This is a genomic window from candidate division KSB1 bacterium (assembly GCA_034506255.1).
Classification (GTDB): Bacteria; Zhuqueibacterota; Zhuqueibacteria; order Zhuqueibacterales; family Zhuqueibacteraceae; genus Coneutiohabitans; species Coneutiohabitans thermophilus.
Genome location: JAPDPX010000008.1, coordinates 288,358 through 346,028, shown reverse-complemented (window position 1 = coordinate 346,028; position 57,671 = coordinate 288,358). Strand labels below are relative to the sequence as shown.

Genomic DNA, 57,671 nt, shown 5'->3' with positions numbered 1-57,671 from the left:
GGCCGGTGCGCCAGGTCGCCGATGTCGGCTTCTTCCTGCGCCCGGGCCAGTATACCATCGCGATCAAAGACAGTCTGGGTCGCATCATGCATCAACGCGCAAACATCAAAGTGCTGGAGGGCGACGTCAAACCATTGGAATTCAACCGGCAGAACTAAGGACACCTCGTTGCGCGTTCACACTTGCGATGACCAATTTACCCCCACAGGCCAGTCGTCTCATTGCCATTCTGCAAACACTCGCCGAGGCCTACTACAGCCGGGGCCAGTACGCCGAGGCCATCGAGAAACTCGAACAATTGCGGCAGGCTGGCGCCGAGTCGCCGGAGATTTTCCACAAACTCGCCCTTGCCCATCTCGCACGCCGCGATTATTCGCCGGCGGCCAAGGCCGCCTATGCGCGTGCTTTCGAGCTGTTTCCGCACGAGGAGGGGCTGTGCCTGAAACTCTGCCAGTTGCTGCTGGCGCAGCATGTGCGCGACGAATTCTCCTTTCGGGTCTATCAACGCGCGCTGGCGTTTCAACCGCCCTTCGAAAAGGAAATCTATCAGGCCTTCTTTGTTTATTTCCACAGCCAAAATCAACTGCCGCATGCTTATGAAGCGCTCAAACAAGTGGTGCAATTGGAGCGCGGCCGGGAGGCGGACAACTTGTCGCGGCTGCAGCAGCTCGCCTGGCAACTCGGCCGCGAAAGCGAAGCCGAGAGCCTGCTGGAGCGTCTCGCCGCTGTCAGCCCGCACCGCGAGCTGATTCACCGCCTGCTCGGTGTAATCACGGCTATGCGCATCCACCGCGAGCCGGAGGGCGTCGCCTATCCACCCGCGGCAGCGCAGATCATCAATCGTGCGCTGGCGGCGCATGGCAGGCTGAACAGTATCAGCCTGGTACGGGAGTTTTGCCGGTTGCAGCATGCTTTGCGTCTGATCGAATCGCGCTTGCTCGACCAACAATCGGCCACACCGCTGCCGGCGTCACCGCCGCTCATCGAGCCTGCCAATGCCAGCGAGGCCGGCGTGCCGCTCACCGCCGCCGGTTTGGCGGGTGAACTGTTTTCGCGGCTGGCTTCGGATTTGGGAATGGATGCCTCCCGCCTGCAGCTCCCCGGCGCCACGCTGCGCGTGCTGGTGCTTCAGATCGACAATCTGGAAAAAATTGCACAACAAACCAGTCCGCAACTGGCGGAGAACCTCGCCGGTCGCTTCTTGAATTTCTCCGCCAAGTTTCTCGGCAAGGCGGTGGCGGCCGTCTGTTTCACGCTCAGCGATGGTCTGATTGCCGTGGCTGGCGAATCCTTGCCCCTGGCGCAAGCCGGCGTCGCCCTGCTGCACAAAATCGAAAACTACAACTTTTCCGTCCCGGAAGTCAGCCGGCTGGCCGTTTCGATGGTGGTGCATGCCGTGCCCCCGGAAGCCGCCTCGGCGGCGCAGGCACTCGCGGCGCTGCATCTCGCGCTCAATCTGCTGGTGGCGCGGTCGACCGCAGCCGGCCAGACCCAGCCGGCCGGCAGCAGTCGCCTGCTGCTCGAACGCGGCTTTTATGAGCGGGAATTGAACCCGGACGCAGTGGCGGCGCGCCCGGGCGGCACTTATGTCTCCGAGTTGCCGGGATTCCGGGTCGAGGCCTATGAAGCAGTCTGGTATAACCCCCTGGATTATGTCGATGAGAAACGCAGCCATCCCCTGGGAAAATTTCTGGTGCTGGAGCGGCTGCGCCACAACGGATTCGCCGGCACCTACCGCGGCCGCGACCGGCAACTGGAGCGGCGCGTCATCCTCAAGGCGCTCAGCCCGCAGCGCAGTCTGCAGCTTTCAAAAGATCGCAGCCTGCGCGAAGAAATGATCAAGACGCTGCAGCGCCTCGGCCGCCTCGAGCAACCCGGGCTGGCGCTGCTCTACGATCTCGGCTTTCAGGATGGCCTGTTTTACTATGTGCGGGAATATCTCGAAGGCTCATCCCTCGCGCAAAGCCTGGCCAACAAAGGCCGCTTCTCGCCCTTTGAGACCTCGGCCATTGGCATCAAGATTTGCCGGGTGTTGCTGCAAACGCACCGGCAGAACATTGTGCACGGCAATCTCAAACCCTCCAACATTTGGCTGATGGCCAACGGCGAGCTCAAGATCACCGACTTCTTCGTGCCGGAGTTCGTTGAAACACCCGCGCCGGGGAAACGGTTGTCCGGCACAAGCTGGCGCTATCGTGCACCAGAATGGCTGCTGCACGGCACGCTGGCGCCCGCCGGTGATATCTATGCGATCGGGATGATCTTGTATGAATTGGTGACGGGTGAGCCGCCCTTTGCCAAGCAGGAGGAGCTGGCCAGCCCGGCCGATATTCACCAGCTTCCGCCCCCCTCGCTCGCCGCATTGCAAGCGGAAATTCCGGGGATTCTCGTCAGCATCATCGAGCGCGCCGGTGACCGCTCCCTGCTGCGCCGCTTCAAAAGCCTGGAAGAGCTGGAGGCCGCGTTGCAGGTTGCGCTGGAGCAATCGCTGCAGCGGGAGCAACCTGCTGCGCCCGCCACTTCCTCCCACTCGCTGTTTTCCTTCCGCCGCATGCTGAAATCGCGCAATGAATGATGGCCGTCGGTCGCGCCGGCACCGTTGCCCGCCTCAGTGCACCGAAACGTTTTGCGGCGGCAGCGGGGCCTTGTCATCGGGCGGCAGTCCGGCAATCCAGCCGGCCTGCTCGCGCAGATCGATGAGATAAACATCCTGCGGTGCGCCGAGCTGGCGCCAATTGCTGCTGAAGAGAATGAATTTGCCGCTGCGGGAAATCACGGCGTTGGGTTGATCCCAATAGTTGTTGTAGGAGTAGTTGCCCGCCGAGAAGCGCTGGCTGCGATGATGTGCGATGCGGCGGACCTGGCGCGAGCCGTCCAGCTTCACCGCAAAGATTTCGTCATCAAAAGGATGGACTTTTTCATCCGCGAGGTGCTCGGGCACACTGTAGGTGCTGATGATCGCCCAGCCGGGCACGTCATAGTTGCGGCAGGAGACCAGGCGGCTCAGGCCCCAGGCACAGCCCAGCAGATCGGTTTTTTCGCCATTATCCAGGCGGTATTTTTCGAGATGGCGCAGGCGGTCGGGATAAGTGGCTTCGGCATTGTCGGTGACAAAGACTTCCCGGCCGGCTTCATCATAACCCAGGTCGGCGTGATCGCTGTAGGGATAATAAGCAAAGGGCATGAGTTCGAGGGTGGGGGCGCGATAGACATCCAGGCCCTGCCATTGCCCGTCGCCGTGCGGGGCACCCACCAGGACGACAAGATACTTGCCCGAGGGCGAAGCACTCACCCAATCCACCGCGTGACCGGTGGCGGCAATGGTCGCGCCCACGCGCTGGCGGGTGACGAGATCGAAAAGAAAAAATTCCTGCAAGCCCGTGGCCCACGGCCAGTTCCTGCCGGCGATTCCCCAGTAGCGGCCGTCGCGGCTGAAATTGCCTTCATCGAAAGTGGTGATGAACTGATATTCGGGAAAGGTGTGCACCACGCTGGTTTGTCGGGTGGCGAAATTGTGCACCATGATCCTGCTGGCATCAAACCAGTAGAGTAGATCGGGGTCGGTGGGATGCCAGCGCGGCTGCGGATCGGTTTGGGTGTTCTTCACCGGTGCACGCTGCAGATAGGTGCCGTCAATCGCATACAGATGCCATTCCCCACCGCGGCGATAAACCAGGATGCGGGATTCATCCGCATTGAAGGGATCGAGTTTGGGATAATAGCAAATGAAGCCGTCGCTGCCCTGCGCCGCCGCATCCGTCAGCCGCATGATGGTGGTGCCAAACACGGGATCTTGAAAACGCACCCCGCGTGCCGGCTTGGCCAGCGCCGGCTCCGGCAGGGGATCATGCGAAGTAATCATACCGCCGGCCCGGGCGAGCCCGCCTTGGCCATGAACATGCCCCGAGATAACCAGCAAAAAACTTCCCAGCCACACAACCATTTCCGGTTTGCAAACAAGCTTCACAACAACACTCCTCGTCGTTGCGGTGATTTGCTGCGCCCATGATGCTGCTTTGACAAGCCCCAATCGCGTGCGGCCCGGCACTCGTCCAAAAGACTGCCACCTTGTGATGCAAGGCGGACCCGCGGCATCGTTGTGACTGCTGCAGGGCGCGCCGCCGGTGCACATTATTCATTTCCCGCAGTCCAGGCAAACAAATTTTGCTTAACAACCAGCCGCCTGCCGGCGCAAGTCACCGGTTGGAAAAATTACGAGAGGATAATGATTCAGGCATGCTCTTCGCCAATTCCTCCCCCGCGCTGGTACTTTCCAAATGAATTGTGCCGCCTGTCGGCACAGCCGCACAACGGGGAAATGGCGGCGACACCAGCCTCTTACCTGAGAACCGATCAACTCATGCACAGACAGAATGCAGCGGGATTTTTGGTGGCCCTGATGGCGGGCACAGGCGCGGTGCTGCGCTTGATCAATCTTGGGCATCTCAACTTTTGGGGAGACGAGTCCATCACCGCCCTGGCAGTACAGGGCATCCTGGAATACGGTTATCCGCGTTTTCCCTCGGGTATGATTTACTTTCGCGGGCTGCCCACGCTGTATTTGTGCGCCCTGTCTTCGCTGATTTGGGGAATGAATGAGTGGGCCCTGCGCCTGCCCAGCGTCCTGTTCAGCAGCGGCACGATCGTGCTCGTTTACCTGCTGGGCAGGCGCCTGTTCTCCACCCAAGCCGGATTGCTCGCCGCCTTTCTGCTGACTTTTTCCTATTGGGATTTCGAATTCGCGCGGCATGCCCGGATGTATGCGGGCTTTACCTTCATGTTTCTGCTCACCCTCTATGCCATGTACCGCGGCGCGGTGCAGGGTGAAACCTTCTGGTATCGCGTCAGTCTGGTGTGCGCCGGCCTGACGATCTTCTTTCACGAGTTGGGCCTCACCCTGGCGTTGCTGTATTTCGCCCTGGGCATCCGTGCCGGAGGGCCGCTGCGCACGCGCCTGCGCCTGTTTGGCGCGGCTCTGGCGTTGCTGATATTGGCGGGTTTGCATTTTGTCGTGGTGCAATACGGCTTTGACATTCCCGGCGCGCGGCACGGTGAGCGCGACACGCCCGCTTCCACCAACCTGCTCAGCACTTTTTGGAGCAAGTTCTATGGGCTGTTGCCCGCCCGGGTCTTCCTGGACTTGTGGCCGATAGCGTTGCTGCTGATCTTGCTGGTCATTTGGGCAAAAATGCGGCGCATCGACACAACGATGCTTTTGTCCAGGGGTTGGTTCCTGCCGGTGGCAGTGTTTTTTGCCGCCTGCGGCCGGCACTTGACACTGGCACTTCTGCTGATTGTCGTTTATTTGTTTTTCAACGGCAAGGGCTGGCACGGTTTGCGGGAGCCGGGCGTCAAGCTGGCACTCGCCCTAACTGCCGTGATGTTCATTTTCTGGCTGGCGCACGGCTGGCGCACGGGTTTGGCTGCTGAGGCCGGAGTCACGACTCTGGAACGGCTGCGTGCCCTGCTCAAGATGCAGCTTGGACTGCCCAAGCTTTATTTTCTCGGTTTTTTGTCCACCTTCCCGAAGATGTCCCTGTTGGTGCTGGCCGGGCTGATCTGGTTGTTTCATGCCGGTCGCGCGCTGACCGGCACAACGGCCGCGCATTTCATCTCTCTGGCTTTCGTTTTGCCGATGCTGGCCACGGGGTATATCAAGACCCATTGGGTGGAATATCGTCTGAATTTCCATCTCAATCCGCTGTTCGTGTTGCTTCATGCTTACGTTTTGGGGAGCGTGTTCGCATTTGTCCGCGCAAATGGGTTAATGACCCGGCGCTGGCAGCGTGCGTTAACCGGTCTCCTGGCGGCAGTAGCATTTCTTGGGCTCAGTGAGCAATTGTATCCCGCGCGGCTGGTCAATCTGCTGGCCCGCACTTATGGCAGTCCGGTTGACCGCCGCTCCGCACCCGGCTCGCATTTTCGCATCATGCCGGATCACGTGCACCCCGGCGAATTTGTCCGGCGCCACCAACAGCAGGGAGATGTCATCATCGCGATGGATTGGCTGGCGCAAAGCTACTACGCCGGTCATATTGATTTCTGGCTGCGCTCCGACGCCTTCGTGCCGCAAACGTATCGCCAGGGCGGGAATTATTTCGATATCTATACCGGGACCCAGGTGATTTCAAATCTCACCGACCTGAAAACCGTAATCGCACAGCACGCCGGGCGGCGCATTTGGGTCATCACGGCCTCGCCCTACACTGAAGCCGAACTGCACATCTCCGTCGAAATCATGGACTTTCTGCGCCACCATGCGCCGCACGTGGTGTTTCAGGGCCAGGACGGCAAGTCGCTGGTCTATCTGTTTGAGACGGCTTCCTGCAGCCACGTCCACGCGCAGAAAGAGTTTACAACAAACTCCAGCGGGCTGCCCTGCCTCAGTCCGCAACAACCGTGGACTGCAGGTAAGCAATAGACAGGCAAATGAGGGGCTTAGGGCAGGCCCTCATCAATAGGGCGAGACTGACTCCTCGCTGCAATTGGCGCCGTGTGAAGGTGGTGAAAAACAAACGACCGTTGGCAGATTACTTGTATGAAAATTCAGGACCATGCGGCACACTCCTGGCCGAAAAAGTGGGGCTATCAAATGGAAGTTGCTTGCGCGTCTCTTGCAACGACAAACACACGTATCTGACCCACCGCCTTCACTTGCCTCGCTCCGCGACAAGGGCAACGAGGTTGTCGATGCCTTTATGCTGCATACCCTGCATCCCTCGCTGAACCAGTTCTACAACCGCATAGCACGCCGCCCGGACAGTCATCTGCCACTGCTGCTGAGCGGGGAGGCGGGCACCGGCAAGGAGGTGCTGGCACGCGTCATTCACAGCGCCGGAAATTTTCGGCATACGCCGTTCACGGTGATCCCCTGTCCGCTTATGACAGAGGAAAAATTGGAGATGGCCCTCTGCACCGCTGCCACTCCGCTGGCGCGCGGGTCGGCGGACAATGACACCACCGAGGTCGCGGTGACGCTCTTTCTCAAACATGTCGAGGCCAGCTCACCCGCACTGCAAAAGCGGCTGCTCCGACTGCTGCAGGAAAAGAGCGTGACGCACCCGCTGACGCATCAGACCAAACACCTGGTGCTGCGTGTGTTCGCTTCTTCGCGCAAAATTCTGGAACAGGAGGTGGCCGCCGGTCACTTTCGCCAGGATCTGTTTTACCGGCTCACCATCACCGCATATGTGTTGCCGCCCTTGCGTGAGCGCAAGGAAGACCTTCTGCATTTCGTGCAACATTTTGCGGCGTGCTACGCCGCGCACTGCCAGGAACCGGTCGCCACTTTCAGTGCACCAGCGCTGGCGGCGCTGCAGGAGTATGACTGGCCCGGGAATATCCGGGAATGCCGGCGGGTGGTCTGGCAATCGCTGCAGCAGAACACCTCCAGGGCCAGGGTGATTGATCGAATCAGATGGGTGACGGAGGAGAATGCTGTGAACACCCCACAGGCAGCCGGGGAGTCGGGGGCCGACAATGACCGCGACTTCGCGGACGACAACCTCTCGCCGCCGGGGGTTCCGGCCGCCCGCCCGGCGGGCCGCATTCAGGCGCATCACGCGCAATTCCGCTAAATCTCCGCTTGCGGGCGCTGCGTTTTCCGGCGGCGCTCCTGGCAGCTTCTCCACGCAAGGAGGCAGACAGAATGGATTTCGACAGACTCCAACTGCAGGAGCACTGGCACATCATCTTCAAGCACCGCAAAACCGTGCTGCTGGCCGTGGCGGCGCTGGTGCTTCCGCTGCTGGTTTTGCTGCTGTTCAGCAAACCGCAGTATCATGCGTCCATTGCGCTGTCGGTCACGGATGATGCCGTCACCAGCCTGCTCAGCTCGGATATCGATGTCAGCCCCGACCTGACCGTCGGGAACTACATGGATATTCTCACCAGCCAGAGCTTCGCCGCGCGCGTCATCCGTGCCGTGGCGCAAAACATGCCACAGTCCTCCTGGGCGGTGAAGATCCGAAATGCCCGCGGCGATTCCAGCGCGGTTGCCCAAGCGCAACGCGACGCGATGATCTATCTGCTGGAGCACATGCAGACCGATCATCGCGGTGGCAACGTCATCCGCGTCACCGTCGCCTCCGGCGATCCCGAAGAGGCCTATCAACTGGTGAAGACCATCGGGGAGGAGTTCCGCCGGCAGCATCTCGAAACGATTCAGCAGCGCATCGACGCGCTGCATGACTTCTACGGCGACCGCCTGCGCCAGACCTACCAGCGCGTGGTGGAGGCGGAGGAGCGGCTGGCCGAGTTTCAACGCGCCCGCGGCATCGCCACCCGAACGCGCGAGGCGGACCGCATCAGCGAGCGCATCGAGGGTTTCGAGAATCAGATCGTCGATCTCATCAGCCAGCGCGAATTGCTTGCCGAACGGCGGCGCACCCTCGAGCAACAAATCGCCCAGCTCCGGGAAAAAGCGCCGGCGCTGGCCACCATGGAATCGCAGATTCCCCGCATCGAGGAGCTGAAACGCCGGCTGGTGAACCTGCAAAGCCAGATGCTGGCGCTCACGGCACTCTACACCGACAGGCATCCCAAGGTGCAAAGCCTGAAACGGGACATCGACGCGACCCTGCAGGAGCTGCGCAGCTTTGCCGGCACCCCCTCGCCGGATTCCATCAAACCGAGCGATCCCGCCATCATCTGGCATGATCTCTACGTCGAAAACCTGCTGGCAGAGGTGGAATACAACAACGTGGTCAGCAAAATCGCGACCCTGCAAAAGCTGGCGAACGAGTATCGCAACCGCATTTTCGAGCAGCCGCCGGAGGAACAGCAGGAATTGCTGAAGCTGCAGCGCGAGGTGACCGTGGCGCAGGACGCGCATCAGGCCATGCTGCGCACCAACGAGAAAATCCAAAGCCTGGAGGCGGAGAAGGTACTCAATGTCAGCATCATTGAGCCGGCGCAACGGCCGCTGAGGCCGGTGCCGCGGCGGCGGCCCTTCAAGATGATCATGGGTACGATCATCAGCGTGATTTTGGGCGTGGGGCTGGCTTATCTGCGCGAAGCCATCGACCGCTCGGTGAAGAGGGCGGAGGAGGTCGAAAAGAAGCTGGGGGTGCCGGTGCTGGGCCACATCGTGGACGCCAGCCCCTCGCGCCGCCACAGCGCCAATCTCGCCGACAAGCTGGTGCTGCTGGAAGAGCCGGGGTCGGATCTGGCGGAAAATTTCCGCGCGCTGCGCGTCAACACCGATCTGGCGCTGGCCGAGGGCCGGGGCTGCCAGATCGTGATGGTGACCAGCCCGGGCGTGGGCGAGGGGAAATCCACCATTGCCGTCAACCTGGCCGCGAGCTACACCCTCTTCGGCAAACGCACCCTGCTGCTCGATGCCGACCTGTATCATCCCACCATGCACCTGCGCCTGGGTGTGCCGCACGATGCCGGTTTGTCCAACTGGCTGGCGGGTGAAATCCGGCTGGAGAGCATGCGCAACAGCCTGACGCTGAACGGTGCGGCACTCGACTTCATCACCACCGGCACGCGGCCGGTCACTTTTCAGAAGCTGTCGATCAGTTCCAAAATGCAGGACCTGTTCGCCTCGCTGCGCGAGCAATACGAAGTCATCATCATCGATGCACCGCCGCTGCTGCCCATTTCCGACCCGCTGTTGCTCGTCGCCGAGGTCGATTTGATTCTGCTCGCGCTGGAAGTCGGACGCACGCCGATGGCGGCGGCGCAGCAGGCGGTGACCCTGCTGCGCCGGGCGAAAGTACGTGCGCTCGGCGCTGTGCTCAACCGTCTGCGCCTGGAGGAACAGTACGGCCCGGATCGCTATCTCCCCTCTTATCTGATGGGCCGCCAGACCCTGCTGCCGGAACGGACGAAAACGAGCGCGGCATGAGTACATTGTTGCGACAGGAATATCTCAGCCGGTCCTATCCACTCATGGTGGTGCTCGTTTCCGTGCTGATGGCGCTCACGGTGGCACAGTTTTCCGCGGGCATTGCCGCCGGTCTGGTGCTGGGCAGCATTCTCGCCGTGCTGGGCCTGGTGCATTACGAGGTGCTGGTTCACGGCCTGATTGTGCTCCTGCCGCTGCAATCCTCCCTGCCCTACAGCTACCAGGCCTTGCAGACATTCAATCTCTTCAATGCCCTGGCCGCGGCGATGTTCGGCACCTGGTTCGTCAATGCCATGCTGCAACGCCGGCGCCTGTTGCACGGCAGTGTCATGAATTTGGCGCTGCTGCTGTTCTGCCTGCTCTGTCTGGCGGCGCTGTTGCAGACGGCCAGCGTGGCCGGCAGCGCTTACATGACGGAACAGCTCAACCCGCTCAAGCGCTGGCTCAGCCCCATGCTGCTGTTCTTTCCGATCGCCAATGCCGGTTTTAGCCGCCCGGCCATCAAGCGGCTGGTGACGTCGGTGGTGCTGATGACCATGGTGGTCACCCTGTGGACACTCAAAGATCTGGTGACTCTGGGGTGGGGGAATATTTCCGAGGAAAACCGCATTGGCGGGCCCTTCGGTTTCGGCGGCGAAAATGATCTGGCCGCCTTCTTTGTTTACTACCCGGTGCTGGTGCTCACTCTGGGCTTGCACCAAAGGCAGCCGGAACGCCGCCTCTTCCTGCTCGGCCTGTTTGGCCTGGCAATGATCTGCCTGCTGCTGCTGCTCTCGCGCGGCGCGTATCTCGGCATGCTGGTGGTGCTGGCGTTCGTGGCGTTGGTGCGCTACCGCTGGATGATTCCACCGCTGGTGCTGGCCGTGGCGTTTTATCAATTTTGGGCACCGGGAGCGGTGCAGGAACGCATGGAAAGCACACGCCTGCAAACCGCCAACGAGTCCGTGGGCGGCCGCGTGCCGGCGCCCTACGAGTCGGAACGCCACCTCGAGACCAGCTCGGCCTTGCGCTGGCGCATCTGGCGCGGTGCGGTGCGCATCATCGAGAGCCATCCGGTCACCGGCATCGGCTACAACACCTTCAGCATGGCCATCCCCGCCTATGCCAATATCGAGCGCAACATGGATGCCCACAACATGTTCCTGCGCGTGGGCGCGGAGATGGGTGTATTCGGCCTGCTCGGTTTTCTGCTGCTTCTGTTCGTGCCGTTCGCGACGATGCTGCGCGTCTATCGCACCACCGCCGACCGCTTTCTGCGTGGCTGGATGCTGGGCGGGATGGCAAGCATACCGGGCATCATGGTGGTCAACTTCTTCGGCTCCCGCTTTGTGCGGGAGGAGTTGGTGGGGTTGCATTGGGTGCTGGTGGCGCTCACCTATGCGTATGTCTATCTGCGCCGGCGCCGGCTGGCGCAGCGCGCCGCAGCCCATGCGCCCGTTTTCATGCCGGTGACCGTTGCGGTCCGCGGCGGCCATGCCCCGGCTTCATGACGGCCTGCCCGCAGACAATGGTCCCGCCGGTTGCAATTGTTTATTTGACCGACAAGCTCACGCACGGCGGCACGCCGCTGCAAATCATCGAGCTTGTCCTGCATCTCGACCGCCGGCAATTCCAGCCGCATGTCATTGCCCTCTCGCAGGCCGACCCAGAGTTGCGGGAACGCCTGCAGCACGCCGGCATTGCTGTGTGTGTCATCGGGCAGGCCAATTGGGTGCAGCCGCGCGCGTTGCCTGCCGCCCACAGGTTGTATCGCAGCCTGCGCCGGCTTCGTCCGCGCATTGTGCACGCCTTTCTGGCAACCAGCAACGTGCTGGGCGGGTTGTTGGGCAAACTCGCCGGTGTGCCGGTGCTCATCACCAGCCATCGCGACCTGGGCGGCTTTGACGGCGTGCACATCACACGGTTGAACGATTGGGTCGACCGCCATCTCGCCACCGCGGTCACCGCCAATTCGCTCGCGGTGCGTGCCGCCGTGGCGCAGCGTTCCGGCAGGCAGCCGGAAACCATTACCCTGCTTTACAACGGCATTGATGTCGCCCGCATCGCCGGCGCCGCGGACCGCACGGCCAAGCGCCGCGAGTTGGACCTGCCGCCGCAGGCGCTGGTCATTGGCGTGGTTGCCAACCTGCGGCCGGCCAAGGGCCATCGTTATTTGTTGCAGGCTTTTGCCCGGATCGCCGATCGTTTCCCCGAGGCCCTGCTGCTGTTGTGCGGCCAGGAGGCACAAAACGGCCAATTGCAGGAACTGCAAAACCTGGCGGTGGCCTGCGGCATCGGCGGCCGCGTGCGTTTTCTGGGAGCGCGCCGTGACATCGACGCGGTGCTGCACACGCTGGATATTTTGGTTTCGCCTTCGCTTTCCGAAGGCTTTTCAAATGCGATTTTGGAAGCGATGGCCGCGGGGTTGCCGGTCATCGCCACGCGCGTGGGGGGGAGCCCGGAACAGGTGGTGGACGGGGTCACCGGCCTGCTGGTGGCACCGGCTCAAGTCACGGAATTGCAACAAGCCTTGCTCACCCTGTTGGCTTCCCCGGCGCTGCGCGCCCAAATGGGCAAAGCCGCACGCGCCCGCGTGTGTGAATGCTTCAGTGTCGCAGTCATGGCGGCCAACCATGCCCGGCTTTACCATGATCTGTTGCGTGAGAAGTCTTGATTCGACTGCATGACTCATTCACTGGGACGATTTTTACGACACTCCTCCCACTACTCCATCGGTGAGATTCTCATTCTGCTGTCGACGCTGGTGTCGTTTCCGATCACCACCCGCATCTTTGCCGTGCATGAATACGGCCTGATGAATCTCATCTCGAATGCCCTGCTCGTGCTGGTGGCGTGCGCCAAATGCGGCTTGCAAAACAGTGTCGTGCGCTATTACAACGAATATGCCGAACAGCAGCAGCCGCACAGTGTGCGCACCTTCATCGCCTCGCTGCTGCTCGGCGGACTGGCGGTGGCCGCCGCCTTCACCGTGCTGTGGGTGGTGGCGGCCACGGGCTTTTCGGAGTTTTGGTTCGGTGAAAGTGTGCTGCCCAGTCTGCTGCTGCTGAGCAGCGCTTTGATCTTCCTGCGCGCCGGCGAAAGCCTGTTGCTCGCTTTTTTACGCGCCGAGCAGCAAACCCTGCTCTTCAACGGCTATCGCGTGCTCGCCAAATATGCCACGCTGGCCGCGATTTTGACCACGCTCTTTTTCATTGCCCGCACGCTCAACGGGTTCTACGGCGCGCAGGTGTTCGCCATGAGTCTGGCCTTTCTGACCCTGCTGGCGTTGCGCCTGCGCCGGACTCCGCTGCACTGGCGGGACTTTGCCATGGTGGTGTTCTGGCAGGCGCTGGCTTATGGTTTCCCGCTGATCGGCTTCGAGTTCTTTTCAATGCTGCTGGCCTACAGCGACCGCTATCTGATTCACTTTTTCCTCGACGCCACTGCGGTGGGCCTGTACAGCGCCTCCTACAATCTGGCCGATTATCTCAAAGACATTGTGGTGCTGCCCTTTGCCAGCGCCATCATGCCGGTGTACATGCAAACCTGGGCCAAAAAAGGCAAGGAAGAGACCCGCAAGTTTCTGCAGAGCGCGTTGCGCACTTATGCGCTTTTCGCCGCGCCACTGATTTTCGGCTGCGCCGCAGTCGGCAACAACTTCATCCGCGTGGTGGCCTCGGAAAAATTCGTCGCCGGCAGTGCCATCATTCCGTGGACCATCGTCGGCCTGATGATCAACGGCGCCCTGCCGATTCTCGCCGCCAGCCACTACATCCAGAAGAAAACCCGGCGGCTGGTCGGCATCCTCACCGGCGCGATGCTGGTGAACCTGCTCGGCAACTGGCTGTTGATCCCGCGGCTGGGAATTTTGGGCGCGGCCATCGCCAAACTGGCGAGCTATCTGTTCATGGCGGTCGTGGTGACCTTCTACACCAAGCGCTTCCTCGGGCTGCAGCTTCCCTGGATGGCGATGAGCAAGTATCTGGCCGCGGGCGCGCTCATGTATCTCGCGGTGGTCCGTGTGCATGTCGCAACCCCGCTGATCGATCTCCTGGCGGAAACCGCAGTGGGTATCGTCGTCTATTTCGCCCTGGTGGCGGTCATCGATGCCACCTTTCGCCAAAACCTCAAGACTTACCTGCGCCGCCGTCTCGCACTCCTGCGGCGCGGCTGAGCCAGCGTAGCCGGTGACAACCATGACCAGCATCAACAAGCAACGCGTTGCCTTTTTGCTCTCCCAGTTTCCCTGTTTCGACGAGACCTTCATTCTGCGCGAGATGGCGGCATTGGCGGCTGCCGGCTTGCGGTTCGACATTTATTCGATCAAGAAATCACGCCAGCGCCTGCGGCATCCGCAAGCGGAAGCGCTGCTGCCCCATCTGATTCACCGGCCCTTCCTGCTTTCCCGGGAGGTGTGGCTGGCGCAGCTTTACTTCATTGCACGCCATCCGGCGCGCTACCTGCGCACGTTGTGGCGGCTGGTTTGGGAGAGCCGGCGCCGTCCCAAAACCTTGCTCAAAAACCTGCTGCTCTTCCCCCAGGCGGTGTGCTATGCCCGCCTGGCGCAGCACCGTGGCGTTACCCTGGTGCACGGCTTTTGGGCGACGTTTCCGGCGACCGCAGCCTGGATCATTCACCGCCTGACCGGACTGCGCTACAGCTTTTCCGCGCATGCCCATGACATCTACGAGGACGACACCATGCTGGTCAACAAGCTGCGCGCCAGCGAGTTCGTTCTGACCTGCACCGCTTACAACCAGGTGCATCTCACCCAGCTCGTGCCGGAAAAGGGCGGCGACATCAAGCTCATCTATCACGGCCACGATCTTGCCGCCTTCCACGAGGATGCGCAAAACAAAGAGGGGCCGGCGGCGTTTCTGCGCATTCTTTCCATCGGCACCCTCTATCACACCAAAGGCTTCGACACGCTCATTGAAGCCTGTGCCGTGTTGAAAGGTGCGGGAGTGCCTCTGCAGTGCCGCATCGTGGGGGAAGGCCCGGAGAAGGCGCGGCTGCAATCCCTGATTCGCCGCCACCGGCTGGAGCAGCAAGTCACGCTGTCCGGTTATCTTTCCCAGGAAGCCTTGCGGCCGCTGCGGCGCTGGGCGGATGTATTCATCCTGCTGCCGCGGCCTTATCTGCACTGGGGCATTCCCAATGTGTACATCGAAGCGCTCGCCAGCGGTGTGGCCGTGATCGCCACCCCCTTGAATGCCATCGGCGAACTGATCGAGCCGGGCCGCACCGGGTTGATTGTTGCCGCCGATGATCCGGAGGCCGCCGCCGCTGCGCTCACCCGCCTCTTTCGTGATGTCGAACTGCGCCGCTCCCTGGCAGCCGCCGGCCGGCAGCGCGTGCAGCAACTTTTCGACGAGCGCATCAGCACGCCGCGGGTGGTCGAGTTGTTCATGGAAAGATTGCAGGACGAGGGCAAACAGCAGACGCCCCGGTTCAGGGAGGCCCTGCCGGTTCTTTAGGGGCTGTCTGGAAAATTCTCCACGGCCGGGCCGTGCGGAAACTTTCAGGAATTGTTGGAGCGGCGAGACGATCGCTTTCAGGCACACACCGCACCTGCCCTGGTTGCAATCGGCCACATTCATGACACGTGCAAAAGCAAAAAGACCGCCCTCCTCCCCGCTCTGCGTCCTGCACCTCATCGAAGACCTGGATCAGGGCGGGGCCGAGCGCGTGCTGGTCAATCTCGTTTCCGGTTTGAATCCCCGGCGCTTTACGCCGCTGGTTTGCTGCCTGCGGCACAAGGGCGTGCTCGCTGCAGAGCTGGAGGCACGCCGCATTCCGGTGATCGCCTTGCAGAAAAAAGCCGGGATTGACCCGGGACTGCTCGGGCGCCTGCAGCAGCTCCTGCGCAGCCATCGTGTCACCGTGCTGCATGCGCACGTTTTTACCGCCAATTTCTGGGGTCGCCTCGCGGCTCTGCTCGCCGGTGTGCCGGTGCGCATCTCACACGAGCATTCGACCTTTACCGTGGACGACCGTCTGCGCCGCGGCATTGAGCGCGTGCTGGCGCCGCACACCAGCCGCATCGTTGCGGTTTCCGAGCAATTGCGCCGCCGCCTGCTCGCGGAATGCTGCCTGCCCGCGGAGAAGGTCGTCACCATTCACAACGGTCTGCGGCTGCCACTCGTCACCAACCGGCAACGCCAGAACGAGTTGGTGGCTGAGTTTGGCCTCGAGCGTTTCTCGCCACTGCTGGGTGCGGTCGGCCGGCTGGAAGTGCGCAAGAACTTTCCGCTGTTGTTGCAGGCGATGACCCGCGTGCGGCAGGAATTTCCACGGGCCGGTTTGTTGCTGGTGGGCGCGGGGCCGGAGGCGGAACCGTTGCAGCAGCAGGCCGCGCGCCTGGGGCTGCGCGAACATGTCATCTTTGCCGGGCAGCGCCGGCAGGCCCATGAGCTGTTGCCGTTGCTGACGGTATTCTGCCTGCCCTCGCAAACGGAGGGCATCTCCATGGCGCTTTTGGAGGCGATGGCTGCCGGCGTGCCGGTGGTGGCCACGGCTGTTGGCGGCAACCCGGAAATCATTCCGCAGCCGCGCTATGGTTTGTTGGTGCCGGCGGGCGACCACCAGGCGCTCGCAACCGCGCTGCTGGAAACTTTGCGTGATCGCAGCACGGCGCGCGCCCGGGCGCAAGCCGCACAGAAATTCGTGCAGCAACATTTCACCGAAACGGCGATGATTCGCAAGGTGGAGGAACTTTATCTGCAGGCGCTGGCACGCCGGTGACAGGATGAAAGAAGGCGGAAATGTCCCCGGTTGACAGGATTGCCGGCCGCCATCGCCGCATCGCCCAGCCAGATGATTGCGACCCCGCCTCCCGCCGGGACGTCAGCAACTCCTGACCGGCAGACCGGTGTTGAGCCCAACAGACAGATTAAGTTATTGTTTAGCCGTCCGTATGCTGCATGGTTTTGATGTATCATAACATATCGACAGGCCGGCAACACGTGGCCTTTCGCGAGTGGCAGCCGGCCTATGATGTTGCCGCCGAGGAGTTCCAGGTTCATCTTGACCTCCTGGCGCAGTGGCAACAACCGGTGCATCTCACCTTCGATGACGGCTACCGCAGCCTGCTGGCCTGGGCGGAACAGCTCGGGCAACTGCAACTGGCCGCCACCTGCTTTGTGGTGACCGCCGCCATTGGACAATCGGGGATGTTGCAAGCGGCTGAGATTCGCGCCCTGGCGCAGGCGGGGATTGCCATCGGCAGTCATTCCCATTCGCATCGGTTTTTGCAGGGTCTGACCCGTGAAGAGCTGTACGCCGAGATCGTATTGCCCAAAAAAATTTTGGAAGATATGCTCGGCCGGGAGGTGACGCGCATGTCGCTGCCAGGCGGCCGCTATGATCGCGCCACGCTGCGCTATGCCTGCGCCAACGGCTATCGCGAGATCTTCACCTCCATACCGGGCCGGCCGGCGCGACCGAGCACCGGGCCGGCGCTGCTGCCGCGCTGGGTCATCACCGGCACCACCTCCCGGCGGGAATTCGAACGGATCGTGCACGGCGATCCCTGGCATGTGTTCAAAATGCGCAGCCGCTACTTCGCGGGCAGATTCGGCAAGCGCTTCCTGGGCAATCACACTTATCACCGCCTGTGGAGCAAGCTGCACCACCTGAAAACCTCATCCCGTGCGGAAAGGGACCAATCATGAAACGACACCTCCCGCTTCCTGTTCTGCTGCTCACCGCGGCCATCGGCGCTTTCGCCCAGAGTGCCATCCCGCAGGCGCAGATGGCCGAACCGTTGAACAAAGCGGCCTATCGCGTGGGTCCGGGCGATGTGCTGCAAATCAGCGCCGGGCCCGCGGCCTTGCGTCAGGAGAGCTTCGCACGCACCGAGCCGGTGGGCCCGGACGGCCGCATCTCCTTCGACCTCATCGGCAGCGTGTTCGTCGAAAACAAAACTGCCGATGAAATCGACGCCGAACTGACCCGGCGGTTGAGCGAATTCATCATCGATGTCGAAGTCACCGTGGTGATCACCTCCTATCAGGCGCGACGGGTGTTCGTGCTCGGCGAGGTCAACCAGCCGGGACAATATCTGCTGAGCAAGAACATGTCGCTTCTGGACGCCCTGACGCTCGCCGGCAGCCCCACCATCCGTGCGAGTCGCGGCAAAATCAAACTCATTCGCGGCAATTCCACCGCCGCCAAGCCCAACATCATCCGGGTGGATTTGAACAAAATCACCAGGAAGGGGGAAGTGGAGCGGGATCTGGCGCTGGCGGACGGGGACATTATCGTGGTGCCGCCCGACAATCTCTCGAAGTTTGGTTACTTTTTGGACAAGGTCCTGCGGCCGCTGCAACCGTTGTTTTACATCGGCGTGATTACCGGCTTACTCAATTCCATTTTCTAGCGCCCCGGCGCTGCGGCTGCCAGACGGACGGTGGCCGGGATATGAGCATGCTTTGGCAAACATATTCTGGTACCGTCTATGGCTCTGTTCTGGCAAGCCGTGGTCTGGCTGTGCATTGGCATGCTGGCCTACACCTACCTGGGCTACCCCCTGTTGATGTATCTGCTGGCAAAGCTGCGGCGGCGGTTTGCGCCGGGCAACACACTGCCAGCCACGAATCATCGCGACTGGCCGTTCGTCAATTTTCTGATCCCGGCGTACAACGAGCAGAACATCATCCGGGAAAAGGTGGAAAACACCCTCCATCTCGACTATCCCAGGGACCGTCTGCGCATCACCGTGGTGTCGGACGGCTCGACCGATCAAACCAATGCCATGCTCGCCAGCTACGGCGAAAACGAGATCCACTTCATTGCCCTGCCCAGGCGCCAGGGCAAAACCAAGGTATTGAATCAAATCATTCCCACCTTGCCCGGCGAAATCATCGTGCTCTCCGATGCTTCCGGGCTGCTGCAGCCGGACGCCCTGAAAAAACTCGTGCGCCACTTCAGCGATCCCCGGGTGGGTTGTGTCTCGGGGGTGTACATGTTCGAGACCGACGACAACTCGCTGCGCAGCATGACCGAGCGGCTCTACTGGAAGTATGAGACCTTTCTCAAAACGTACGAGAGCCGGGTGCATTCCGTGATCGGCGCCCACGGTGCGCTTTACGCCTTTCGCCGCACGCTCTTCGTCCCGCTGGATCAAAAGGCCATCAATGACGATTTCATCGTGCCGATGCAGATCATCCGCCAGGGCTATCGTGTTCACTACGAACCCGAGGCGGTGGTGAGCGAGCGCGAATCCACCAGCCTCCCCGGTGAATTTCAGCGCCGCATCCGCATCAACGTCGGCAACTTTCAAATGATCTACGTGCTGCGCAGCCTGCTCAATCCGCGACGTGGCCTGGTGGCCTTGCAGTTCATCTCGCACAAAGTGTTGCGCACGATCAGTCCGGCTTTCATCCTGCTGCTGCCGCCTGCCTGCCTGCTGGCCGAGGCCCCGCTTTACCGCCTGATGCTCGGGCTGCAGGCGGCTTTCTATTTGATCGGGGTGCTCGGCTATGTGCAGGAGTTTTTCGGCCTGCGCATCAGCTATCTTTACATGCCGTTTTATTTCCTGATGGGCAACGTTGCCGCCGTCTTCGGTTTTGTGCGTTTTATCTTGCGGAAACAGTCGATCCTGTGGCGGCGCGTGTGATCCTGCGTTGCTTCGCCGGCCGCTGCAGTCACAGCTTGCAGCGGGCGATGCTGACCGGCGTTGCCTTCAAAATTAAGTGATCCTGCCACCAGCGCGTACCATCGCGCGACTGCTCCCGCAATCGTCCGGCGGTTGCAGCAGCCTGCGAGTTTCTGCGACACCCGCACTCACAGCAACCCCCAGTGCAACCGGGAGGGCTGCATTTTCGGACCGACTCGATTGGATGCCGGGCGGTGGTGTTTTCAAACGGACGCGAATTACCAGGTTGTAATGCGGTGCCCAAACGAGGTATTGTCTGCCATGCGCCCGCCCGCTGGCGGGCCCTGCCACCTCCCGCCAAAGTATCTGATTTGATTCCGCTTCCCGTTTCTTCCCGGGGGCCCGCTTGTGTTCGACTCGCACGTTCCGGTGCGGGCATCGTTTTTGCCAACGAGGGGCTAACCGCCGCCTTCTACCGGTTTGAAAAGCAAGCTTTAACATTTCACGGTTGACATCACGGAAAGAAGTTCGGCTGTGCCTTGCGATCATCACTTTTTTCAGAGGCTGATGCCAGTGCTGGCGTCGGTGCTGCTGGCAGGGGCGCCCGCCTGCAAGAGCGACGCCGCCGATGAAAAGCACCGGCAGTCCTCGCTGCAGCGGCCCACGCTGACGCATTACACGCCACCCCCCAACAGCCCGTTGGGCCGCAGGGTGCATCCGCGGCTTTACCTCACCGCCGAAGATCTGCCCAGGTTGCGGCAGCGTTTGCAGACGGTGCATCGCCACAGCTTCCAGACTTTTGTGCAGGTGATGGATGCCAACTTCAACGCGCCGCTGGAGAAAAAAGAGGGCGGCGGCCTGTTCATTGACATCAAGAACTATGCGTTTCTCTATTTGATCGATCCCGGCCAGTTGCCGGGCTTCACCTTCGGCCACACGCGGGAGCAGTATGGCCGCAAGGCAATCGCGCTGGCCATGCTCGCCAAGGCAAGTCGGCGCGGTGACAAGCATGTCTCCTCGATTCTGCAAAGCCCGGAGGGCGGCTACCACAATCTCGCCCTGGCGGTGGCTTATGACTGGACTTTTCCGCTGCTCACCGCGGAGGAGAAGCGCAGCCTGGCGGAGGGTTTGATCCAGCTCTATGAAATGCGCGACAAGGATGCCGACCCGGGCGCGTATCAAAAGCTGTCGAATCAGGTGACGGGCTACATTCATCACGGCAGCGCTGGCGCGCTGGCGTTGTGGGGCGACGATCTCGGCCCGGACTACAACGCCAAAGTCGAGGAGATGCTGCAGTATTTCAACGCCGTGTTTCTCGAACGCACGCTGATGACCGGCGACAAAATCTTTCAAGGGCCGGGCTGGAGTGAGGGCGCGAGCTATTATCTCATGGGCCTGACCAACATCAGCTTTCTCGCCGGCGCCGCCTCCAGCGCGCTCGGACAGAACCTGTTTTTCACCACCGAGTTTTTGCGCTCCAACGTGCTCTACATCTTTTACAACATCCTGCCGCTCAAGCTGCAGGGCCACTACTACCTCTCGCGCCACGACACCAACAGCCTGCAGAAGGCGGATGATTTCGGCGGTTTGGCCGCGATTTCCGCGGGCGCGCTTGCCGAGGCGGATCCCCGCATGGCCGGCCTGGCCAAATGGCTGATCACGGAATCGGGCTTGATCGGCACGGGCGAAGAGGGCACACGGCGCGGCGGCTTCGGCGACCCGCGCTTTCACTACCTCTTCTTCCGCTTCATCTGGGACAGTGAAAGCGTGACCCCGCTGCCGCCGCAGGCCATCAATCTGCCGCTCACCTGCAAGCTCGGCCTGGGCCAGGTGGTGATGAAATCCTCATTTGATCCGGAGCAGTCCACCCACATCATTTTTTGGGCGCCGCAATACTGGTATGCGCCGCATGCCCATCTCGATTTGTCGAGCTTCACCATCTACAAGTACGGCAGCCTCGCGCTCGATTCCGGCAATGGCAAAAACTACAAGGATATGCCGCGCGGCAAGAGTTTCCGCCAGCCGCTCTTTCACAACATTCTCGGGCTGTATCATCCCGAGGAAAAAAGCGACACCGGTTTCAACTTCATGAACTTCGGCTTTCGTGAAGACCGCACGGCCGACGACTGGCGCGACCCCTCCTTCCAGCCCGGGGGCAACAGCGTGGTGGGAAAAATCGTCGCACTGGAAAGCAGCGGCGACTTCGATTTCATCGACTATGACTATTCGCCTGCCTACACCAACGCCAAACGCAGCAAGACGGCATTCGCCAACCGCCGCTTCGTCTATCTGCGCGGACCGGAAAACCACGAGTTCGTGATCGTGCACGATCTGGTGCAATCCGGACTGGAGAAGCGCTTCCTGCTGCACACCGCCTTCGAGCCGGCGATCGCTGGCGACGAAATCACGGTGACCAACACCTACGACGTGGCACACGGCAAAATGCTGGTGAAAGCGCTGCTGCCGGCGCGCAAGGAAATCCTGAAAATCGGCGGCCCCGGCAACTGGTTCGTCGATGCGGACTGGCGGCCGCTGGAATCGCGCGGGCCTTATCTCGATTGGGGGGCATACTGGGCGGGCAGTTATCGCTTTGAAATCCGTTCTGCGGAGAATGAATTCCTGACCGTGATGCAACTCGGTGATGCCCGCACGCTGCACGCAATGGCGCCGGTGGAAAACATAGAATCGGCCACCTGCTCCGGCGTGCTGGTGGAGGGCCGGCGGCTGGTGATCTTCAACAAGCGTCCCGGCCTGCAGAGCAGCGCGACTTTTGAAGTCAATGCCGCGCAGCCGTTGGCACTGATTGTCACCGGCGTCACGGCCGACACCCTGCTCAAGATCAAAAAGAACGGGGTGGTTTATCTCAATGTCAAATCCAGTGCAGCCGGGGTGTTGCAATTCAAGGACAATCCCGGCGGCGCAGCAACATATGAGGTGACGCAGTAGCTCCGCTCCCTCATAATACTCATACTCTTGCTCATACTCTCTCTCACTCACTCCCGCTCTTCCACCTGCTTTTCGGGAGGCTCTGGGGTGATTGTCAGGTGCGCTTGCCCACTCATCAGGATGAAAATGTCGCGCAGCACCTCCTGTCTGCCGACAGGCGGGAGGCCCGCGTTCCGGCGTTTTCCTGGTACCAGCAAGCGAACGTTTCCCCGGTGGTACGGCCGGGCAAAAATTTCGTGCGTCATTCACTTTACTCAGGACTGGAGTAAACCATGCTGAACATCGGAGGCCGTTACTTTTACGGGCCTTATTCTTTCGACGAGTGGGTGCCGCCTGCGGAGGGCGGCATTTATGCCATTCTCACCGGCACCGGCTTGATGATCGACAGTGAGGAGTTGTTGTATGTGGGCCTCTCCCGCAACTTTGCCGACGGCCGGATTGGACGCTATCACTATGCCTATCGTTCCTGGATCGCACATTCCGAGCCGAAAGGCAATCTCCACATCGCCATCCATCCCATGCCCTACGCCAGCGAGCTGCAACTTGCGCTGGAAGAGGAAAAGCTGGTGAAGCTGTTGAATCCCTTGTGCAACCAACTGCATTCACCGGTGATCCGGAAGCTCTTCCGTTGAGCGGCCGGCGCGGCCGACGAGTGGTGAGTTCATCGCACAGAGACGGGTTCGATTCATGTGAGTCATGCGAGGACAAGACATGTTCAGGAAGAACAAAAAGTTTTTCCACCGGCGGGCACAGGCGGGGGTCTTGCTGGCCGGCCTGCTGGCGCTGCTGGTGCCCAATAGTTTGTGGCCGGCCACGCGCATCGTGAAACCGGGCGAGAGCATCACTGCCAAACTGGCGGGCATGCAGCCCGGTGACACCCTGTTGGTGCGGGGCGGCATTTACAACGAAGCCATTTCGCTGCCGGTGAGCGGCACCGCCGGCCGGCGCATCGTGTTGCGCGGCTATCCCGGCGAAAAGCCGGTGATTGCCGCCACCGGCACGATGCTGAACGCCGGCAAGTCCCACTGGTTGATCAGTGATTTGGTGTTCGATCATCAGGGCGATGCTTCCGATGCCATCAAGATCAGCGGCAGTTTTCTGACGCTGCGCAACTGCGAGCTGCGCAACGGCAAGCGCGACGGCATCGAGGGTGCCGCGGGCAGCAGCGAGGTGACGATTGAAAATTGCGTGATTCGTGATTTCGTCTGGCAGGCGGGCAGCGATGCCCACGGCATCGTGCTCAATCCCGGCGCCCGGCGCTGGCGCATTCTCAACAACACCATCTTCAACTGCGGCGGCGACGGCATTCAACTCTATGCCGACGACAAGACCGAGATCGCCAACTACGCCACGGACATCACCATTTCCGGCAACATCTTCTACACCACGCTCGGCAGCAACAGTGAAAACGCGCTCGATTTCAAGGGGGTGGACGGCTGCGTGGTGGAGGGCAACGAGATGTACGGCTTCGAGAACAAGGCGTGGGTGACGCAGAAGGGTTGCCGCAACATCACCGGCAGGAACAATTTCATCCACGACAGCCAGCGCGGCATTGAATTCCGCGGTGAGGGCGGCAAATCGCAGGCGAACATCCGACTGCTGCGCAACGTGCTCTACAACATCCGGCAATACTATGCCATCAAGTTCGATGATGTCGCCAATGTCGAGATTCTGCACAATACGCTTGCCAACATCTCTGCCAGCTCGTTTCGCATCGAGGGCAAAGGTGTGAGCAACGCGGTGGTGCGCAACAATCTCATTCACCAAAGCGGTGCGGTTGCAGTCGCCGGGCCGTTTGCCGGCCAGGTGGATCACAACGGCTGGTTCAATGCCGCGGCCAAAGACTGGCAGGGCAGCGGCGACGTCACCGGCAGCGATCCGCTCTTCAAAAATGCGGCACAGGGCAACTTCGAGCTGCAAACCACAAGCCCCGCGCGCGATGCCGGAATTGATGTCGGGTTGCCCTACGTCGGAGCCAACCCGGATTTGGGTGCATTCGAGCTGGGGGCCACCACACCGGTGGTGTTGCTGGCCTTCTCGGTGGCGCCGGCCGCGGCCGGCGCCCGCCTGCACTGGCGCACCTCGGCGGAGCACAATCTGCTCGGTTTCGAGGTGGAGCGCCGAACCGGCGACGGTAGTTTCAGCAAGCTGGCGTTCATTGCCGCGGCGCCTGAGGGCGCAACCAGCGGTGAGTATGAATATCTGGATACCACCGCCGGCAGCGGAGAATACACCTATCGTCTCGTGCAAATCGACCGGGATGGCCAGGCGCGTCACTCTGCCGAAGTGATGATCGCCCTGGGCCCGCCGGCGGGCTTTGCCCTGCATCAAAATTTTCCCAATCCCTTTTCCGCGGCCGGGGGTGCGGGCGGCAATCAGACCGGCACCCGCATCGCCTTCGATTTGCGGGAAGCCGCGGAAGTCAATATCGTCATCTTCAATCTGCTCGGCCAGAAAGTAAAAACGCTTACCGACACCCTCACGCCCGCCGGCCGCCATGTCCTCATGTGGGACGGCCGTGGCAGTAGCGGTGAAGCGCTGGCTGCCGGCACCTATCTCTGCCGCATGCGCGTCAGCCAGCGCGGGGTTGTAACCTGGACGGACGTTCGGCGCATGACCCTGGTGCAATGAAGCTCGCTTTGCCGGCGATGAGATAAACGGCAGTCTCAAACTGTCCACGCCACAACCAGCTCCGCGATCCCACTATGCCAAAACTGTTTCTTGCAGCCCTGCTGTCAGCCAGCGCCGTGAGCGTCACACTCCATCGTGAAATGGACCGCCCGCCGGATGGCAACGGTGTGCTGGATTCCGTGGCACTCTGGGTGGCGCCCAATCCCGCGGAAACCATGCTGTTCACGACCGACAAAACCGAGAACACCGTCCTGCTGCACAATCCCCTCACTGGAAAATTTCTGGGACGCCTGGGCAGCAGTGGCACCGCCGCCGGCCAACTGCGCTACCCCAACGGCATTGCCGTCGGCTACAACCTCCGTCTCAACAACACCCCCACCGATGTGTTGTTTGTGGTCGAGCGCGACAACCATCGCGTCTCGCTGTTTTCCCTGCCCGCGAAAAAATTCCTGGGCCACTTTGGCGCCACAGAGCTGAAAGAGCCCTACGGCATCGCGCTGTATTGGCGGGGCAGCCAGTTGCAGGCCTGGATCACCGAAACCGGGACCTCGCCGGATCGCGTTTATGTTTACAACCTCTCCGCCAACGGAGAAAGTCTCACCGCTCAGCTCGACTTCTTTTTCAATGCCGCCGGCGTTTTGGAATCCATCCTGATCGACCCGGTGCACCGGCGCGTCCTGCTCTGCGATGAAAGCGAAGCCAGCGATGTGATGGTTTATGACCTGAAGGGCAACTTGCAGCAGCGCTTCGGCAAAGGCCTGTTCGTCATGGATCCGGAGGGTATGGTGCTGTATGATCTGGGCGGCGGCAATGGCTACCTCATCATTGCCGACCAAAACGCCAGCCCCACGGAGTTTGAAGTGTTTGACCGCCGCACCCTGGCCCCGCTGGGCAACTTTACCGGCGAGACCACGGGGACGGACGGCACGACTTTGACCCAGGCCGCCCTGCCCGATCTGCCCAACGGTTCCTTTTACGCGGTGCACTCCGACAAGGCGGTGCACGTTTATGACTGGGGCAATATCGCCGCAGCCATGCAACTCGCCACACGGGTGGCCTCTCCGCGCACTGCGGTGGCAGAGCGCAATGTTGCGCTCCCGCTGCGGTCGAAAATTTTGGTGAATTATCCCAACCCCTTCAATCCCGCCACCACGCTGCTTTATCACGTCGAGACTTTGGCGCCGGTGCGGCTCGCGGTTTATGATGCCCAGGGCCGGGAAGTTGCCTCCCTGGTTGAGGCCACACAAGTGCCGGGCGAGTATCGCGTCACCTGGAACGGCCGCGATGCCAGAGGCCGGCCGGTGGCCTCGGGCGCCTATTTCGCGCGCCTGACCGTGGGCAACGTTGTGCAGCAGCAGGCCATGCTGCTGCAAAAATGAAAACATGAAGTCGGGCTTGCAATTCCGGCCGGGATTGCTATCTTCTGATGCTTTTTTCACAATCCGAAGTCGGTACTGTCAACGGAATGGCAAGCCCCTTTCACATGACGCTTTCACGCCTGCTGCTGGCCTTGTGCCTCAGCGCCGCCCCGCACATCGTCCTGCCGCAAGCCGCCATCCAACTCTATTGGACGCCCAACCAGGAAAGTGACCTGTGCTGCTATATCGTCTGCCGCGACACCATTCCCGGCACGGTGCATCCCTTCGCCTGGGTTGCCAAGTCGGATTCCAGCTATGAGGATCTCGAGGTGACGGCGGGAAAGGTCTACTTTTACCGCCTGATCGCGGTGGATGATCGCGGCCATCACAGCGCGCCTTCAGCGGAGGTCAAGGCAGTTGCCGGCACACGTGCGCTGCGCAGCCTGGAGCTGGCGGCGGGTTATCCCAACCCTTTTCGCTTTTCGACCGCCATCGTTTTCTTTCTGCCGCAACCGGCGCGGGTCGAGCTCGCCATCTTCAATCTGCTCGGCCAGCGCGTTCGCACCCTGTTCGAGGGCGACAACGCCCGGGGCAGGCATCGTGTGTATTGGAATGGCAGAGATGAGGCCGGCAACCTGGTGGCGCGCGGGGTTTATTACTATCGCCTGCAGGCGGGAAATATCAGCAAGGCAGGGAAAATTTTGTTTTGGCGCTGAGGCCGACCGCCGTGGGGAGCAGACCCGATTCCCCCGGGCGGCCGGCCGGCAGACTGGAACTCAAATACTCAAGCCGCGCATCAAATCGACTGTGCCGCGCAAGGTGGCGGGGTCGATCCGCACATTGAGGCACGCCGCCACGCCCGCCGAAAATGCCCGCTGCAACGCCGGCACGACCTCTTCCGGCTTTTCCACCCATTCCCCATAACCACCCAGAGCCTCCACCACTTTTTCATAATGCGTCTCTGCCAGGTCGGTGGCGACCGAGGCCTGTTCGCCCAGCAAAGCCACCTGCGGATTGCGAATCTGGCCCCAGCCCGCATCATTGCCGATGACCGAGACAATCGGCAGCTTGTGCCGAATGGCGGTGTCGAATTCCATGCCGTTGAGGCCGAAGCTGCCGTCGCCGTGCAGGATCAGAACTTTGTGATCGGGCTTGGCCAGCTTGGCGGCCAGCGCAAACGCGGGCCCGACACCCAGGCAGCCGAACGGCCCGGGGTCCATCCAATTTCCCGGTTTCAGCACCGGCACGACGCGCGAGGCACAGGCCACAAAATCGCCGCCATCACCCACCACAATGGTGTTTTCATCCACGACCTTCATCACTTCGGCAAGCAGACGATAGTGGTTCATCGGCAGCTTGTCGCTTTGCATCATTTTCTCCAGGCCGGCTTGTTCGCTTTGCTCGACCTGGCGCAAATGGTCGAACCACTCCTGCCGCAGCGCCACCGGATGAATGGTCTCGGTCAACTGCTGCAGCACGAGATGCAAGTTGCCGGTCAGGCCGAGGTCATGCGGCCGGTTTTGGCCGAAATGCGCATCGGTTTTGTCGATCAAAATGACTTTGGCTTTGGCATTGAACCTGCCATAGCCCAGGCGGAAATCGAGCGGTGTGCCGATCACAACGATGACGTCCGCTTTTTGAAAGGCGGCTTTGCGGGCGTGTTGAAAGAACAACGGGTGCGACGGCGCCAGGCAGCCGCGCGCCAGGCCATTGAGAAAAACAGGGGCATTGAGTTTGGCGGCGAAACGTTCGAGGCTCTCGTGCGCCTCATCCCACCACACATTGCTGCCACCCAGGATCACCGGCGCATGCGCGGCATTGAGCAAACTGGCGGCGATCATGACGCCGTCGCTGGAAGCGGCAGCCGGTTCGGCGGTGAACAGCGGATAGGATCGCTGCAGGTCTTCCGGTTTGACCGGTGCCAGCAAAACATCCACCGGCAATTCGAGATAAACCGGGCCGGGCAAGCCGGCGAACGCCTGGCGCACCGCCGCCGCCACGTATTCACCCACGCGCTCGGGATCGGTGACGCGGCGGGCCCATTTGGTGATGGGCTTGAACAGCTCGAGCTGGTTCATCTCCTGCAGAGCGCCGCGATCGGACTCTTTCACCGGCGCCGCGCCCGCCAGGATCAACACCGGGCTGTTGGCGAAGAAGGCATTGGCGACGCCCGTGACGGCATCGGTGGCGCCCGGCCCTGCGGTGACCACCGCCACCCCCAGGGTGCGCGTCTGCCGCGCCCAGCCATCCGCGGCATGCGCTGCCGCCTGCTCGTGGCGCGTGTCGATCACGCGCATCCCCAGCCTGGCCGCCGCGAGATAAATGGGGGCGATGTGACCGCCACACAGGGTGAAAAGATTTTTCACACCAGCCTGCTGTAAAACGCGGGCAACCAGAACGCCCGCATTGAGAGGTGACATGAGAGGCTCCGGAATGAGAGTTTTTCACAGCCCTGCCGCACGGGAGGGAGGCCGCCGCGGTTCGTCCAGTTTCCGCATCCGCCCACGCGCGCAGCGGCGGGACTGCCAAAGTGCTCCGCTGCGCTGAGCACGGTTCCACAATCTTTGCGCCAAGGGAAGCTAGATGGCTTTGTCCTGCGGCAAATGCGCCGCTGCCGGCCACCCGGGCACGCCCCATTCCTTTTCGCTGGTCGCGTATGTTTCCTCGTCCAACAGCGACGGCGATCGGAACGCTGGCGACAACTAATCAATTTTTCCCAAAGAAGCAAGGCGGGAAATGGCGGCGGGCGCGGGACGGAAAAAACAAAACGCGGCGACAGGGGAAATTCCACCGCCACGGCGTTGGGGGAGCGGCGGGTGGTTACAGCTTGTACTTGTGAATCTTGTAGCGCATCGTGCGCAGGCTGATGCCCAGGCGCTTGGCCGCTTCGGATTTGTTGCCCCCCGCGCGACGGATGGCATCCTCCAGCACCAGTTTTTCCGCAGCCTCCATCTTCTCGCGGTAGGTTTGCCCGCTGGCGATGAAGGAATTGGCGCCGGCATAGGGCCGGGCACGCATGCTGACGGTGAAAGGCAGATGCTCCGGCAGAATGGTGTCGCCCTCGCCCAGCACAATGCTGTTCTCAATGGCATTCTCCAGCTCGCGCACGTTGCCGGGCCAGTGATAGTTCAGACACATCTGCAACGCCTCCTCCGACATGCCGGTGACCGACTTGTGATTGGCGGCGCTGTACTGCTTGATGAAATGGTCGATCAAAAGCGGCACGTCTTCCAGGCGTTCGCGCAGCGGCGGCAGGAAGATCGGGATGACATTCAGGCGGTAATACAAATCTTCGCGGAACTGGCTGTTCAGGATCGCCTGTTCGAGATCGCGGTTGGTGGCGGTGATGACGCGCACATCGACGCGAATCGATTCGGTGCTGCCCAGGCGGCTGATCTCTTTTTCCTGCAGCAGGCGCAGCAGCTTGGTCTGCACACTGGCGGAGATGTCGCCGATTTCATCGAGAAAAATGGTACCGCCATGCGCCAGCTCCACGCGGCCAAGTTTGCGCGCCGTGGCGCCGGTGAACGCGCCTTTTTCATAGCCGAAGAGCTCGCTCTCCAGCAGGGTTTCCGGGAAGGCGCTGCAACTGATCTCCACCAGCGGCCCGGCCGCGCGCGGGCTGTTGTAGTGAATCGCGCGCGCCACCAGTTCCTTGCCCGTGCCGCTCTCCCCGCGAATCAACACGGTGGCCTGGCTGCGGGCGACTTTGGCGATGGTGCGAAAAACCTGCTGCATCGCCGGGCTTTTGCCGATGATGCCCTCGTAGCGGTACTGCTGCTGCAGACGGTCGCGCAGCTCCTCGTTTTCCCGGCGCAGGCGCTGCTCCTCCTCGGCTTTTTTGATGATGACGAACAGCTCGTCGAGATTGAGCGGCTTGGTCAAATATTCGTACACGCCCCGCTTCATCGCCTCCACCGCGTCCTTCACCGAACTGAACGCCGTCATCACGATGGTCTTCATCTCGGGATGCAATGCCCGGCTGTTCTCGAACAATTGCATGCCGTCGATTTCCGCCATTTTCAGATCGGTCAGCAAAATGTCGAACTTCTCCCGCTCCAGGCAGCGCATGGCCTTGCGCCCGCTTTCCACGCCGGTGACCTCGTGACCCTCCTGCGTGAGAATTTGCACCAAACCCGAGAGCGTGTTGCGATCGTCTTCCGCGATGAGAATCCGCGCCATGATTCAACCCGATCTGCTTTGCTGCTAGGAAGTCGCCGTCTGAAATCACGAACTTTTGAGAAAATGCTTCTGCAAGGGTTTGTCCGTTGCAGGAGATTCCCCGGGGCACAACACCCCGCGTTTCGCAAAACCCCGGCTCAACCGGGATTGCAATCTTTTCGGGCGGAATTCATTTGATTGTAGGCGTGCTGCATCGTCGCCAGTCCGGCACCCCAGTCGAACCGCCAGCCGGCCTCGGCCAGCGCCATTTCCAGGGCAGCCATCAGGCCGATCTGGTCGAGGTGATCATAATCGCCCATGTGGGAGACGCGAAAGATTTTGCCCTTCAGCTGGCCCTGGCCACCAGCCACCGTCACGCCATAGCCCTCGCGCAACCGGCTCACCAGCGTCTTGCCCTCCACACCGGCGGGGACCGTCACCGCCGTCAAGGCATTCGACGGAACTGTGGGGAAGAGGGCGAGCCCCAAGGCCTGCACCCCGGCACGGAAAGCCGTGGCCAGGCGCGCATAGTGCTTCCAATAAAACTCCAGAGAATTGGTCTGAATGCGGCGCAACGACTCGGCCAGGCTGACGATCGCCGTGATGGCGGGCGTCCAGGAAGTGCCCTGCTCCTGCGCGGCCTGGCGTGCCGTGGTGAAATCGAAATAAAAGCGCGGCAGCGTGCTGCGGCTGTGCTTTTGCCAGGCCCGCTCGCTGAGCGCGACAAAAGCCAGGCCGGGCGGTGCCATCGCGCCTTTTTGCGAGCCGGAAACGCAGGCGTCAATCTGCCATTCATCAAAGTAAAACGGCAGCACGCCCACCGCGGTGACGCCATCGACAATGATCAGGGCGCCGGAGTGCCGGCGCACGATTGCCGCCACGCGCTGGACGTCGGTCAAGCTGCCGGTGGAGGTCTCGCTGTGTGTGCAAAAAACGCCGCACAAGTGCGGTGTCGTCTTGACGAGATTTTCAAGGGCGGTGTAATCCACCGGCTGCCCCCACGGCACTTCCATCACCATGACCTGCAAGCCAAAGGCGCGACCCAGCTCCGCCCAGCGCTCGCCAAATTTGCCCCCCGCCAGCACCAGCACCGTTTCCCCCGCGCTGAACAGGTTGCTCACACAGGCCTCCATGCCGCCGGTGCCGGAGGCGGTCAGCAAAAGCACCTGCTGTTTGGTTTGAAAGAAATATTGCAAGCCCGCCTGGACTTCTTGAAAGAGTTTTTTGAACTCCGGGCCGCGATGGTAGGGAAACCGGGCGGCGGCAGCCAGGCGGACGGCCTCGGGAATTTCCGTCGGGCCGGGGGTGAAAAGTCGGGAGCGCATGGGCGAATTCAAGGGCTAGCAGTTGATGAGTCGTTTGTGGTTCCGCTGTTGGGTCGGTCAGAAGCGGGGGCTGTGCGATACCCTTACCCCGGCGTCCTGCCGGGTAATGTCTGCGCGAGGGCCTGCCACAATTCCTTGCGGCCGAAATGCGTCACTGCGGAATAGAGCAGCACTTGTTGCACCGCCATGGGCGCGAGGGCGGCTGCCAGCTCCCGCTGCTGCACGGTGCGCTGGTTATTCGAAAGTTTGTCGGCTTTGGTCGCCGCGACAATCACCGGCACCTGCAGTGCCGCCAGCCATTGCAGCAACTCCTGGTCGCTGGCGAGCGCGCCATGCCGGCAGTCCAGGAGAGCAACGGCGGCGCACAGCGTGCGCGTCTGCTTGAAATAGCCCTCGATCAAGCGGCGCCAGCTCTCGCGCTCGGCGTGCGAGACTTTGGCGTAGCCATAGCCGGGCAGATCGACGAAATAAAATGGCTTTGCTTTGGTTCCCGCGGGCAGGAGACGATAGAAATTGAGCTGGCGCGTTTTGCCGGGCGTGCTGCTGGTGTGCGCGAGATTCCGGCGGCCCACGAGTGAGTTGATCAGGCTCGATTTTCCCACGTTGGAACGGCCGCAGAAGGCGATCTGGGGCAAATCATCTCGGGGAAATTGCGCCGGCTGAGCAGCGCTGATGACGAACTCCGCGGCAGCGATTTTCATGGCAACCGTTTGCGCCACAGGGAAACCGGCCTGCCGCCGGCAAACCTTCTGCCCACGCAGCCTGGCGCCGGCGACTCCGGGCCAGGGTGAGCCCGGCAGCAGGCGATGCCAACCATGCCGGGTTGCGGGATTTCAATGGATCACGACGGCCGGCGCAGGCACGGCTTTACGGCGCTTCCTGACTCTGGCAGAGGCCCGGCCGGCCTCTTTGGCGCCGGCAGGAGTGCCCGGCTCTTTTTCACACAAGACGATCTTGAGCACCTCCGCCACGTGCTTGACGGTGGTGACTGTGATGCCCTTGCGCAGCGGCGCGGGCAGCTCTTTCAAATCCTTGGCATTTTCCTGCGGGATGATGACACGCTTGATGCCGAGCCGCTGGGCGGCGAGCATCTTCTCATTCAATCCCCCAATCCCCAGCACGCCACCCCGCAAAGTGATCTCGCCGGTGAGTGCGATGTCCCGGCGCACCGGCCGGCCGGTGAGCGCCGAAACCAGCGCCGCCACCAGCGTAATCCCGGCCGACGGCCCGTCTTTGGGAATCGAGCCTTCGGGAATATGAATGTGAATATCGAATTCCTTCCAAAAATCGCCCGCGATGTCGAGCTGGGCGGCGTTGGTGCGGATGAAGGACAGCGCGGCGCGCGCGCTTTCCTTCATGATGTCGCCGAGCTTGCCGGTCAACACCAAATTGCCCTTGCCGGGCATCAGGCTCACTTCGATATCGAGCACGTCGCCGCCGTAGCGCGTCCACGCCAGGCCGGTGGCGGTGCCGATGGCGCGCGGCTCGGTGAGCGGGCGCTGCGGATATTTGGGCACCCCGAGATCCGCTTCGAGGTTGCGCGGCGTGATTTCGCGGCGTGTGGTCTCGCCTGTGGTGGTGAGGGCGTAGGCGGTCTTGCGGCAAATCGAAGCCAGCTCGCGCTCGAGGTTGCGCACACCGGCCTCGCGGGTGTATTCGCGGATGATCTTGAGAATGGCGGTATCGGAAAAGCGGAGCTGTTCGGCCGTCAGACCGTGTTCGCGCAGCAGCCGGGGCAGCAGAAACCCCTTCGCAATTTCCAGCTTGTCATGCTCGAGATAGCCCGGCAGGTCGATCAATTCCATGCGGTCAAGCAGCGGTTCGGGAATCTGACTGCGCACGTTGGCGGTGGTGATGAACAGCACCTGGCTGAGATCGTAGTCGACTTCGAGATAATGATCGTTGAACGTCCGGTTCTGCTCGGGATCGAGCACTTCCAGCAGTGCGGCGGCGGGATCGCCGTGAAAGTCGGAACTCATCTTGTCGATCTCATCGAGCAGGAAAACCGGGTTGACCGCTTTGGCGCGCTTCATGCTTTGAATGATGCGGCCCGGCATCGAGCCGATGTAGGTGCGGCGATGGCCACGGATTTCGGCCTCATCGCGCACGCCGCCGAGCGAGACGCGCACGAAGTTCCGCCCCATGGCGCGGGCGATGGATTTGGCCAGGGAAGTCTTGCCCACCCCCGGCGGCCCGACCAGGCAGAGAATCGGGCCTTTCATCTGGTGCACCAGCTTCAACACGGCGAGATGTTCGAGAATCCGCTTCTTGGGAAGCTCCAGCCCGTGATGGTCTTCATCGAGAATCTTGCGGGCCTGCGGAATGTCAAGGCGGTCTTCGGTGCGCGTGTTCCACGGCAGCGCCACCAGCCAGTCGATGTAGTTGCGGATGACGGTGGCTTCGGGCGAGAGCGGGGCGGTATGGCGCAAACGTTCAAGCTCTTCCCCGGCCTTTTCCTCCGCTTCGCTGGGCATGCCGCATTTCTTCACCTTCTCGCGCAGCGCGGCGATGTCATTGTCGCTCTCGACCTCCTCACCCAGCTCCTCCTGTATGGCGCGCATCTGCTCCTGCAGCCAGTAGTTGCGCTGGCTGCGCTGCATGCGGCCGCGCACCTTGTCTTCCAGATCGCGTTCGGCCGTGAGAATTTCCTTTTCATGTTCGAGCAGCTCCGCAAGTTGCAGCAGCGCATCATAGGCGGTGGGCATTTCCAGGATCTGCTGCTTGACACGGGATTCCCGCTGCAGGTGGGCGGCGACAAAATCGGCGAGATGCTGGGCGCCGTCGATGTCTTCCAGGCCCAGCAACACTTCCTCGGGAAGCGCACGGTGCAGATGAACGTAATCACGAAACAGATTGCTGACGCGGCGCATGGCGGCGCGCAACGCGACGCTGTCCTCCCCGGCATCTTCCAGCGGCTCGACGCGGGCTTCGAGATGATCCTCCGTTTGCAGAAAGCGGGTGATGCGCGCCTTGGTCAGCCCCTCGACCAGGACTTTCACCAGGCCGTTGGGCAGCCGCAGCAACTGCAGGATGCGTCCCACCACGCCGGTGCGGTACAAGTCCTCCTTGCCGGGCTCTTCCAGCGTCATGTCCTTTTGCGCCGTCACCAGCAGCAGCTTGTGCAACAGCATGGCCTCCTGCACGGCACGCAGCGAGGACTCGCGGCCGATCAGCAGGGGAAACAGCATGTGCGGAAAAAAGACGACTTCCTTCAGCGGCAGAACAGGCAGGCGATGAAAAGCTTCCACCGGGATACTATCACGCGGATCTTTTGGCATGGGCAATTGGGATTCCCCCGTTTGGGGGCGCGTCACGCGCTCTTTTTCATCTTCTCATAAGTGTAAAGCGGAGGCTTGCCCTCAACAATACACTCCCTGGTAATCGTGCAGGTTTTCACTTCCGGCATGCTGGGGATTTTGTACATCACCTCCAGCATGATTTCTTCCATGACGGACCGCAGGCCGCGCGCACCGGTGCCGCGTTTGATCGCCCGCTGCACGATGGCGCGCAAGGCCTCGTCCTCGAAATTGAGTTCCACCCCGTCCATGTGCAGCAGACGGCGGTATTGCTTGGTGAGCGCGTTCCTGGGCCTGACCAGAATCTCCATCAATGCGGCTTCATTGAGCTCGCTGAGTGCGGCGATCACCGGCAGCCGGCCGATCAACTCGGGAATCAGGCCGAACTTCAGCAAATCCTCCGGCTCGACTTTCATAAACAGCTCGCCGATGGATTTTTCCGACTGGCTTTTGGGATCGGAGCCGAAGCCGATCTCCTTTTTGCCGATGCGGCGCGCGATGATTTTGTCGAGATTCTCGAACGCCCCGCCGCAAATGAAAAGGATGTTGCGGGTGTTGATGTTGATGAGATTTTGTTCGGGATGCTTGCGCCCGCCCTTGGGTGGCACCGCCGCCACGGTGCCCTCCAGCAGCTTCAGCAGCGCCTGCTGCACCCCCTCGCCCGACACGTCACGGGTGATGCTCGGGTTGCCGTCTTTGCGCGAGATTTTGTCGATTTCGTCGATGTAGACGATGCCTTTTTCGGCGCGCTCGAGATCGTAATCGGCGGCCTGCAGCAGCCGCACCAGAATGTTCTCCACATCCTCGCCGACGTAACCGGCTTCGGTGAGGGTGGTGGCATCCGCGATGGTGAAGGGCACCTGCAGGAAGCGCGCGAGCGTCTGTGCCAGCAGGGTCTTGCCGGTGCCGGTCGGCCCGACCAGCAGAATATTGCTCTTTTCCAGCTCCACGTCCTCCAGGTTGGCCGGGGTTTCGATGCGCTTGTAGTGGTTGTAAACCGCCACCGCCAGCGACATCTTGGCGCGATCCTGTCCGATCACGTAATCATCCAGCTCGCGCTTGATCTCCTCGGGCGTGGGAATGCGGCCGTAGAACGGCACGGCACGGCGCTGCATGTCATCGCGGATGATCTCACTGGCGTTGCGCACGCATTCGTTGCAGATGTACACGTCGGGGCCGGTGACGATGCAATCCACCTGATTCGAATTTTTGCCGCAAAAGGAGCAAATGAACAGCCGGTCGCGTTTGCCAAAGTCCGCCATGGTTGCCTACTTTCTCTTGCTGATGCCCTTGCGGGTCATGATCTCATCGATGATGCCATATTGTGCGGCCTCCTCGGCAGACATGAAGAAATCACGGTCGGAATCTTTCTCGATGCGGGTGAGCTCCTGGCCGGTGTGCTCGGCGAGAATTTTGTTGATGCGCTCCCGCGTCTTGAGGATTTCGGTGGCCTGAATGGCAATATCCGCCGCCTGGCCCTGGAAGCCGCCCCAGGGCTGGTGAATCATGATGCGGGCATGCGGCAGGGCGAAGCGTTTGCCCTTGGTGCCGGCCGCCAGCAGCACGGCACCCATGCTGGCCGCCATTCCCATGCAGATGGTGTTGACCGCCGGTTTGATGTATTGCATGGTGTCGTAAATCGCCAGCCCGGCGGACACACTGCCGCCCGGGCTGTTGATGTAAATGAAAATATCCTTCTCCGGATCCTCGGCCTCCAAAAAGAGCAATTGCGCGATCGTCAGACTCGCGATGGTATCATCGATGGCGGTGCCGAGAAAAACGATGCGCTCCTTCAGCAAACGGGAGAAAATATCATAAGCGCGTTCGCCACGCCCCGTTTGTTCGACCACCATTGGAACCAGACCCATAACTCCGTCCTTTCGTCGAATGATCTCTCGGGTTAAGCGGTAATGATCCTGGACTTGTTGCGATCTTTGTAGGGCACGCGCCGTTGCTCTATCTTCATCCTGCCCGCCAGGAAGGTGAGCACTTTGTAATTTTCGAGTTGGTCGCGCAAATCCTCGCGCTGCTTCTCATCATTGAGCGTTTTGTTGATCAGGCGCTGCGGGTCTTCATTGCGTGCCGCGGCCACGGCGGCGAGGTGTGCGCGCATGTCGTCTTCGGTGACGAGCAGATGCTCGATCTCCGCCACTTGCTCGCGCAGATAGCGCCATTTGAGATAACGCGTCGTGCGCTTGTGCGCCTCCTCCCGCAAATCCTCCTCCCGGAGGCCTTGCACGTTCTTGAGGGTCTCCTGGAGACTTTCGAAATAGGCATTGGTATAGGCAGCCAGCATGCCTTCCGGCAATTCCAACGGGTTGTGCTTGAGCATCTCTTCGATGAGCGCGTCGTGCAATTCCTCCCGGCTGCGCCGCTCCGCCTGGGCGCGCAGGTCCTCCGCGATGGCCTGCCGCAAATCGGCGAGCGTCTCATAATTGCCCACCGTGCGCGCCAGCTCATCATCCAGCTCCGGCAGTTTCACTTCCGCCACTTCCCTGACGGTGACCTGGTAGTACTTTTCCTGCGGCGTGCCGTCGGCACCCGTCACCGTGGTCCGCACCAGGCGCGTTTCCTCCGGCTTGACGCCGATCAATTGCGGCGTGAAATCGTCCTCGTCCTCACCGGGCGCGGCGATGCGCAGGCGCTGGTCCTTGTAATGCCGCCCGATCAACGGCACGCCACCGACGTCGGTTACCTGAATGTCGGCCGTCACCAAATGGCCGGGCTGGGCCCCGCTCTCCACGCTTTCCAGCCAACTGTGCTGCTCCCGCAGCCGGGCGAGCACCTCCTCCACATCCTCATCCGTGACTTCGTAAATCACCTGATCGAGCCGGAAGCCACTGTATGTCTTCAACTCGGCCACCGGTTCCACTTCAACGGTGGCGCGCAGCTTCAAACCGCTGTTCTCATCATATTTCACCTCGTCGAGCTGCGCCGGCCCGACGGTGCGCAAGTGATGTTGCGTGCGCACATCGGCGAGCAAATGCGGCACCAGCTCTTCTATGGTTTTGCGCTTGGCTTCATCACGAAACAACTTTTCGACGAGAGGCATCGGCACTTTGCCGGGGCGAAAACCGTCGAGCCGGACCTGTTTTTGAAAGGCACGCAGCGTTTTTTCAACATGCGGTTTGAATTCGGTGGAGGTGAGACTGATTTCCAGATGGCGCTTCCACTTGTCGCCGTTTGAGATTTGAACATCCAAGGCCGGCTCCTCACATCACTGTGGCTATAGTTAAAAATGCCCCGCGATCACCTTGATCGTGGGGTCTGCAAGTGCCAGAGAAGGGACTCGAACCCATACGCCTTGCGGCACCAGATCCTAAATCTGGCGTGTCTACCAATTTCACCACTCTGGCGCTTTCTCAAAGCGGCGAAAATATAGGCATTCACCCGCCGAAATGCAAGATTAGAGTTCGGCCGCCCGCGCGGTGCACGGCGGTCGCGGGCATTCGTGCCGGGGTGTGCCCCGGCACGACAACGCTCCGCTGTCCGGCCGGAAAATGAAAATCCCCTCCTCCACGAAACAAGACCGGAGGAGGGGATCGCCTGCATAGTTTTCTTCGCGCAGACGGCTGATGAACTGCGCGCCGTCCACTGCCTGCTCATGCCGAGCCGGCGGTGTTGCCCGAAGAAGGATAAAGAGATGAGGAGGAGTCTGCTATTGTTCCAATTGTGCGAATCTCGCGAGATAATGGAAGTCGCCGTAGCGCAGGGTGATGGGACGTTGCGGATCAAACCAGGACGGCAGCAGCACCACACCCTGGTGCACTTCACCGTCCGTCACTTTGCCGCCGAACACACCGTTCTCTTCCAGCGGCAGGATCTCCGCGCTTTTCGGGCCGGAGGTGGGCGCCCATTGCCGGCCGTTTTGCTCGAAACGCAATTGCGCCGGATCAAAGCTCACGATGCGGTTGGGCAGCGTCGAGACGGAAAACACCAGCGGCGTCACTTTTTGCCCGATGATTTCCCGCACCGCTTTCGTCAGCTCCGCCCGGTAAGCCACCAGCATCGAAAGCTGAATGCGGTTGCTGTCATTGTCCCGCACGAAAAACGACGTCACTTTGTCCGCCCGCAATTTCCCCAGTGGCGCGCCTTCCGTTTGCGCGGCGGCGGGGGTTGCAGCGGTTGCCTGATTGGCGGCCGCGACTGCGCCCTGCGGCGCTTCACTCTGCACCGCGGCGGAAAGCACTGGCTCCTTCTGCTGTCCGTGTGCAGGAGTGTGCAGTTGTCCAAAGAGCAGTGCAGCGCCAATGAGCGCGAGCAGAAACGGCTTGATGTTGCTCATGGTAACCTCCTTGAGACAATGGCAACGTCCGGATTCTGGCTGACGAATGAATAAACAGGCACTCACGTCCGGCACAGAAAGCGAAGGGGTGAAGCTCTTTCGCCGGCACTCGCTCCGGCCGCCGCTGCTCTCTTTCTCTCCTGCGAGCAGGACGGCGGTTGGCGCGCGCACATGGCATGAGTGCAGTCAGTTGTTGTCTTTCGCCTGAGCAACCGACATGCCAGCCCCGGAGGCGCCTCCGTCGCAGCATTTTGCCTCGATTAATCAAAATCATAGCATTGCTGTTTGCTGCACTTGACATGTACGATTCCACGCACTGGCCTGTGTCAAATAGGACAACGTATCATGCCGAAACGCATGCCGGTGGAATAAAACAAGCCATCCCGCAACAAACAGATGCAGGCAAAGCTGCCAAAACCCTGCTTTCTATTCCTGCACAAAAAATTCCAAGACAAAACCCGGATGGATTGCATCTCTCAGATTGCAGGACAAATTTACCGGCAACCCTTCACTGACGTCTAGGAAGTGGTGCAAGCATCCCTGCCTGCAGACAAAATGTCTGCGCTGCGCCCCCCACACGGGGGCTGAGGCATTACATTTCTTGATCAATCCCGGAAGGTTCTCATCAAATCCCAGGAAGATTCCGCATGACTCGCAAAGAAGCAAAGGCAACCGGTGCGGGGATGGCGCAAAATGCAGCGGTCATCAATCCCTACGCGCTGGCCGAGTTGGTGGTTGGCCGCAAAATCCCGTGGCGGGAGATCCCCGACACGCAACGGTTGTTGGAGGATATCCTGCAAACCCCCTACGAGGAGTTGTTCGATCCCAAATTCGAGGGGCCGCTCTATACCGGCTTGCGTTTGGATGCCAATCTGCAACTCCAGCCGGTGCGTTCTCCCCTGCTGGATATCGAGGTACGAGTCGATCTCAACGATCTCGAACATCCCCTGGAGCCGGATTTGTCGGCCATCAAGACGCTCGCGGATCTGGGGCCGCACTTTGACACCAATGAGATTGGCAGGATAGCGGTGCAACGCGCCGAGCTGGTGGGGCAGCACCAGATCATGCTGCGGCTGCGGTTGCCTGACAAGGAACGGTGGCAGCGCCTGGCGCGTGTGCTCACCAAAGACATCGTGGCGACGATCGCCTTTGACCCTCAAAGCGTGGGACAGAGCAAGGATTGGACGCCGCCCAACGGCACCTGGGGCGACGCCGGCCGGTTTTTCAACGAAGCCGCGGAGTTTTTCGACCCGGTTCAGGGGGCAGTGGCCAATTGTTACTACATCGCCGCCCTGTCGGCGGTGGCGTGGGCCATGCCTTATCGCATCACGCATCTCACCCGCGCCGTGGGCACGACACAGGAGCGCTTCCTCAACATGATCCGCTTCTACAAGCCGGACAGCGGCGGTCAGCTCGACCGGGAGATCGAGGTCACGGACGCCGTCCCGCTGAGCAATGGCAATTTCATCTATTGCCGCTCGAGCGAGAGCGGGGAAATTTGGCCGGCCGTCTATGAAAAGGCCTATGCCAAGCTCAAAACCGGCATCACCGGCGACCATCCCGATATTACGGCCACGGCGTGGGGAGACTGCGTGTGGGCGACCGCCCAGCTCACCGGCGGCCGGCGCTTCTACTATGACACCCCGAGCTTCTCCGCCGACGATCTGTGGAACCTGGTGCGCGCCAATTCGCTGAGCTATCGCACCTTCAATCCGATGACGGCCTGGACGTACTCCAGTGGCGAGGCCAGCGAGAAAAAAATCATCTATAGCGATGCCAACATTGTGGCGTCACACTGTTACACCATCCTGGGATGGGCATATCGCAACGATCGCAAATATATCATTCTGCGCAATCCCTGGGGCTATACCGAAGCCACGGTGCAAACGTTGAATGACACGGTGTGGTTGTATGATATCAGTTGGTGGCGGCCGATCAATCTCACGGCCATCGACGGTACGTTTGCCCTCGAGGCCTCGGCCTTCAAAACCTATTTTGCCGGTCTGGGTGTGGTGAAGTAGCCGGGGCTGATCTCATAAAATGCAAAGCCCCGGCGGCAATGCCGGGGCTTTGTGTTCAATCTGCTTCCCTGATTGTGCCGGGAGGGTGACCCGGCGATCAGAAGGATTCCCCCAATATCAACTTCTCCAGCTCGTTGGTCTTCTGTTTATAGGGCTTCCCCGGTGGCACCACCACCGCCAGCACGACAGCCTGCTCAAACGCCCGGAAAAACCGAAACACGATGCGGCGATGGTTGTCCCCCTCGATCGCGACTTCGCGCAGCCGGGAAATCCCGCCAACCGTGGCAGCCATGCGGCTCACCTCCTGCAAAGTGATCGCCATTTCGGCAATGCGATCGGCGTTGGTCTCCGGCCCTGCGTGGCTGATCGCCTGTGCAATCGGCAGGCCTTCTTCACTGAACAGCAGCGCGGCTTCGTAATTACCCAGCGTCACAATGCTGGCCATCTTCTGTTCAATGGAAAACTGCGGCGCTTTCGCCGGCGCATTGGTAAATTCCGGGGCCTCGGTCATGGTGAGGGTGTCGGTATCGGGATACATGGCCTCTTTCCTTTCAGTTGCCGGTGGCAACGGTTTGACAGTGCTCTTCCTGAGTCGGGCGCGGCACGACTCGCATGCAACATGCCGGCTGGCCACAACCGCCGCCGGCAGCCGTGGCATCAGATCACTTTCTGGGTGTGACTGACGACCCCCTGAATCGCCAGCTTGAGCGTTTCCAGCACGCCCTGGCCGCGTGAGGCCACGGCTTCGATCGCCGGCACGCGGTGAAAGTTCAATTTGGCATTCATCTCGGCGAGCGGCAGGGCGCGGGGCAAATCGCGTTTGTTGTATTGCAACACCCAGGGAAAATCCTCGAGGGTCATGCCGTCTTCGATGAGGTTCTGTTCGAGGTCCATCAACGCATCGAGATTTTCCGTCATGCGGTCGGGTTGGGAATCGGCAACGAACACAATGCCATCGACACCGCGCAGAATGATTTTGCGGCTGTAGGCGTAGTACACCTGGCCGGGAATGGTGTAGAGGTTGAATTTGGGCTTCATGCCCTTGATACGGCCCACTTCGAGCTGCAGGAAGTCGAAATACAGCGTGCGCTCTTCCCGCGTCTTCAGAGTGATCAGCTCGCCGCGCAGGGAGGGATCGATCTTGTGGTAGATGTACTCGAGATTGGTGGTCTTGCCGCTCAGGCCGGGGCCGTAATAAACAATCTTGAGATTGATTTCTTGAAATGCCCAATTGACGAACATAACCTTCCTGTGTCTTGGCGCGCTGCGGTGCGTTAGAGATTGAAGGACTTGTCCAGTTCCTTGCCGAGCAACAACCCGAACTCGGCATCGAGCACTTCAGTGGTTTTCTTTTCCGCCTCCTGCGCCTGGGCGAGCGCCTGTTTCAACGCCTCGACGGCTTTGTTGGCGAAGATGCGCACCAGGCCGAGCGCCACCGTCTTTTCGAAGATGATGGCAAGCAGGAAGTTGAAGCCGACATTGCAGAGATAGATGTTGCGGCGCTCCCCCTCCTGAAAGATGAATTTGAAGCCCTCTTTTTCACCGATCACCCTGGCCATCTCGCGCATGGCGGAAAAGTCGCCGGCGGTGAGCGCGGCAAAGCCGCCCAAATCCACCGTGATGTTTTTGCCATGATGGGTGATGGGATTGCCGTTGAGATCGCAGAACAGTGCGAACTCGGCGCGCGTGCTGACGATCAAATCGCGCAGAATATCATTGACCTTGTTGAAGGTTGCCGTGGACAACATAAACGGCGTCGCAGTACGTTCCGCAAGCTGCATGCCCTGGTCCTTTAGTTGATCTTTGAATATCCTGGTTTGAACTTACGTGTTCAACTTTTTATAGAATCTGCTTCACTCCGCCAAAACCGTGTAGTGAATGGTGATTTTTGACGCGTGCTCGCGCGGGAAAGCCGCCTGATTTTCCCGCAGAGGCTTTTCACCTCTCGTGCGATGCGATACCAGCAACAGCCCGTGATTCGGCACAGCCTGGTGGAGCCACGCTCTCACGATTTGCGTGATATCGAATTCAACGCGATCAATCCCGGTGCGGTTCTGGCGTATTCGCGCGGTAACAGGATTGAGATTGTAGTTCAACCCCGCCAATGGCGCAGATTTGTTTTCTCCGGCAGCGAGTATTTCAAGCGCGCCGAAATCGGACTCTGCGGCTGTCTTCACCAGGACCTCCAGCTCCAAAACGGCGTAGTCAATGTTTATCTGCTCAAGGGGAACACCATCAAAGTCCGGCAGCTTGAATTCCGCGTGCAATTGAAACTCATCGTTGAGCAGGGGCTGGCGTGATATTTGAATCTCATCGACGACAACTTGCTGCGCTGTGGTTGTTTTTGTAAACGCAAGCAAGAAAAGAGCTATCGCGATATGCAACCAACGAAATGAAATCTCCATTGTCAAGTTTCCTTTTCGTGAAATCCCGATCGTTATGCTCACCGCAGCAACGGCAGTCGATGCGTTTGCACAAAACTTTCGTTGGATTCCAGATTGCGGCCGGCCAGGCGATAGAAGTAAATACCCGATCCCACTACTGCGCCCGCATCGTTGCGTGCGTCCCACGTCGCTTCCGGCCATCCCGGTTCATATGTTTGTTGCCTGATCAAGTGCCGGACGATCCTACCATTCATATCATAAATAGTCGATGAAACCACGGCGCGCGCCGGCAGCGCAAATCGTATGCGCGTCGAAGGATTGAAGGGGTTGGGATAATTCTGCTGCAAGGTAAAATTCGCCGGCAAAGGCTGGTCACCCCCCTCTTCAGAAACCACAGGTTTCCCGGTGTCGCCGCCCGGTCCGGCATTGGCATTGTGACTGGTTTGCGCCGAAGCCGCGTTCACCGGCCCGCTGAGATTCTGGCTGTTCCAATATTGCCCGGTTGCTGCCAGCGTGTCACTGTCCTGGTTCGAAATATCCAGGCCGCCGTTGTTGTAAAAGTTGTTCCACTTGGAGGCCATGAAGTTGTTGCCCGTTCCCAACCAGTTGATCAACACGCTTGCGCTGCTGTTAACGCTCACACTGCCGCTGTAGCCGAAATTGTTCCACTTTAAATTATTCGGCTGGCTTTGCTCGAAATAAACACCGGTGGTGTTGGCGTGAATATCGTTGTCATGAATGCTGGCGTTCGATCCGGTTTGCAGGCGAATGCCATAGCCGCAACCGTGAATGCTGTTGTTGCGGATGGTGGCGTTTGCGCCCAAGACCTGATGCCGGCATTGCTGCAATTCGAAATGTCGTTTCCATCAATTGTGACGCAAGCCTGCGAGCCGGTATCGCGCATGATGCCAATGGGCGCATTGCTGATGCTCGTATTCAAAGTGCTGGGATTGCAGGTTCCAGTGATATAAACCCCATGCGCCCCGCCGGCAGCATCACGAATCGTACAGTTCTGCACCGTGGTTCCGGCGCCGTTGAGATAAACGCCATGGCTGGCAAAATTCTCGATGGTGCAATGCTCCAGCACGATGCTGTCTTCATTATCCACCCACACGCCCTTCTGCGCATAACGAATCGTCGCCCAACTGATCGTGCCTTCGCTGTTGGCTTTGTAACGAATGCCGATCCAATTGCCCGAGCTGCCGCTGCGGTCAAAGGTGACCGGAGAAGCTTCCGTGCCGTTGACGTTGAAAACACCATAGATTTTCATCACTACGCCCGCGCCAGTGGCCGCGGTGATGTTCGCGCCGGCTTGCACGGTGATGCTGTTGCCCGAGGGCAGCTCGACCTCGCCGGCAAGAATAGCACCGGGCGTGCTCCACGTAATATTGCCGGTGAGTGTTCCGCTCAAGCCGGCGAGCTGGCTGACTTGCGCGGTTTGCGAGCTGTTGCCGGCAGAATTGTAGGCTTGCACTTTGTAGTAGTAAGTCACATTGGGTGAAACCGTGTAGTCGGTAAAGCTCTCCGTGGCTACGCTGTCAATGGCGCTGAAACCGCTGCCGCTGGTTTGGCTGCGAAAGATAATGACGCCCGCAGCTTCGGCGGTGGAGGAATCATTCTCCTGCCACATGAGCTGCACGAAGCCCGCGCTGTTGAGGCTGGCCGCGAGATTTTCAGGCGTGGGCGGTGGAAAGATGTTCGGCGTGGCGCTGACTTCGACAGAATAATTGCTCTCCTCGTCGGTGTTGCTGTTGTAGCCCTTGACGGCAAAATAGTAGGTTTGGCCGTTGCTCAAACCGGTGAGCGTAACGGTTTTGGTGACCGTCGAATCGACTGCAATTTCGATGGGAGAGGCGCCTTGGTCTGCGCCAGTGCCTTGATACGGCGGGCCGGTATCGGTGTCATAGTAGATGCGATAGCTGGTGGCGCCGGCGCCGCCGAAGGTCAATTCCACTTGCTCTTCGCCCTCGATTGCACCTTGAATGATTGGAGTGAGGGGGTGGTTGGCGACTTTTATGGCAAAGCAGGTATCGCGATAGTTGAACCGCACGTCTGCGGCCCAATAACAAAGATTATAAACGCCATCAGCAACGGTTTGCGAATCCCAGTAGCCGTTGGAAGTCAAGTTGTTGGTAAGGATATACCAATACCTACTGGAGTTCGAAAGCACCGTATCATAAACAAAGTGCAGGTGCTGATTTTCTACCCATGTTGTGTCAAAATAGATGCTGTTACCGGCCAGCTTGGTTGGCGTTGAGTCCCAAATTTCATACTCGACACCGAAAAGTCCGGTGTTCGAGCCCCCGGGGCCGGAGATGATGTCGTTCGCCTTCACAAGGAAATCCACCCTGCCGGTAACATTGTATATTCCGGCATCATCTTTTGGCATTTGGCCATCGCAACCATACTGCCCCTCTTTGTGGACGCGAAAATTTGTAATTTGGGGTCTTGTCGTGTCGGAAAAGCTGCATAGGGACTCGTTGTCGCGTAGCGGGTGGACTTCTTGGTTGTCGTCACCTTCATTAAAATGAAGATGATTCCTGAAATTTGTAATGCCGATTTCATCACCTGCGGCGCCTAAAATTGAGTTGACATTCAGCCCTGTGGCTATTGATTGCAAGTGATCATAGAAAAACATCCTGTAAGGGGCATCCAATTCCTGAACAAATACTGCTTTATCTGGATGCCCCTGATAGGTATTAACCGTGTCAATACTTAGTACCATCATGTTGTCACTGCAGGTGATTACCGAGGTTCCGGAATCAGCCTGGATGTCGATGCCATCGTGAAAATGTCCGGCGCGATATTCCATAAAAGTGGAATTTAACCGTTACTGCGTATTTCCGCCGGGAACAACCGGCCATTGATACGACTGCGAAGGGCAGATCTGCGCTTGAGAAACTGCGCACATCGTGAGCGTCATCATGCAAAAAGCCAGCAGAAAGAATGTTCTGAAAACCGGCTGCGAGTAGTGAATTTGAATCATGCGTTTTAGCCTTTTTCAAAAGAGAGTCGCTTTTATCATTTTCTCTTCACTTCACTCGCCCTCATTCAGAATTAGAAAACGCTGATGGCTGCGAATGAGTACTCGATCCGCAGTTGATCCATCGTCAATTCGCAACCGATCTCGTGAAAGCCCCAAATGTCCGAAATCAATTTTTCCCACCATGGCACCACTCATGTCCAATTTGATTACTTCAGAATCTTGTAAAATATAGATCGTTCCGGCGTTGGAGAAAACAGTGTAGTCAATGATGTGCTTGGGCCAGAGAATTTCAAATTGCTTTGCGCCGGTTTGAATATCAAACAATACCAATTGTTGATCCGGCCGCTCCTTCTGATAGTTGCCTTGTGCCAGGGCATATCTCTCATCAACCGAAAAGAACGGGGACAATAATGCGGCGTGGCTCCAACCATGAACAAACGGGGGCAAAAGGCCGACATGACTCCAATCATGAACAATAGAACCATTAAGCGTCGTTAAAATTGCGTTTCCGGAAGTTCGATTGGAAAGATCATGATACCCTAAAAATATCCACTTCGACTGCGGAGAAAATTCAACTTCAACAACATATTTTTGCTCCAGGCTCCTGTTCCACAGTTTTGCGCCTCTTGCATCAAAAAGATGCAACTGCGTGATCCTCATGCCATGATAGGCAAGGAAATACTGCCCATCGGGCGACCACTCTCCTTCGAGAGTGCGAGACATTCCGTCGGTAATAGCGTATTCGGCCAGCACTGCGCCGTGCTGGCTATGGAAAATGATACTTCCTTTGTGTCGCAGCAGGGTGCACACATTGCCTTGAGAAGAAATTCTATACCCCCGCTCGGGCACATCTTCGCTGCCCTCCTCGGGTGGCGTATCTTGCCATAACAATTCTCCCGTGTCTTTGTACACAATAAAACGATCGAGATTATAAAAACCAATGAACTTGCCATTCGCGGCCATCATGGCGTAGCGCCCGGTGCGTGTGATGACACGATGCTGGAGCGCGCCCTCACGCGTCATGAAATCGACGCTTTCTTCTCTGATAATGATCTTGGGCCGCAGCGCTTGTGATAAAGAGTCAGAATAAAAAACCGCATCAATGTATTCGCCTTCGATGGGAACATCGACTTTTCGAAACGCGAGTTGTTTACCGCTTTGGGCTGAGTCTTGTGCAGCAAGCTCGATTGCCAAGCTGCACCACAACAAAACACGAATGGCATTGGCTAAAAAAGATGAGGGTTGATCATATTTGTTCTCCAATATAAATCAGATCACGAACCGCTTATCTCCCCTCCGCCAGCCGATCCGCCAAAAAGCCCGGCAGGCCTGCGGCGCGAATCTTCTTCTGGGTTTCGCTCACGGGATAAAGCGCGCGGCGCAGACTGTACTCTCTCTTGCCGGTGTCCAAAATGCCAAAGGCGGCCGCCGGGTTGGAGTCGCGCGGCTGGCCGACGCTGCCGACATTGACCAGATAGCGGTGCTGCTCCTCGAACTTCAGCGGATAGGTCTGCAGCAGTTGCATCGCGCCAAAACGGTCACGGCTGACCACCAGCGGGGAATGCGAATGTCCGACAAAACAAGCGCGCTGATGGAACGCTTGAAAGCTCTGCTCGGCACCCTCCCAGGAAGTGATGTAGTTCCACTCATGCGGCTCGAAGGGCGAGGCATGGACCAGCAGGTAATCTTCGAATTCATGGGTGTAGGGCAGGCGCCGCAAAAACTGCTTGGCCTCGGCGCTGAGCTGCGCGCTGGTCCATTCGATGGCCTCACGCGCCACGTAGTTGAAGAAGCTCAGGTCGGTGTCGTCCAGGCTGGCTTCATCATGATTGCCCTTCAGGCAGACCGCGGCGTGCGCTTGCACCAGCTTGACGCACTCATCGGGGTTGGGGCCGTAGCCCACGATGTCGCCGAGACACAGGATGGCATCGACCTTTTCCTGCTCGAGCTCCGCCAGCACGGTTTCCAGCGCTTCGAGATTGCCGTGAATGTCAGAGATCAAGCCATAGCGCATGCGCGTTTATCCACCAATCGTTGAAAGCGGACCTGGCAGGCGGCGCCAAGCCGGAACGGGTTGAAACAAAGGCCGGCCTTGTTTTGGTTGAAAAGTGTCGCAATATAACATTCCGCTTCAGCCGATACAAGTCCAATCTTTACATCAACGCGACCGGGTCGATGTCAACCTGGACCCGCATCCGCCGGCGCACCTGGGCTTTGTAGAAAAAGGTGTATACCCGGCTCAAAGTTGCCCGCAGCAGGCGTGCCCCCGGGTCGTGCACGAGATCACTCTTGATCATCACCTGCCAGCGGAATTCATCCTGCATTCGCCGCAGTGGCGCCGGGGTCGGGCCATAAACCAGCATCGGGGTTTTGGAGTGCCGCAGCAGGCCGGCAAAATCCTCCGCCACGCCCCGCACGCGTGTTTCATCCTTGTGGCGAAACACCACCACCGCCAGCCGCGAGAAGGGCGGATATTTCAGCGCCTGGCGGTGTTGCATCTCGCCGGCATAGAATTGATGGAAATCATGCTGCTGCGCGCAGAGCAGGCAGAAATCCGTGGGCGAATAGGTTTGAATGATGACTTCGCCGGGCAGATTGCGCCGGCCGGCGCGACCGGCCACCTGGGTGAGCAACTGGAAGGTGCGTTCTCCGGCGCGAAAATCCGGTCGCAGCAGCGTGGTGTCGGCGGAGATCACCCCCACGAGCGTGACCTTGTGAAAGTCCAGCCCCTTGGCGATCATCTGGGTGCCCAGTAAAACATCATGGCGATGTTCGCCGAATTCATGCAGAATACGGTCGTGCGCCAGCTTGCCGCGCGTGGTGTCCAGATCCATGCGCACCACCCGCGCCTGGGGCAGCAGGGTTTTGAGCGCCGCCTCGACCTTCTGCGTGCCGATGCCTTTGAAGAGCAGATCCAGCCCGCCGCACTGCGGGCAGGTGTCGGGTGCGCGCTCATGAGCATTGCAGTAGTGACAGCGCAACATATGCCCCATTTTGTGGTAGGTCATGGCGATGTCGCAGGCGTCACAGCGCCGCACGAAGCCGCAATTCACACATTTGATCATGGGCGCGAAGCCGCGGCGGTTTTGCAGCAAGATCACCTGCTCGCCGCGCGCGATCTTTTCCGCGATTTTTTCAAAGAGTGGCCGCGAGAAGATGCCGTCGTGATCCGGCGCCGTCTTGCGGAAGCGCGTCATGTCGATCACCCGCACGGCCGGCAGCGGCACATTGTCGATGCGGCTGGGCAATTGCAGCAGATGATACTTGCCGGTGCGTGCGTTATAGTAGGATTCGAGCGCGGGGGTTGCGGAACCGAGCAGCACCACGGCACCGGCCATTTTGGCGCGCATCACGGCCACGTCGCGGGCATGATAGCGCGGCGCCGGGTCCACCTGCTTGTAACTGGTGTCATGCTCTTCATCCACCACCATCAGGCCGAGCCGCGGCACGGGCGCAAACACCGCCGAGCGCGCGCCCACCACCACCCTGGCTTCACCGCGCTGCACCCGGCGCCAGGCATCGTAACGTTCGCCCGTGCTCAAGCGGCTGTGCAACACCGCGATATTGGCCCCGAAATTCGCCTGAAAACGCGCCACCGCCTGCGGCGTCAGGGAAATTTCCGGCACCAAAACGATGGCGCCCAATCCGGCGGCCAGGGCATGCCGGATGGTCTCGATGTAGACTTGCGTCTTGCCGCTGCCGGTGATGCCGTGCAGCAGAAACACGCCAAACCGTTTTTGATCGAGTGCCGCAACCACCTGCTGCACCGCCGCACTTTGCTCGGCATTCAACGTCACCGGTGCGGCGGGCGCCGGCAGCACGGCATACGGGTTGCGGTCGATTTCCTTGCGCTGCAGCTGCACCAGCGACTTTTTCACCAGGGCCTGCAATGTGGCCGCCGCCAGCCCGGTGCGTTTCAGAAAAAAAGGCCGGGAGGCCTCGCCTTGTTTATGCAGCCAGCGCAATGCCTGCCACTGCTTTTCGCTCACCCGCCCTTTGCCTGAGGGCGGCGCCGGCGTGTCCCCGGCAACCGCGGCGGGCTCGCCTCCCTGCTCTTCCAGCAACCGGCGGCCGGCGGCCGTCAATTCCACATACGTGAGGCGCAACGGCGCTGCCGCCGGCCGGCCCACTTCCTGCGATAATTCCACCCAGCCCTGACGCGCCAGGCTGCGCAGACTGGCGCGCACGCCCTGGTATTTCAAATTGCGCGCGAGGTGCGCGACTTTGTATCCGGTTTTACCGAGCAGCGCCTGCACGATTTCCGCCTGGCGCGGCGCACGAACGGCCAACTCCGTCAACTCATCCGCGCTGGGTGTGCGGCGCAAACGAACAGTCTGCCTGCTCTCTTTCTCCAAGCCCGGCGGCAGCATGGTGCGCAACACCTCGCCCAGGCTGGCAAGATAATACTCCGCCACCCACTGCGCCAGTGCCAGCCGCGTTTCGTCAAACAGCGGCGTCTCATCCAGCACATCCAAGATGTCTCTGAGTTTTTCTTCGGGAAAGTCGGTGCCGGCCACGTGCTTCACGATGAAGCCGGTGGCCACGCGCCTGCCCAGCGGCACCAGCGCGCGGCAGCCGACTTGTGCCAGCGTCTGCAGGGATTCCGGGATCCGGTAGGTGTAGCCCCGCGACATCGGCAGCGGAAAATGAATTTCAGCGTAGGGAGATTGCATGCCAGAGGATCATCCGCCGTGTGAGCCTGCAAGGTTGGCCGGAAAGTAAGCAAGTGCGGATAGAATTACAAGGCGGGAGCGCAATCTCCGCCGGCGCACAGCCACGCGGCCGTGCAGCCGCCTGCGCAGGAAGCGCCCGGCAGGCAGCCATGCTGCGCGCAGCACCACGAGCTTGGGCGGGCGTCACGCCGGGGATTTAAACGCCGGCTGGCCGCGCCGCACCAGCAGCACCACCACGCCGGCAAGGATGAGCAGCAGGCTGATCAGTTGCGCATCGGAAAGCAGACCGAAATGATGCTTGGGTGTCATGCGCCAAAATTCGGTGAAGAAGCGGCCGCTGCCGATCAACACGAGATAAAGCGCGAAGTGCCTGCCGCTGGGCCAGGGGCGCCGCCGCAGCCGCCACAAAATGGCAAAGCTGACGAGCAGAATCAGGAGATCATACAGCATGGTGGGATGCACGGCAATATCAGCCGGAATGGGGGCGCCCGGGTGCATTTGCGCATAGAGATTTTGCAGCTCGGGATTGTTGCGCGTGGGCACCACGCCGTTGCTGAAACGCATGGCCCAGGGCAGATCCGAGGGCGGGCCGTAATCACCGTCGCCCGAAAGAAAGCAGCCCATGCGGCCAAAGGCCTGGCCGAGCGCCAGCACCGGCGCGAACAGGTCGGCAACCTGCAACACGGGCAGTTTGCGCCGCCAGCTCAGCGCCACCCCGGCAACCAGACCGCCAAGGAACCCGCCATACCACACCAGGCCGGCGCCAGAAAAAACATTGCCCCAGAAATCTTCCTTGAGAAGATAGGGATGTTCGATCAGAAAATAGAGTTTGGCGCCGATCATGCCGCCCAGAAAAGCCGCCAGCACCAGCAGGCCGGCGTCGTCTTTCGGCAATTTCACGCGCACAAATTCCTTCTCCAGCAAATAACCGCCAACCAGAAAACCCAGCGCCGCCATCACGCCAAAGCTGTGAATCGTGAGCGGACCAAGTTTGAAAAGCTCGGGAAACATAAAAACCTTGCTTGATGGTGCACAGTCAGTTCACTGCCCGTCTCATCCGGCAAGGAGCCCGGAAAAATTCAGGCGCCCTGCCGGCGATTTCATGTCTGTTCGAAAACGTGGCAATCCCGGCTGGCTCGAGCTTGCCGCAAGCCCGGGATTGGGAAAAGGCGGAGGCTTTTTCTGCAACGGCCGGGCCGCAGCCGCAGACCCGGGAGCGGGTCAGTTCTTCTTCGGATACGGCGGCGGCGGCGGCAGGGTGACCCGCCGGGTCTTCAATTCTTCCAACACCTCCGCAATTGCGCGGTTCAGTTGCTCATCCTCGCCGGCGAATTCTTTGGCGGGGTCATTGTCGACGTAAATATCCGGCTCGACACCGCGGCCTTCGATGATCCACTCCCGGCCCTCGGTATCATAGCTCGCAAATTCCGGCTTGAAGAATTGCCCGCCATCCACCAGCGGCAACGGGCTGCGAATGCCGACCACGCCGCCCCAGGTGCGCTTGCCGATCAACTTGCCGAGCTGATACTTGCGAAAACGATAGGGAAACAAATCGCCGTCCGAAGCGGAGTATTCGTCGATCAAACACACCATCGGCCCGAGAAATGTGGCGGGGGGATCGGGAGTCGGACGGGAGTTGCGCGGCAAATCCACCATGGCGAGCTCGCGCCGCAGGCGCTCGATCAACATCGGCGAGACGTTGCCACCGCCGTTGCCGCGCACGTCGATGATCAGCGCCTGCTTGCGCAATTGCGGATAGAAATGTTTGACGAACTCGTTCAAGCCGCCTGGGCCCATGTCCGGCACATGCAGATAGCCCACCGCACCGTTGGTGGCCTCGCTCACTTTCCTGATGTTGTTCTGCACCCAGTTGTAGTAATACAAATCCACCTCATCGCCGATCGGCACCACCGTGGTTTCCCAACTGCCGGCCGTCTCCGGTTGGGTGTTCAAACGCAGCTTCACTTGCTTGTCCACGGTGTTGAGCAGGGCCTCGAAAATGTTGGTCATGATGTTGGTGGGCCGGCCGTCCACTGCCAGAATATAGTTGCCTTCCGCCGCTTTCACGCCGATTTCGGTGAGCGGCGAGCGCAGCTTCTTGTCCCAATTTTGGCCGCGCAAAATGCGTTTGATGCGGTAGTATTTCGACACGGGATCGCGCTCCAGCTCGGCGCCCAACAGCCCGGTTTGAATGCGGCGCACGCCCGGCCGGTCACCGCCGCCAACATAGGCATGACCGACATTGAGTTCGCCGATCAGCTCGCCGATGAGGTAGGTGAGATCGTTGCGGTGGCTCACGTGCGCCAACAAGGGGGCGTACTTGTCGCGTTGCGCCGCCCAGTCCACGCCGTGCATGCCGGGATCATAGAAGAATTCCCGCATCTGGCGCCAGCACTCGTTGTAGATCTGCCGCCACTCCTGCTGGCGGTTCAACCGCATCTCCATCCCGCCCAGGTTGAGTTTGTCCTTCAACTCGATTTTCGCTTTGGGCAGATCGATGATGGCATAACTCTTCTGCTGGGCCACCAGCATCTTCTTTTGATCGAAGGAAATTTCGAAACCGTCGATCTGGCCAAGCTCGGTTTCTTTCTGCTCCTTGAGGTCATACAGCAGCAGCAGCGGCTTTTCGTCCATGCTGCCTTTGCGCTGGTAGTAAACTTGATCGCCCACCATCACCAGATGCGAGTAGCTCGCCGGCTTGATCGGCAGCGACACGAGCCGGTCCATCAGGCCGTCGAAATCGATCTTGACCACCACCGGCTGCGGCTTGACGGCTTCTTTGCTGTCCTTCTTGGCGACCGCGGCCTTGCCGGTCTCGGCTTTGGCGGTGTCGGCTTTGATCTCGACTTCATCGCTGCGCGGCTTGAAAGGCGATTCCACCTCCTTGTTCAGCGTGAGCAGATAGATGCGCTCCATGTCCTGATAGGCGTGATTCCATTCCGTCCAACTGTAAATGGGATTGAAATCGCGATTCGAGGTAAACAGCAAAAACTTGCCGTCGCTGCTGAAGGCCGGCTCACCCGACCAATACCAGCCGGCGGTCACCGCCTGGCTGCGTTTGCTCTCCAGGCTGTACAGGAAAATGCGCGGCAGGTTTTCCTCCTCGGGTTTGACGTAGGCAATCCACCTGCTGTCCGGCGACCAGGCATACTCGCGAATCTCCCACAGCGGCGAGTGGTCGACTTCGGTGATGGTTTTGCTTTGCACCTCGACGAAGCGCAGACGTTGTTTGCGGTCGGACCACAGGATCTTCCTGCTGTCGGGCGACCACTCCAGGGCGTATTTGTAAGTCGTCTCGTTTTGGGTGAGGGCAATCGGGGTGCCGCCGGCCTGCGGCACGATGTAGATTTCATCCTCGCCGGACTGGTCGGAAATGAAGGCGATCCATTTGCCGTCCGGTGACCATTTCGCATCGCGCTCGTGCACGCCCGAGGTGTTGGTGAGATTGCGGGTGGGGCCGTATTTTGCCGGCACGGTGAACACTTCGCCGTGGGCACCAAACAGCGCGCGTTTGCCGTCCGGCGCGATTTCGGAGTTGGTCACTTCCTCGCTGACCGTGCGCAGCTCGTCCCGGCCGCTGAGACGGTCATCGGCAATTTGAATCGGGACTTTTTCAGCCCGCTGACTGGCAAGGTCGAACCTGTAGATGTAACCGGCATATTCGTAAACGATGGCGTTCGTGCCCAGCGAGGGAAATTTGATGTCGAAATCGCTGTAGTTGGTCAGCCGTTGTGTTTGCCGGGTGTCGAGATCGAAACTGAACAGGTTCATGCGCTGGTGGGGCTCGCGGTCGGAGAGAAAGTAGATCTTGTTGCCGGCCCACATGGGGAAGACATCTTGCGCGGGATGATTGGTGAGATTTTCGGTCTGTTTGGTGGCGAAGTCATAGACCCAGATGTCATCCGCCATGCCGCCGCGATATTTCTTCCAGGTGCGGAATTCGCGGAAGACGCGGTTGTAGGCCATTTTCCGGTCATCCGGGGAGAAGGAACAGAAGCCGCCGCGCGGCACCGGAAGCTGCTCCGCCGGCTCGCCCGCGGGCGTCACGGCAAACAATGCACCGATGAAACTGTTGAACGAGCGCATGCGCGAGCGAAACACGATGCTTTTGCCGTCGCGGCGCCAGGTCATCACGATGTTGTTGGGCCCCATGCGGTCAGCCACGTCATCGCGGCCGAGCGTGGCGGTGTAGGTCAAACGTTGCGGCACGCCGCCGGTGGCGGACACCAGAAAGACTTCGGTGTTGCCGTCGTACTGGCCGGTGAAGGCAATCCACCTGCCGTCGGGCGAGAAGCGGGCAAACATTTCGTAGCCCGGATGATTCGTGAGTTTGCGCGCCAGCCCGCCGGTGGCGGCGACGGTGTACAAATCCCCGGCATACGTGAATACAATCTGATTTTCGTGAATGGCTGGGAAACGCAGCAAACGCGCCTCTTCCTGCGACTGCACACCGGACACACACAGCGCCAGCCAGCAGACGGCAAACAGCAGGTGTCGAAACATGTCCTCCTCCGGCTCGTTGGGAAAAAGAATTTCGCGGTATCCCGATCTTATTTTTTCAGCTTCTTCTCGTGTCCGCGTTCGCACGTGCCTTCAAATAAACAGAAGAAATGCAAAACGCAAGCCCTGCCTGCTCAACCGTGAGGCCGGCACGCCAGGTTGCCGGACTTGTCCGAACACAGTTTCCGCCTTTGACGCCGCGGGCGGCTCCCTGTCCTTGGGCGGGCTGAAAATGCTTTTCAACCGCCCGCAGCTCCTCATCCTTCCAATACACCCGTTGCCAATGTTTTGGGCGGCAACTACCAACACCGGAGGTGCAGCAGTTGCCTGTTTGCAGGCAACAAAAACCACGTGCAAACACACAAAGCCGCAAAGAGCAGAGTTTGTGCCTTCTTTGCGGCTTCGCCGTTTGGCGGGAAGTTTTTCTTTTGGTTCAGGCGCGTCCGGTTTGCGACCGGTTAATTGACGATGCCCACCGGCACGTTGATGTCAATGTCGGATTCATCGCTGCGGTCCCGACCGTTCTTGGTATCCTTGTCGTAATGACTCAAGACCACATTCAACGAGTTGGTGGCAGACCCGGTCACCGGCGGGCCGGCGGTCACCGTCACATGGAAAACCAGCCCCAGCGGCAGGTTCTTGCTGTCCTTGTCGGTGATCGTCACCACCAGCCGGCCGGCAAGCTCACCCTGCGGGGTGTAGAAAAACTGGTGCGCATCCGCTTCCTCCTTGATCTCGTCCGTGAGGTTGACCGCCGGCGTCTTGGTTTCATCGAACACCTCGATGGTTCCCGCGTACGTGCTGCCGGCCTTCACGGTGAGCGAACCAATCGTGGGCGCCATGCCGCCCGGGCCGTCGGGATCGTTGTAGGTCGCCGTGACCGTGCTGCCGGAGCCGCTTTCCGTCAGCGTCAAAACCACTTTGGTGATCAATTCCTGTTCATTGTCTTCCTCGGGTGAGGCGGGATCTTTTTCGCAACCCCACCACATCAGCAACAACGGCAACATGAACAACAGCGCGGCAGGACGAAGAGGGATGAAAGATTGCATCGTGTGACTCCTTTTTAGTTTATGAGTTCAGAGGTGAACGGGGGCCTGTTTCCAAAATTTTCCCCGGCTGAGCCGGTGGGCACCACGCCGGTTTGAGGCAGATTGCGCGAATTCTGATGGCCAGACCGGAGCAGAAACCTTCTGGAATTTTCCTCATCCCGAACAAATCCGGATTGGAGAAAAGCCTCCTGGCTGTTGTCAAGATGATGGCTCGGGCGATGTGCTACTCCTGCGGCGGCAGGCCAAACGAGGTGTGCAGACGCAAAATCCAGCTCCGGCCGGGATCGTCGATGAAGTAACGATAGCGGCTCAGATAATCGCGATACGCGGTGTTGAGCAGATTTTGCACGGTGAGTTCGAAACTGACCGGCAGTGCGGCCACGGCGAAGTTGCCACCCAGGCTCAGGTCCAACAGCGCATAAGGAGCAGGCGGTGGCGCATAATCGGCATTTTTCGGCACGCGGGTTTGCCGGCGTACGAACGTGCCCGCCAGGTCGAGATGGGTTTCGCGCAGGAGAGCCGGCGCCGGCACCCGCCAGGAGGTGAACAAGCGCAGGCGGTCCGCCGGCATATGAAACAGCGGCTCCCTGGTTTCGAGGTTTTGGCCGCGCACGACGGCCGCACTC

Annotated in this window: 42 protein-coding genes and 1 tRNA gene (2 of these 43 only partly in view); 19 read left to right on the top strand and 24 right to left on the bottom strand. The window is 60.0% G+C overall.

Going from position 1 to position 57,671, the window contains the following annotated elements; genetic code table 11:
* On the top strand, positions 1-158 hold the end of the coding sequence (locus ONB52_17835; GenBank protein ID MDZ7417996.1) for a protein phosphatase 2C domain-containing protein. It extends 1,456 nt beyond the left edge of the window; only the last 158 of its 1,614 coding nucleotides appear in the window; its start codon lies beyond the left edge, outside the window; it ends in the stop codon at positions 156-158.
* A 29-nt stretch (positions 159-187) separates the two neighbouring features.
* Positions 188-2,575: a protein kinase gene (locus ONB52_17830; GenBank protein MDZ7417995.1), complete on the top strand. Its 2,388-nt coding sequence runs from the start codon at positions 188-190 to the stop codon at positions 2,573-2,575.
* A 33-nt stretch (positions 2,576-2,608) separates the two neighbouring features.
* Here ONB52_17830 and ONB52_17825 read toward each other — a convergent pair whose 3' ends face one another.
* Positions 2,609-3,862: a hypothetical protein gene (locus tag ONB52_17825; protein ID MDZ7417994.1), complete on the bottom strand. Its 1,254-nt coding sequence runs from the start codon at positions 3,860-3,862 to the stop codon at positions 2,609-2,611.
* Positions 3,863-4,360: 498 nt separating this feature from the next.
* Here ONB52_17825 and ONB52_17820 point away from each other — a divergent pair, with 498 nt between their 5' ends.
* From ONB52_17820 to ONB52_17745, 16 genes are all read left to right on the top strand, one after another.
* Positions 4,361-6,421, top strand: coding sequence for a glycosyltransferase family 39 protein (locus ONB52_17820; GenBank protein MDZ7417993.1), 2,061 nt, complete (start codon positions 4,361-4,363; stop codon positions 6,419-6,421).
* Positions 6,422-6,698: 277 nt separating this feature from the next.
* Entirely contained in the window at positions 6,699-7,577 is an 879-nt protein-coding gene (locus ONB52_17815) for a sigma 54-interacting transcriptional regulator (GenBank protein ID MDZ7417992.1), read from the top strand.
* Between the two features lie 71 nt (positions 7,578-7,648).
* Positions 7,649-9,853, top strand: a complete 2,205-nt coding sequence (locus tag ONB52_17810; protein MDZ7417991.1) for a P-loop NTPase — start codon at positions 7,649-7,651, stop codon at positions 9,851-9,853.
* A complete protein-coding gene (locus ONB52_17805; protein MDZ7417990.1) occupies positions 9,850-11,343 on the top strand; it encodes an O-antigen ligase family protein in 1,494 nt (497 codons plus the stop codon). The genes ONB52_17810 and ONB52_17805 overlap by 4 nt, the downstream gene beginning before the upstream one ends.
* 44 nt (positions 11,344-11,387) lie before the next feature.
* Positions 11,388-12,506 carry a glycosyltransferase family 4 protein gene (locus tag ONB52_17800; protein ID MDZ7417989.1) on the top strand — a complete coding sequence of 373 codons (1,119 nt, stop codon included), beginning with the start codon at positions 11,388-11,390 and terminating at the stop codon, positions 12,504-12,506.
* A gap of 9 nt (positions 12,507-12,515) precedes the next feature.
* Complete coding sequence (locus ONB52_17795) at positions 12,516-14,006, top strand: oligosaccharide flippase family protein (GenBank protein ID MDZ7417988.1); 1,491 nt, start codon at positions 12,516-12,518, stop codon at positions 14,004-14,006.
* Positions 14,007-14,028: 22 nt separating this feature from the next.
* A complete protein-coding gene (locus ONB52_17790) occupies positions 14,029-15,309 on the top strand; it encodes a glycosyltransferase (protein ID MDZ7417987.1) in 1,281 nt (426 codons plus the stop codon).
* A 121-nt stretch (positions 15,310-15,430) separates the two neighbouring features.
* Entirely contained in the window at positions 15,431-16,576 is a 1,146-nt protein-coding gene (locus ONB52_17785) for a glycosyltransferase (GenBank protein MDZ7417986.1), read from the top strand.
* Between the two features lie 188 nt (positions 16,577-16,764).
* Positions 16,765-17,505, top strand: coding sequence for a polysaccharide deacetylase family protein (locus ONB52_17780; GenBank protein ID MDZ7417985.1), 741 nt, complete (start codon positions 16,765-16,767; stop codon positions 17,503-17,505).
* On the top strand, positions 17,502-18,212 hold the full coding sequence (locus tag ONB52_17775) for a polysaccharide export protein (protein ID MDZ7417984.1): 711 nt from the start codon (positions 17,502-17,504) through the stop codon (positions 18,210-18,212). Before ONB52_17780 ends, ONB52_17775 begins: the two co-directional genes overlap by 4 nt.
* A gap of 78 nt (positions 18,213-18,290) precedes the next feature.
* Entirely contained in the window at positions 18,291-19,451 is a 1,161-nt protein-coding gene (locus tag ONB52_17770) for a glycosyltransferase family 2 protein (protein MDZ7417983.1), read from the top strand.
* A gap of 546 nt (positions 19,452-19,997) precedes the next feature.
* Positions 19,998-22,376 carry a hypothetical protein gene (locus tag ONB52_17765; protein MDZ7417982.1) on the top strand — a complete coding sequence of 793 codons (2,379 nt, stop codon included), beginning with the start codon at positions 19,998-20,000 and terminating at the stop codon, positions 22,374-22,376.
* A gap of 272 nt (positions 22,377-22,648) precedes the next feature.
* Positions 22,649-23,008: a hypothetical protein gene (locus tag ONB52_17760; protein ID MDZ7417981.1), complete on the top strand. Its 360-nt coding sequence runs from the start codon at positions 22,649-22,651 to the stop codon at positions 23,006-23,008.
* A 79-nt stretch (positions 23,009-23,087) separates the two neighbouring features.
* Positions 23,088-25,007, top strand: coding sequence for a right-handed parallel beta-helix repeat-containing protein (locus ONB52_17755; protein ID MDZ7417980.1), 1,920 nt, complete (start codon positions 23,088-23,090; stop codon positions 25,005-25,007).
* 74 nt (positions 25,008-25,081) lie between these two features.
* Complete coding sequence (locus tag ONB52_17750; GenBank protein ID MDZ7417979.1) at positions 25,082-26,386, top strand: phytase; 1,305 nt, start codon at positions 25,082-25,084, stop codon at positions 26,384-26,386.
* A gap of 104 nt (positions 26,387-26,490) precedes the next feature.
* Positions 26,491-27,081: a T9SS type A sorting domain-containing protein gene (locus ONB52_17745; protein ID MDZ7417978.1), complete on the top strand. Its 591-nt coding sequence runs from the start codon at positions 26,491-26,493 to the stop codon at positions 27,079-27,081.
* Between the two features lie 60 nt (positions 27,082-27,141).
* On the opposite strand, the gene ONB52_17740 is transcribed toward ONB52_17745, so the two are convergent.
* From ONB52_17740 to ONB52_17695, 10 genes are all read right to left on the bottom strand, one after another.
* The gene (locus tag ONB52_17740; GenBank protein MDZ7417977.1) at positions 27,142-28,785 is read right to left on the bottom strand and encodes a thiamine pyrophosphate-binding protein; all 1,644 of its coding nucleotides are present in this window, start codon (positions 28,783-28,785) and stop codon (positions 27,142-27,144) included.
* Between the two features lie 400 nt (positions 28,786-29,185).
* The gene (locus tag ONB52_17735; protein MDZ7417976.1) at positions 29,186-30,547 is read right to left on the bottom strand and encodes a sigma-54 dependent transcriptional regulator; all 1,362 of its coding nucleotides are present in this window, start codon (positions 30,545-30,547) and stop codon (positions 29,186-29,188) included.
* Between the two features lie 137 nt (positions 30,548-30,684).
* The gene (locus tag ONB52_17730) at positions 30,685-31,851 is read right to left on the bottom strand and encodes an alanine--glyoxylate aminotransferase family protein (GenBank protein ID MDZ7417975.1); all 1,167 of its coding nucleotides are present in this window, start codon (positions 31,849-31,851) and stop codon (positions 30,685-30,687) included.
* 83 nt (positions 31,852-31,934) lie between these two features.
* Positions 31,935-32,552 carry a ribosome biogenesis GTP-binding protein YihA/YsxC gene (yihA, locus tag ONB52_17725; GenBank protein MDZ7417974.1) on the bottom strand — a complete coding sequence of 206 codons (618 nt, stop codon included), beginning with the start codon at positions 32,550-32,552 and terminating at the stop codon, positions 31,935-31,937.
* Positions 32,553-32,684: 132 nt separating this feature from the next.
* Positions 32,685-35,129: an endopeptidase La gene (gene lon / locus ONB52_17720; protein MDZ7417973.1), complete on the bottom strand. Its 2,445-nt coding sequence runs from the start codon at positions 35,127-35,129 to the stop codon at positions 32,685-32,687.
* Positions 35,130-35,161: 32 nt separating this feature from the next.
* Positions 35,162-36,409, bottom strand: coding sequence for an ATP-dependent Clp protease ATP-binding subunit ClpX (gene clpX, locus ONB52_17715; protein ID MDZ7417972.1), 1,248 nt, complete (start codon positions 36,407-36,409; stop codon positions 35,162-35,164).
* Between the two features lie 6 nt (positions 36,410-36,415).
* The gene (gene clpP, locus ONB52_17710) at positions 36,416-37,015 is read right to left on the bottom strand and encodes an ATP-dependent Clp endopeptidase proteolytic subunit ClpP (GenBank protein MDZ7417971.1); all 600 of its coding nucleotides are present in this window, start codon (positions 37,013-37,015) and stop codon (positions 36,416-36,418) included.
* Positions 37,016-37,047: 32 nt separating this feature from the next.
* A complete protein-coding gene (gene tig / locus ONB52_17705) occupies positions 37,048-38,349 on the bottom strand; it encodes a trigger factor (protein MDZ7417970.1) in 1,302 nt (433 codons plus the stop codon).
* 72 nt (positions 38,350-38,421) lie between these two features.
* Positions 38,422-38,503: transfer RNA gene (locus tag ONB52_17700), tRNA-Leu, on the bottom strand.
* Positions 38,504-38,805: 302 nt separating this feature from the next.
* Positions 38,806-39,432, bottom strand: a complete 627-nt coding sequence (locus ONB52_17695) for a hypothetical protein (protein MDZ7417969.1) — start codon at positions 39,430-39,432, stop codon at positions 38,806-38,808.
* Positions 39,433-40,079: 647 nt separating this feature from the next.
* Here ONB52_17695 and ONB52_17690 point away from each other — a divergent pair.
* Entirely contained in the window at positions 40,080-41,453 is a 1,374-nt protein-coding gene (locus ONB52_17690; protein MDZ7417968.1) for a C2 family cysteine protease, read from the top strand.
* A 97-nt stretch (positions 41,454-41,550) separates the two neighbouring features.
* Here the strand turns inward: ONB52_17690 and ONB52_17685 are convergent, their stop codons facing one another.
* The 13 genes from ONB52_17685 to ONB52_17625 form a co-directional block, all read right to left on the bottom strand.
* The gene (locus ONB52_17685) at positions 41,551-41,991 is read right to left on the bottom strand and encodes a roadblock/LC7 domain-containing protein (GenBank protein MDZ7417967.1); all 441 of its coding nucleotides are present in this window, start codon (positions 41,989-41,991) and stop codon (positions 41,551-41,553) included.
* 119 nt (positions 41,992-42,110) lie between these two features.
* Positions 42,111-42,695, bottom strand: coding sequence for an ADP-ribosylation factor-like protein (locus ONB52_17680; GenBank protein MDZ7417966.1), 585 nt, complete (start codon positions 42,693-42,695; stop codon positions 42,111-42,113).
* Positions 42,696-42,727: 32 nt separating this feature from the next.
* Positions 42,728-43,234 carry a roadblock/LC7 domain-containing protein gene (locus ONB52_17675; protein MDZ7417965.1) on the bottom strand — a complete coding sequence of 169 codons (507 nt, stop codon included), beginning with the start codon at positions 43,232-43,234 and terminating at the stop codon, positions 42,728-42,730.
* Between the two features lie 72 nt (positions 43,235-43,306).
* Positions 43,307-43,858, bottom strand: a complete 552-nt coding sequence (locus ONB52_17670; GenBank protein ID MDZ7417964.1) for a hypothetical protein — start codon at positions 43,856-43,858, stop codon at positions 43,307-43,309.
* Positions 43,859-43,896: 38 nt separating this feature from the next.
* The gene (locus ONB52_17665; GenBank protein MDZ7417963.1) at positions 43,897-44,601 is read right to left on the bottom strand and encodes a T9SS type A sorting domain-containing protein; all 705 of its coding nucleotides are present in this window, start codon (positions 44,599-44,601) and stop codon (positions 43,897-43,899) included.
* Positions 44,508-46,649, bottom strand: coding sequence for a right-handed parallel beta-helix repeat-containing protein (locus ONB52_17660; protein ID MDZ7417962.1), 2,142 nt, complete (start codon positions 46,647-46,649; stop codon positions 44,508-44,510). Before ONB52_17660 ends, ONB52_17665 begins: the two co-directional genes overlap by 94 nt.
* Before the next feature lie 225 nt (positions 46,650-46,874).
* Entirely contained in the window at positions 46,875-48,086 is a 1,212-nt protein-coding gene (locus ONB52_17655) for a hypothetical protein (protein MDZ7417961.1), read from the bottom strand.
* A 22-nt stretch (positions 48,087-48,108) separates the two neighbouring features.
* Positions 48,109-48,837, bottom strand: a complete 729-nt coding sequence (locus tag ONB52_17650; GenBank protein MDZ7417960.1) for a metallophosphoesterase family protein — start codon at positions 48,835-48,837, stop codon at positions 48,109-48,111.
* A gap of 139 nt (positions 48,838-48,976) precedes the next feature.
* Entirely contained in the window at positions 48,977-51,496 is a 2,520-nt protein-coding gene (gene priA / locus ONB52_17645) for a primosomal protein N' (protein ID MDZ7417959.1), read from the bottom strand.
* Between the two features lie 183 nt (positions 51,497-51,679).
* Complete coding sequence (locus ONB52_17640) at positions 51,680-52,507, bottom strand: prolipoprotein diacylglyceryl transferase (GenBank protein MDZ7417958.1); 828 nt, start codon at positions 52,505-52,507, stop codon at positions 51,680-51,682.
* 210 nt (positions 52,508-52,717) lie between these two features.
* The gene (locus tag ONB52_17635; protein MDZ7417957.1) at positions 52,718-55,999 is read right to left on the bottom strand and encodes a S41 family peptidase; all 3,282 of its coding nucleotides are present in this window, start codon (positions 55,997-55,999) and stop codon (positions 52,718-52,720) included.
* A 455-nt stretch (positions 56,000-56,454) separates the two neighbouring features.
* Positions 56,455-57,045 carry a hypothetical protein gene (locus tag ONB52_17630; GenBank protein ID MDZ7417956.1) on the bottom strand — a complete coding sequence of 197 codons (591 nt, stop codon included), beginning with the start codon at positions 57,043-57,045 and terminating at the stop codon, positions 56,455-56,457.
* 223 nt (positions 57,046-57,268) lie between these two features.
* Positions 57,269-57,671 carry the 3' end of a TonB-dependent receptor gene (locus ONB52_17625; GenBank protein ID MDZ7417955.1) on the bottom strand. Its footprint extends 1,949 nt past the window's final position, so 403 of the gene's 2,352 nt are visible here — the last part of the coding sequence; its start codon lies off the right edge, out of view; its stop codon occupies positions 57,269-57,271.

What these genes read in the sequence shown, in the direction of transcription:
- ONB52_17830 (MDZ7417995.1), top strand. Translation starts at nt 188, where the DNA reads ATGACCAATTTACCCCCACAGGCCAGTCGTCTCATTGCCATTCTGCAA.
- ONB52_17825 (MDZ7417994.1), bottom strand. Translation starts at nt 3,862, where the DNA reads ATGATTACTTCGCATGATCCCCTGCCGGAGCCGGCGCTGGCCAAGCCG.
- ONB52_17820 (MDZ7417993.1), top strand. Translation starts at nt 4,361, where the DNA reads ATGCACAGACAGAATGCAGCGGGATTTTTGGTGGCCCTGATGGCGGGC.
- ONB52_17815 (MDZ7417992.1), top strand. Translation starts at nt 6,699, where the DNA reads ATGCTGCATACCCTGCATCCCTCGCTGAACCAGTTCTACAACCGCATA.
- ONB52_17810 (MDZ7417991.1), top strand. Translation starts at nt 7,649, where the DNA reads ATGGATTTCGACAGACTCCAACTGCAGGAGCACTGGCACATCATCTTC.
- ONB52_17805 (MDZ7417990.1), top strand. Translation starts at nt 9,850, where the DNA reads ATGAGTACATTGTTGCGACAGGAATATCTCAGCCGGTCCTATCCACTC.
- ONB52_17795 (MDZ7417988.1), top strand. Translation starts at nt 12,516, where the DNA reads ATGACTCATTCACTGGGACGATTTTTACGACACTCCTCCCACTACTCC.
- ONB52_17790 (MDZ7417987.1), top strand. Translation starts at nt 14,029, where the DNA reads ATGACCAGCATCAACAAGCAACGCGTTGCCTTTTTGCTCTCCCAGTTT.
- ONB52_17785 (MDZ7417986.1), top strand. Translation starts at nt 15,431, where the DNA reads ATGACACGTGCAAAAGCAAAAAGACCGCCCTCCTCCCCGCTCTGCGTC.
- ONB52_17780 (MDZ7417985.1), top strand. Translation starts at nt 16,765, where the DNA reads ATGTATCATAACATATCGACAGGCCGGCAACACGTGGCCTTTCGCGAG.
- ONB52_17775 (MDZ7417984.1), top strand. Translation starts at nt 17,502, where the DNA reads ATGAAACGACACCTCCCGCTTCCTGTTCTGCTGCTCACCGCGGCCATC.
- ONB52_17770 (MDZ7417983.1), top strand. Translation starts at nt 18,291, where the DNA reads ATGGCTCTGTTCTGGCAAGCCGTGGTCTGGCTGTGCATTGGCATGCTG.
- ONB52_17765 (MDZ7417982.1), top strand. Translation starts at nt 19,998, where the DNA reads ATGCCAGTGCTGGCGTCGGTGCTGCTGGCAGGGGCGCCCGCCTGCAAG.
- ONB52_17760 (MDZ7417981.1), top strand. Translation starts at nt 22,649, where the DNA reads ATGCTGAACATCGGAGGCCGTTACTTTTACGGGCCTTATTCTTTCGAC.
- ONB52_17755 (MDZ7417980.1), top strand. Translation starts at nt 23,088, where the DNA reads ATGTTCAGGAAGAACAAAAAGTTTTTCCACCGGCGGGCACAGGCGGGG.
- ONB52_17750 (MDZ7417979.1), top strand. Translation starts at nt 25,082, where the DNA reads ATGCCAAAACTGTTTCTTGCAGCCCTGCTGTCAGCCAGCGCCGTGAGC.
- ONB52_17745 (MDZ7417978.1), top strand. Translation starts at nt 26,491, where the DNA reads ATGACGCTTTCACGCCTGCTGCTGGCCTTGTGCCTCAGCGCCGCCCCG.
- ONB52_17740 (MDZ7417977.1), bottom strand. Translation starts at nt 28,785, where the DNA reads ATGTCACCTCTCAATGCGGGCGTTCTGGTTGCCCGCGTTTTACAGCAG.
- ONB52_17735 (MDZ7417976.1), bottom strand. Translation starts at nt 30,547, where the DNA reads ATGGCGCGGATTCTCATCGCGGAAGACGATCGCAACACGCTCTCGGGT.
- ONB52_17730 (MDZ7417975.1), bottom strand. Translation starts at nt 31,851, where the DNA reads ATGCGCTCCCGACTTTTCACCCCCGGCCCGACGGAAATTCCCGAGGCC.
- yihA (MDZ7417974.1), bottom strand. Translation starts at nt 32,552, where the DNA reads ATGAAAATCGCTGCCGCGGAGTTCGTCATCAGCGCTGCTCAGCCGGCG.
- lon (MDZ7417973.1), bottom strand. Translation starts at nt 35,129, where the DNA reads ATGCCAAAAGATCCGCGTGATAGTATCCCGGTGGAAGCTTTTCATCGC.
- clpX (MDZ7417972.1), bottom strand. Translation starts at nt 36,409, where the DNA reads ATGGCGGACTTTGGCAAACGCGACCGGCTGTTCATTTGCTCCTTTTGC.
- clpP (MDZ7417971.1), bottom strand. Translation starts at nt 37,015, where the DNA reads ATGGGTCTGGTTCCAATGGTGGTCGAACAAACGGGGCGTGGCGAACGC.
- ONB52_17695 (MDZ7417969.1), bottom strand. Translation starts at nt 39,432, where the DNA reads ATGAGCAACATCAAGCCGTTTCTGCTCGCGCTCATTGGCGCTGCACTG.
- ONB52_17690 (MDZ7417968.1), top strand. Translation starts at nt 40,080, where the DNA reads ATGACTCGCAAAGAAGCAAAGGCAACCGGTGCGGGGATGGCGCAAAAT.
- ONB52_17685 (MDZ7417967.1), bottom strand. Translation starts at nt 41,991, where the DNA reads ATGTATCCCGATACCGACACCCTCACCATGACCGAGGCCCCGGAATTT.
- ONB52_17680 (MDZ7417966.1), bottom strand. Translation starts at nt 42,695, where the DNA reads ATGTTCGTCAATTGGGCATTTCAAGAAATCAATCTCAAGATTGTTTAT.
- ONB52_17675 (MDZ7417965.1), bottom strand. Translation starts at nt 43,234, where the DNA reads ATGCAGCTTGCGGAACGTACTGCGACGCCGTTTATGTTGTCCACGGCA.
- ONB52_17670 (MDZ7417964.1), bottom strand. Translation starts at nt 43,858, where the DNA reads ATGGAGATTTCATTTCGTTGGTTGCATATCGCGATAGCTCTTTTCTTG.
- ONB52_17660 (MDZ7417962.1), bottom strand. Translation starts at nt 46,649, where the DNA reads ATGGAATATCGCGCCGGACATTTTCACGATGGCATCGACATCCAGGCT.
- ONB52_17650 (MDZ7417960.1), bottom strand. Translation starts at nt 48,837, where the DNA reads ATGCGCTATGGCTTGATCTCTGACATTCACGGCAATCTCGAAGCGCTG.
- priA (MDZ7417959.1), bottom strand. Translation starts at nt 51,496, where the DNA reads ATGCAATCTCCCTACGCTGAAATTCATTTTCCGCTGCCGATGTCGCGG.
- ONB52_17640 (MDZ7417958.1), bottom strand. Translation starts at nt 52,507, where the DNA reads ATGTTTCCCGAGCTTTTCAAACTTGGTCCGCTCACGATTCACAGCTTT.
- ONB52_17635 (MDZ7417957.1), bottom strand. Translation starts at nt 55,999, where the DNA reads ATGTTTCGACACCTGCTGTTTGCCGTCTGCTGGCTGGCGCTGTGTGTG.
- ONB52_17630 (MDZ7417956.1), bottom strand. Translation starts at nt 57,045, where the DNA reads ATGCAATCTTTCATCCCTCTTCGTCCTGCCGCGCTGTTGTTCATGTTG.